Genomic DNA, 55,448 nt, shown 5'->3' on the forward strand with positions numbered 1-55,448 from the left:
ACAAAGAGACACGTGCGTCCGAAAACACCCCCCAGGAGCCCCCTATGACCGCTGTTCCGCAGGAACGCAAGATCGTCACCGCGATCCCCGGCCCGAAGTCGCAGGAGCTGCAGGCCCGGCGCCTGCGGACCGTGGCCGGTGGCGTGGGCTCCGTGCTGCCCGTCTTCACGGCCCGTGCGGGCGGCGGCATCATCGAGGACGTCGACGGCAACCGCCTGATCGACTTCGGCTCCGGCATCGCCGTGACCTCGGTCGGCGCCTCCGCCGAGGCCGTCGTGCGCCGCGCCTCCGCGCAGCTCGCCGACTTCACCCACACCTGTTTCATGGTCACCCCGTACGAGGGCTACGTCGAGGTCTGCGAGGCCCTCGCCGAGCTGACCCCGGGCACCCACGCCAAGAAGTCGGCGCTGTTCAACTCCGGCGCCGAGGCCGTAGAGAACGCCGTCAAGATCGCCCGTTCCTACACCAAGCGCCAGGCCGTCGTCGTCTTCGACCACGGCTACCACGGCCGTACGAACCTCACCATGGCGCTGACCGCGAAGAACATGCCCTACAAGCAGGGCTTCGGTCCGTTCGCCCCCGAGGTCTACCGCGTCCCGGTCGCCTACGGCTACCGCTGGCCCACCGGCGCCGAGAACTGCGGCCCCGAGGCCGCCGCCCAGGCGATCGACGAGATCACCAAGCAGATCGGCGCCGACAACGTCGCCGCGATCATCATCGAGCCGGTCCTCGGCGAGGGCGGCTTCATCGAGCCGGCCAAGGGCTTCCTGCCCGCGATCGTGAAGTTCGCCAACGACAACGGCATCGTCTTCGTCGCCGACGAGATCCAGTCCGGCTTCTGCCGCACCGGCCAGTGGTTCGCGTGCGAGGACGAGGGCATCGTCCCGGACCTGATCACCACCGCCAAGGGCATCGCGGGCGGTCTGCCGCTCGCCGCCGTGACCGGCCGCGCCGAGATCATGGACGCCGCGCACGCGGGTGGCCTGGGCGGCACCTACGGCGGTAACCCGGTGGCCTGCGCCGGTGCGCTCGGCTCCATCGAGACCATGAAGGAGCTCGACCTCAACGCCGCGGCGAAGAGGATCGAGTCCGTCATGAAGGCCCGCCTGACGGCCATGCAGGAGAAGTACGACATCATCGGCGACATCCGCGGCCGCGGCGCCATGATCGCGATCGAGCTGGTCAAGGACCCGGTCTCCAAGACCCCGTTCCCGGAGGCGGCCGGCGCGCTCGCCAAGGCCTGCCACGCCGAGGGCCTGCTCGTCCTCACCTGTGGCACCTACGGCAACGTGCTCCGCTTCCTCCCGCCGATCGTCATCGGCGAGGACCTGCTGAACGAGGGCATGGACCTCATCGAGGCCGCGTTCGCCGCCATCGGCACGGCCATCTGATCGAACGGCGAGAACGTGCGCGCGTCACGGCCGGTCGCTACCGGCGGTAACAGGCGGACGCTGTGAAGAAGCTGTGGGGGGCCGATGGCGGGAGCGCGATCCTGCTGTCGGTCCCCCTTTCGCTGCCGTACGGTTTCTGCAGATGAGTGAGACAGCCCGCTCACGGGAAACCGGGGGCGATACCAGTACTGGGCTTCCCCAGCACCGTACTGGGCATGCGTTCGCGCACACTCCTCACCGATCGGACAGCCGTTCGCCCCAAACCCCCCGGGGCGTCCGGCAACCCGATCCGGGCGGCCGTCCCGGAACCATCCCCCCTGTTCCGGGACGGCCGGCCACTCCTCTCCTGATCGCCGCCGTCTGCGGCATCCTCTTCTCCCTGGTCACCTGGCAGGTACTGGTCTCCGGCCCGCTGCTGGCCCCGGACCACGCGCTGAGCCGCGCCCTGGTGCGCACGCTCCCGGACTCCGTCACCGAGCGCCTCTCGGACCTCGGCAACATCCCGGTCGCCGTACCCGTCCTCGTGCTGGCCATGGCCTACGCCGCCCGGCGCGGGCGGCTGCTCGCCGCCGGGGCCGCGGGCCTGGCCATGGCTCTGGTACCGGCCCTGATCATCCCCTTCAAGGAGTGGACCGCCCGCCCCGGCCCGCTGGAACCGTGGGCCGCCGGCTACTTCCCCTCGGGCCACACGGCCACCGCGGCCGTCGCCTACTTCGGCGCGGCCCTGCTCGTGCGCCCGTACACCCGCCGGGCATGGCCGACGGCCGTCGCCCTGGTGCTCACGGGGGCGACGGCCGTCGGGCTGATCCTGCGGGGGTGGCACTGGCCGCTGGACGTACTGGCCAGCCTGCTGCTCTGCACTCCCCTGCTGCTCGGTGCGGCGTGGCCCGACCGGGTCGGCGGGGTCGGCCGGGTCGGTCGGCTCAGCCGCCGTAGTATCCGTCGAAGTTCCGGCTGAACTCCCAGCCGCCGAAGCGGTCCCAGTTGATCGACCAGGTCATCAGGCCGCGCAGCCCCGGCCAGGTGCCGTGGGTCTGGTAGGTCCCGCAGTCGGTCTTCTTCGTCAGGCAGTTCAGCGCCTTGTTCACCTCGGCGGGCGCGGTGTGGCCGTTGCCTGCGTTGGTCGTGGCCGGGAGGCCGATGGCGACCTGGTCCGGGCGCAGGGCCGGGAAGACCCGGGCGGTGTTCCCGGCGACCGGGAAACCGGTGAGCAGCATGTCGGTCATGGCGATGTGGAAGTCCGCGCCGCCCATGGAGTGGTACTGGTTGTCGAGGCCCATGATCGAGCCCGAGTTGTAGTCCTGGACGTGGAGCAGCGTGAGGTCGTCGCGCAGGGCGTGGATGACCGGGAGGTACGCGCCGGCGCGCGGGTCCTGGCCGCCCCAGGTGCCGGAGCCGTAGTACTGGTAGCCCAGCTGGACGAAGAAGGTCTCCGGGGCCATGGTCAGGACGAAGTCCGGGCCGTACTTGGCCTTGAGGGTCTTCACGGCCGAGATCAGGTTGACGACCACCGGGGTGGTGGGCGCCCGGAAGTCGTTGTCCCCGGTGGCCAGGGACAGGGAGTGCCCCTCGAAGTCGATGTCCAGGCCGTTGAGGCCGTACTCGTCGATGATGTTGCTGACGGAGGAGACGAAGGTGTCCCGGGCGGCCGTGCTCGCGAGCTGGACCTGACCGTTCTGGCCGCCGATCGAGATCAGCACCTTCTTGCCGGCCGCCTGCTTGGCCTTGATGGCCGCCTTGAACTCGGCCGCGGATTCGACGTTCGGGCATTCCGCGACCGGGCAGAGCCGGAAGCGTATGTCGCCCGAGGTCACCGAAGTGGGTTCGCCGAAGGCGAGGTTGATGACGTCCCAGGAGGCGGGCACGTCCGCCATCCGGACGTATCCGGAGCCGTTGGCGAAGCTCGCGTGCAGGTAGCCGACCAGCGCGTGCGCGGGCAGGCCACCGCCGCCCCCGCCGCCGCCGGGCGTGGTCACGGAGGCGGGGGCGCTCTGCGGGGAGGCGCCCGCCGCGTTCACCGCGCTGACCCGGAAGGTGTGGGTGGTGGCCGCGGCGAGTCCGGTCACGGCCGCCGAGGCGGAGGTGACGGACAGCGGCGCCGCGCCGTCCCGGTGGACGGTGTACGAGGTGGCGCCCGGCACCGCCGACCAGGTCAGCGCGACCGAGGTCGGCGAGGTGGCGGAGGCGGTCAGGCCGGTGGGGGCGGCCGGGAGCTGGGGCTGGCCGGGACCGCCGGGGTCCGGGCCGACCAGGGTGAGGTCGTCGGTGACGTGGGCGGGCTGGCCGTACCAGCCGTGGGTGTAGACCGTCACCGAGGTCGTGGACGGGCCGGTCCGGAAGGTGGCCGTCAGCTGCTTCCACGCTCCGGGCGTCTGCGTCCAGGCCGACACGTCGGTGGTGCCGGTGCCGCTCGCGCCGAGGTAGACGTACGCGCCCTGCACCCAGGCGCCGAGCGTGTACGTCGAGTCGGGCTTGACGGTGACGGTCTGCGAGCAGCGGGCGTTGTCCTGGCCGGCCGGGGTGGCCCGCAGGGCGGAACTGCCGCCGTGGACCGGTGTGGTGACGGTGGCTCCGCTGCCGCCCGAGCAGCTCCAGCCGTCGAGGCCGGCTTCGAAGCCGCCGTTGCGTACGAGGTCGGCGTCGGCCGCCGCGGCCGGCGGGCCCGCGGCGAGGAAGCCGGCCACCGCGAGGGCGGCGGCCGTGAGGAAGGGTAGGGCTCTGCGCACAACTGCCTCCGGGGCATGGGGGGATGGAGGGGGTCAGCGGCGCCCAAGATGGTCCAGACCAATGCCCTTGTCAAGGTCTCCGGCCCCCCTTCGCCAGCACGCACGCGGCCGCCTCGTGCATCGCGGTCTCCAGTACGGCCGGGTCGGTGAGCGTCCCCTCGCCGTCCGGGAGCACCAGCCAGCGCACCCCGCCGGTCGCCCGGCCGGGGTACGGGACCACGATCCAGGTCCCGCGCCCGGCGCCCCGCACTCCCGTGCCGAGCCACCGGGAGGACGTGCCCGCGGGCACGAAGAAGCCCAGCCGGGAGTCGCCGAAATCGGCGAGCACCGGGCCGGGCCGGTCGACCATCAGGCGCAGCACGTCGAGAGTGGGCCGCCCCAGCTCCCCGGGCATGATCAGCACGTCCCAGCGCCGGCCGGCGGGCAGCAGGGCGACCCCGAGGGGGTTTCGCTCCCACTCCCACCGGCAGGCCCCCGGATCCGGCGCCACCGATACCAGCCATGCCACTGCCGTCTTGGCCCCCGGGATCGTCATCGCCCGGCCTCCGTTCCCTGTAGGTGAGGGGTTCTCACCTGGAGAGAGCAGGGCCGGGCGCGGGTATGACGCGGGTTTCGTTACTCCATGGCAGTGAATCGGGTCACACCGTGACGGGGAGTCCGCGCCGGGGCCGCGGGGCGCGCCGGGGCCGCGGGGCTAGCTGTCGAACCCGAGGCCGAAGCGGTCCAGAGTCTTGAGCCACAGGTTCCGGTGTCCGCCGCGGGCGTCCGCGCGGGCCAGCGACCACTTGGTGAGCGCGATCCCGGTCCAGGCGAAGGGCTCGGGCGGGAACGGCATCGGCTTCGACTTCACCATCTCCAGCCGTGTGCGCTCGGTGGTGAGCCCGTCCAGCAGGTCGAGCATCACATCGGCGCCGAACCGGGTGGCTCCCACGCCGAGGCCGGTGTAGCCGGCCGCGTAGGCCACCTTCCCCGCGTGCGCGGTGCCGAAGAAGGCCGAGAAGCGCGAGCAGGTGTCGATCGCGCCGCCCCACGCGTGGCTGAACTTCAGACCCTCCAGCTGCGGGAAGGCGGTGAAGAAGTGCTCCGCGAGCTTGAGGTAGGTCTCGGGGCGGTGGTCGTACTCGGAGTCGAGCTTCCCCCGGTAGGGGTAGATCGCGTCGTAGCCGCCCCACAGGATCCGGTTGTCGGGGGTGATCCGGAAGTAGTGGAACTGGTTGGCGCTGTCGCCGAGCCCCTGCCGCCTCTTCCAGCCGATGGCGGCGAGCTGCGCCTCGTCGAGCGGCTCGCTCATCAGCGCGTAGTCGTAGACCGGGACGGTGAACGGGCGGACCCGGCGGACCAGCGAGGGGAAGATGTTGGTGCCGAGGGCGACCCGGCGGGCGAGGATCGTGCCGTAGGGGGTCGTCACGGTCATCCCGGAGCCCGCCGCGGCCAGCTTGAGGCCGCGGGTGTTCTCGTAGATCCGCACCCCGAGCTCCAGGCAGGCCCGCTTGAGGCCCCAGGCCAGCTTCGCCGGGTTGAGCATGGCGACGCCGTCGCGGTCCCAGAGGCCCGCGAGGAAGGTCGGGGAGTCGACCTCGGCGCGCACCGCCTCGCCGTCCAGCCATTCGGATCCGTCGGCGAGGCCCAGGCGCAGTGCCTCCTCGTGCAGTTCGCGCAGCTCCTCGACCTGGTGCGGTTCCGTGGCGACGTCGATCTCGCCGGTCCGCTCGAAGTCGCAGTCGATGCCGTAGCGGGCGACGGCCTCCTCGATGGCGTCGAGGTTGCGGGCGCCCAGTTCCTCCAGCTCGGCCAGCTCGCCGGGCCAGCGGGCCAGCCCGTTGCTGAGCCCGTGGGTGAGGGAGGCGGCGCAGAACCCGCCGTTGCGGCCGGAGGCGGCCCAGCCCGCCTCCTTGCTCTCGATCAGTACGACGTCCCGCTCGGGGTCGCGTTCCTTGGCGATCAGGGCGGTCCACAGCCCGCTGTAGCCGCCGCCGACGACCAGCAGGTCGCACCGCTCGTCGGAGGTCAGCGCCGGCTCGGGCGCGGGCTTGCCGGGGTCGTCCAGCCAGTACGAGACCGGCTTCGCTTCGGAAAGGGATTTCGCAACACTACGCATGGCGACTGGGGCCATGTCTTCCAACTCCCTACGGAACTGATGACGTGCTGCCGAATTACTTCGGCTGTGCCTTCTTGCGGCGGTTGCCGACCATCTGGCCGGCGAGGACCACCAGCACCGCGATGACGAACATCGCCGTGCCGATGACGTTGATCTGCACAGGCGTACCGCGCTGGGCCGATCCCCACACGAACATGGGGAAGGTGACGGTGTTGCCCGAGTTGAAGTTGGTGATGATGAAGTCGTCGAACGAGAGCGCGAAGGAGAGCAGCGCGCCCGCCGCGATACCGGGCGCCGCGATCGGCAGGGTGACCCGTACGAAGGTCTGCACGGGGCCGGCGTAGAGGTCGCGGGCGGCCTCCTCCAGCCGCGGGTCCATGGACAGGACACGCGCCTTGACGGCGGCGACGACGAAGCTGAGGCAGAACATGATGTGCGCGATCAGGATCGTCCAGAAGCCCAGCTGGATGCCCATGTTGAGGAAGAGCGCGAGCAGCGAGGCCGCCATCACGATCTCGGGCATGGCCATGGGCAGGAAGATCAGCGAGTTGACCGCCCCGCGGGCCCGGAAGCGGTAGCGCACGAGCGCGAAGGCGATCGCGGTGCCCAGCGCGGTCGCGACCAGGGTGGACCACAGGGCGATCTGGAGCGAGAGGGACAGCGACCCGCACATGTCGGCGACCCCGCAGGGGTCCTTCCACGCGTCGAGGGAGAACTCCTGCCAGGCGTAGTTGAACCGCCCGGTGGGGTTGTTGAAGGAGAAGACGGTGACGACGACATTCGGCAGGATCATGTACGCGAGCGTGCCGAGGCCCGCGATGACGACCACGTTGCGCCGGAGCCAGGTGAGGGGATTGCGCATCAGACCAGGTCCTCCGTCCCCGCTCGGCGGATGTAGATGGTGACCATGATCAGCACGATGGCCATGAGAATGAACGACAGCGCGGCCGCCGTCGGGTAGTCGAGGATCCGCAGGTACTGCGACTGGATGACGTTGCCGATCATCCGGGTGTCCGTGGACCCGAGCAGCTCGGCGTTCACGTAGTCGCCGCTCGCCGGGATGAAGGTGAGCAGGGTCCCGGAGACCACGCCCGGCATGGAGAGCGGGAAGGTCACCTTCCGGAAGACCGTCGAGGGGCGGGCGTACAGGTCCCCGGCCGCCTCGTGGAGGCGGGTGTCGATGCGCTCCAGCGAGGAGTACAGCGGCAGGATCATGAAGGGGAGGAAGTTGTACGTCAGGCCGCAGACCACCGCGAGCGGCGTGGCCAGGACCCGGTCCCCCTCGGTCATCCCGAGCCAGCTGGTGACATCGAGGAAGCCGACGTTGTTGAGGACGGCGACCACCGGGCCGCCGTCGGCCAGGATCGTCTTCCAGGCCAGCGTGCGGATCAGGAAGCTGGTGAAGAACGGGGCGATGACCAGGACGAGGAGCAGGTTGCGCCAGCGGCCCGCCTTGAAGGCGATCAGGTAGGCCAGCGGGTACCCGAGCAGCAGGCAGAGCGCGGTCGCGGTGCCCGCGTAGAGCAGGGAGCGCAGGAACTGGGGGTAGTACTCGATAAAGGCGTCCCAGTAGGTCCCGAAGTGCCAGGTGACCTTGAAGCCCTCTTCGAGGGAGCCGGTCTGCACCGAGGTGGAGGCCTGGTAGACCATCGGCAGCACGAAGAACACCAGCAGCCACAGGATGCCGGGGAGCAGCAGCCAGTACGGGATCAGCCGCTTGCGCAGGGACGCCTTGTGCACCGGGGGTTCGGTGGGGGCGGGCGCCTGGGGCGGCGCCGCGGTGGTGCTCATGCGCTCTCCTCCACCGTCTCGATGCCCGCGTCGCCCATCGTCCCTGCAAGCATGGACTGAGCCGCGTCGAGGCCGAAAGTGTGCTCCGGGTTCCAGTGCAGAATCACCTCGGCGCCCGGCACCAGGCGGCTGTCCCGCTCGATGTTCTGGGCGTACACCTCCAGCTCCGGACAGACCTGGCTGTCGATGACGTACTGCGTGGAGACGCCGATGAAGGAGGAGTCGGCTATTCGGCCGGTAATCTTGTTGCGGCCGGCCGCGATGGTGTGCTCCTCGTCGGCGTGGACCAGGGAGATCTTCTCCGGGCGGACGCCGACCAGAAGTTTTCCGCCCGTACGGGGGGTGGTCGCGCAGCGGGCCGCGGGCAGCCGCAGGACGGCGCCGGAGGCGGATACGACGATCTCGGACCCGGAGCCGGCGGCGGCGCCGGTGCCCGCGGTCTCCACGGTGGCCTCGATGAGGTTCGAGGTGCCGAGGAAGTTGGCGACGAAGGTGGTGCCCGGATTCTCGTACAGATCGGCGGGGGCGCCCAGCTGCTCGACACGGCCGCCGTTCATCACGGCGACCGTGTCGGCCATGGTCATGGCCTCCTCCTGGTCGTGCGTGACGTGCACGAAGGTGATGCCCACCTCGGTCTGGATCCGCTTGAGCTCCAGCTGCATCTGGCGGCGCAGCTTGAGGTCGAGGGCGCCGAGCGGCTCGTCGAGGAGCAGCACCTGCGGGTGGTTGATCAGAGCCCGGGCGACGGCGACGCGCTGCTGCTGGCCGCCGGACAGCTGGTGCGGCTTGCGCTGGACGAACTGGCCGAGCTGGACCAGCTCCAGCATGTCGTCGACCTGCTTCTTGACCGACTTGATGCCGCGGCGGCGCAGCCCGAAGGCAACGTTCTCGAAGATGCTCAGGTGCGGGAAGAGCGCGTAGCTCTGGAAGACCGTGTTGACCGGGCGCTTGTACGGCTGGAGGTCGGTGACCTCCCGGTCGCCGAGGTGGACCGTGCCGGTGGAGGGCTCCTCCAGGCCGGCGATCATGCGCAGGGTGGTGGTCTTCCCGCATCCGGAGGCGCCGAGCAGGGCGAAGAAGGAGCCCTGGGGGATGGTGAGATCCAGCGGGTGCACGGCGGTGAAGGTGCCGTAGTGCTTGCTGATCCCGGAGAGGCGGACGTCGCCGCCCGCGGTCTTGTCAGTCATGGAATGGTCCCGGGGTTGGGTGGGGCAAGGGGTCGAAGGCTCGGCGGAGCCGGCCGGGCCGCGCCGCCGGAGTCGTCCGGCGGTCGGCGATGCGGTCCGGCGGGCTCGCCGCAAGGCGTGCGTCAGGCGCCGATGAGCTTGGCGAACTTCTCCTCGTACGCCGTCTCTTCCTCGCTGGTGAGGGAGCGGAAGGCGTGGGCCTTGGCGGCCATCGCCTTGTCCGGGACGATCAGGGGGTTGTCCGCGAGCTCGGGATCGATCTTGGCCAGTTCGTCCTTGACGCCCTCGACCGGGCAGACGTAGCTGATGTACGCGGCCAGCTGGGCGGCGATCGGCGGCTCGTAGTAGAAGTCGATGAGCTTCTCCGCGTTGGCCTTGTGCCGGGCCTTGACCGGGACCAGGAGGTTGTCGCTGGAGGTGATGTATCCGGGGGCGGGGATGGCGTACTTGATGTCCGGGTTGCCGGCCTGGAGCTGGATGATGTCCCCGGCCCAGGCGAGGCAGGCGGCGAGGTCGCCCTTGTCCAGGTCGGAGGTGTAGTCGTTGCCGGTGAAGCGGCGTATCTGGTTCTTGTCCACGCCCTTCTGGAGCCGGCCGACGGCCTCGTCGAAGTCGGCGGTGGTGAAGGTGGCCGGGTCCTTGCCCTGGTCGAGCAGGGTCATGCCGACGGAGTCGCGCATCTCGGTGAGGAAGCCGACGCGGCCCTTGAGGGACGGGTCGTCGAGCATCTGGGTGACGGAGTCGACCTTCTTGCCGCCGGTCGCCTTCTCGTTGTAGGCGATGACGGTGTCGATGCCGGTCCAGGGGTAGCTGTACGCCCGCCCCGGGTCCCAGTCGGGAGTGCGGAACTGCGGGATGAGGTTGGCGTAGGCGTGCGGGAGGTGCGCGGGGTCCAGCTTCTGGGCCCAGCCGAGGCGGATGATGCGGGCGGCCAGCCAGTCGGTGACCACGATCAGGTCGCGGCCGGTGTCCTGGCCGGCCGCGAGCTGGGGGCGGACCTTGCCGAAGAACTCGACGTTGTCGTTGATGTCCTCGGTGTACTTGACCTTGATCGCGGTCCGCTTGGTGAACTCCTCCAGCGTGGGACGGGACTTCTCGTCCTCGCTGGTGTCCATGTACTCGGTCCAGTTGGAGAAGTTGATCTCCTTCTCGTCGGCCGAGTGGTCGTCGGAGGCCACGGCCGCGTCCCCCGCGCGTTTGGCGGGCGGGATCCCGCACCCGGCGAGGGCGGACAGCCCCCCGAGGGTGAGCGCTCCGACTCCGCCGGCGCGCAGCAGCGAGCGGCGGGTGAGGGCCCCGCGCCCACTGGTGAGGCTGCGCCGCATCGCGGCGAGTTGCGCCGCCGAGAGGCGGTCGGGCTCGAACTGCTCCATGCGCTGTGCCCTTTCGGGAGGTGTACCGCTGGTCAGGCGGTGGGCCCACGCGGCGGTGGCCGCGATGGTTACGGACGGTCCCCGAAGATCGTGCGGTGCCAGTCCTTCTCGGCGACCGCCGTGTTGTCGTACATCACGTGCTTCACCTGCGTGTACTCCTCGAAGGAGTAGGTCGACATGTCCTTTCCGAAGCCGCTGGCCTTGTAGCCCCCGTGGGGCATCTCGCTGATGATCGGAATGTGGTCGTTGACCCAGACGCAGCCCGCCTTGATCTCGCGGGTGGCCCGGTTCGCCCGGTAGAGGTCGCGGCTCCAGGCGGAGGCGGCGAGTCCGTACGGGGTGTCGTTGGCCAGCGCGATGCCCTCGTCGTCGGTGTCGAAGGGCAGGACGACCAGGACCGGACCGAAGATCTCGGACTGGACCACCTCGCTGTCCTGGGCGGCGCCGGCGATGAGGGTGGGCCGGTAGTACGCGCCCGCGGCGAGGTCACCCGCCGGGACCTCACCGCCGGTGACGACGGTGGCGTAGGCGCGGGCCCGGTCCACGAAGGCGGCGACGCGGTCGCGCTGGGCGTGCGAGACCAGCGGGCCGAGGTCGGTGGTGGACGCGAAGGGATCGCCGAGGCGGACGCTCTCCATCAGCTCGGCCACCCGGGCGACGAAGGCGTCGTGCAGGGGTCGCTGGACGTAGGCACGGGTGGCGGCCGTGCAGTCCTGGCCGGTGTTGATGAGGGAGGCGGCGACGGCGCCGTGCGCGGCGGCCTCCAGGTCGGCGTCGTCGAAGACGAGGAAGGGGGCCTTGCCGCCGAGCTCCAGGTGGAGCCGCTTGACGGTGGCGGTGGCGATCTCGGCGACCCGCTTGCCGACGGCGGTGGAGCCGGTGAAGGAGGTCATCACCACGTCGGGGTGGCCCACCAGGTGCTCGCCGGCTTCGCGGCCGGCGCCGGTGACGATGTTGATCACGCCGTCGGGCAGGCCCGCGTCCTTGGCGGCCTGCGCGAACATCAGCGAGGTCAGCGGGGTGAGCTCGGCGGGCTTGAGGACGATGGTGTTGCCCGCCGCGATGGCCGGGAGGATCTTCCAGGCGGCCATCTGGAGCGGATAGTTCCAGGGCGCGATCGAGCCGACGACCCCGATGGCCTCACGGCGGACGTACGAGGTGTGGTCGCCGGAGTACTCACCGGCCGCCTGCCCCTGGAGGTGCCGGGCCGCGCCCGCGAAGAAGGCGGTGTTGTCGATGGTCCCCGGCACGTCGAACTCCGTGGACAGTTTGATCGGCTTGCCGCACTGGAGGGACTCGGCGTGGGCGAAGTCCTCCGCCTGCTCGGCCAGGACGGCCGCCAGCCGGTGCAGGGCGTCCGAACGCTCTCCGGGAGTGGCGCCGGACCAGCCCGGGAAGGCCCTCTTGGCGGCGGCGACGGCCTCGTCGACGTCCGCGGTGCTCGCGAGCTCGTAGGTGAGGACCTCGTCGCCGGTCGCCGGATCGACCACGGTGTGTGACCGGCCGGAGGTGCCGGGCCTCAGCTGGCCGTCGATGTACTGCGCGCCGTCTGCGAAGCGGTCTTTGACCTGGAAGCGGTTGCCCATAACGCTTTCACGCTCTCCGTAGCTACAGTTCGAGCTACAGCTCGAATTGAGTGCCGATCCTGGCAGAGGTGATGCCCTCGGCCAAGTGATTCCGTTGTTTCCTTTTGATTACGCGACGGAATCGGTCGACCATGTGTCGAGGCGCACCGAAAATCCCGTACGAAGTGTCAGTGGCGACTGCCAGACTCGCGTGCATGGAGATGATCGACGATCTGATCAAGCAGGTCAGCCGTGGTGAACGGGTGAAGTACCTGCCGTTCTGGGGGCACCGCCCGCTGCCGGACGGCCGGCTCGGTCCGAGCTGTATGAGCCAGTGGTGGCCCTCGGCCTTCACTGTCGGTGACGTCCGTTATGCGACCGCGGAGCACTGGATGATGGCCGGCAAGGCGCGGCTGTTCGGCGACCGCGAGGCGGAGCGCGCCGCGCTGGAGGCGAAGAGCCCGGCGGCCGCGAAGAAGGTCGGGCGGCTCGTGCGCGGCTTCGACGACGCGATATGGAAGCGGGAGCGCTTCGCCCTGGTCGTCGAGGGCAGCGTGCACAAGTTCGGCTCCGACCCGGCACTGCGCGGGTACCTGCTGGGCACCGGAAACCGGGTGCTGGTGGAGGCGAGCCCGATGGACCGGATCTGGGGCATCGGGCTGGCCGCGGACGACGAGCGCGCGCTGGACCCGGCGCACTGGCGCGGGCTGAACCTGCTGGGATTCGCCCTCATGGAGGCCCGGACGCGGCTGCGCGAGGACGGCGCGTGACGGAGCGGCGCCGGGTCGCCGCCGTGATCGTCCGGGACGGCTGCGTGCTGATGGTGCGCGAGCGGGGTGCGGGACCGGCGGGGCGGCATGACGGGCCGGAGTACTGGACACTGCCGGGCGGCGGCCTGGAGGCGGGCGAGGAGCCCGAGGACGCGGTCCGGCGGGAGGTGGCCGAGGAGACCGGCCTGCGCGCCCTGGATGTGCGGTACGCCTACGACGCGCCCTACCCGTCGGGCCGGACCGCGTGCTTCCGCGTGGAGGTCGAGCCCGGCGAGCCGGTTCTCGGCGTCGACGCGGGCCTCACGTGCGACTGCCCGCGGATGGTCGGGCTCGTCTGGGTCCCGCTGTCGCGCGCGGTCGACGGCCACGAGGTCATGGTGCCCACCCTGCTCTCGGCGGCGCGGGTCTGACGGCAGGCGGGCCTGAGGGGAAGCGGTCCGAGGTAAATGCGTGGCGGCAACCCGAAACGGCTGCCTAACGTGATCAGCGTCCAGGTGCGAAGGCGAGACCTACTTCGACTCATCATCGGGCGGCCGCGGGTTCGAGTCCCGTCACCGGCTTCGGGCCGGTGTAGCTCAGCTGGTAGAGCACCTGACCAGTCCGTCGCCGACCTCTGACCTCGGGCATCCCGCATGTCGCGCCTCCCCCATGTCTCTTTGAATTCGGGGGGATTCACATGACTCGCTTCAACCTGCGCTCAGCGGGGCCCGCGCCCGGCGGTGCGCCCACCTCGCCCGTTCGCTCGGCCGGCCCCGCCCGCACCCACCCGGGTGGCCCGGGCCGGCTGCGCGACCCGCGTTCCGAGCTGTTCCTGCTCGCCGTCGCCAACTTCGTGACGCAGCGGACCTTCTACGAGAGCGGCGAGGCGCGCGACGACCGGTTCGCGGCGCTCGTACGCACCCTCGCCGTCGAGGATCCGCACTGGACGGCCGGTCTGCTGGGCTGGCTCCGCGGGGACGCGAACATGCGGACCGCGTCCCTCGTCGGCGCCGCCGAGTACGTGAAGGCCCGGCTCGACGCGGGCGCCACCGAGGGCCCTTCGAACCGCCGGGTCGTGGACTGCGTACTGCGGCGCGCGGACGAGCCCGGCGAGCTGCTGGCCTACTGGACGTCGACATACGGGCGGGCCGTGCCCAAACCCGTCAAGCGCGGTATCGCCGACGCCGTGCGCCGGCTCTACTCCGGCAGCTCGCTGCTGAAGTACGACACCGACTCCAGGGCCTATCGCTTCGGTGACGTCCTCAACCTGGTGCACGCCTCCCCCGACCCGGCCAAGCCCTGGCAGGGCGAGCTGTTCCGGCACGCCCTCGACCGCCGGCACCACCCGCAGGACGCGGAGGTCCCGGCCGGCAACCGCACCCTGGCCGCCCACCGGGCGCTGATGGAGCTGCCGGTGGAGCAGCGGCGCGCCGTGGTGAGCGCACCGGACGCCGCCGAGCGGCTCGCCGAGGCGGGCATGACCTGGGAGGCACTGGCCGGTTGGCTCCAGGGGCCGATGGACGCGGCCGCCTGGGAGGCGGTCATCCCGTCCATGGGGGTGATGGCGCTGCTGCGCAACCTGCGCAACTTCGACCGGGCCGGGGTCTCGGACGCGGTGGCCACGCGGGTCGCGGCGGGGATCTGCGACCCGGAGGTCGTCGCCCGGTCCCGGCAGTTCCCCTTCCGCTACCTGGCCGCCCACCAGCACGCGCCCTCGCTGCGCTGGGCGTACCCGCTGGAGCAGGCGCTCGGGCACTCACTGGCCAACGTGCCGGCGCTGCCCGGCCGGACGCTGGTCCTCGTCGACCGGTCGGGGTCGATGTGGTCCCCGCTCTCGGACCGGTCCCTGCTCAACCGGGCCGACGCCGCCGCCGTTTTCGGTACGGCGCTGGCGCTGCGGGCCGAGCAGGCCGACCTGGTGCAGTTCGGTACGACCAGCCAGGAGGTCCGCTTCAGCCGGGGCGAGTCCGTACTGAAGGTGCTGGAGCGGTTCGGATCGCTCGGCGGGACCTACACGGCCAAGGCGGTGCAGCAGCACTACCGGGGCCACGACCGGGTGTTGATCGTCACCGACGAGCAGGCCACCTACCACGGACACGGCAACGATCCGACGGCCGAGGTGCCGTCCGCCGTTCCGGTCTACACCTGGAACCTGGCCGGCTACCGCGTCGGGCAGGCGCCTTCCGGCGGCGCGAACCGGCACACCTTCGGCGGGCTCACGGACGGAGCCTTCCGGATGGTGTCCCTGATCGAGGCCGGCCGCGACGCCGACTGGCCCTGGGCCTCCTGAGGCGGCCCGGTCAGACCTTCTCGCGGATCTGGGAGTTGTCGTAGGGGCTGTCGTAGGGCGAGTCGTCGATCGGGCCCTGATCCTGGAAGCCGGCGAATATGACCACGATCATCAAGGCGCCGAGGACGATGCCGACCGCACCGAGGATGATGCCGGCCAGCGCCATCCCGCCGTTGTCGGCCTCGCCGCGGCTCGCCTTGCCGCGGCCCAGGGTGCCGAAGACGACCGCGGCTATCCCGAGGGCTATCGCGAAGAAACTGGTGATGCAGGCGACGACCGAGAGGATCCCGAGGACCAGCCCGGTGATGCCGAAGCCGTTGCTGCGCCGGGCTCCGTACGGCGGATACCCGCCGGGGGCCGGGTATCCCTGGTACCCCGGATATCCCGGGTACGGGCTCTGCCCGGGGTAGCCCGCGTCGCCCGGGTATCCGTACCCCGGCTGGGCCGGGTATCCGTACCCCTGCTGGGCCGGGTACCCGTACGCCGCGGACGCGGGCGGCCCGGCTGTCGGGGGCGGCGTCGGTGTCGCGGGGGAGGGCTGGGCCGGCGCGGCCGGGGGGAACTGGTCGCCCGGCATCCCCGCGAGCGTCGGCTGATCGTGCACGGACGGCGGGCCCGACACGCCCGGCGTGCCCTGCGACTTGCCCAGCTCGACCGGCGGACGCTCCAGCGGCGCCCACGGGTCACGCGGCTCGGGACTGCTGTCGGTCATACGGCGCCCCCCTCTCGTACAGCCATGCTAAGCGCTGCCACCGACAGTCACCGGGGTGCCTACGATGAATCCCGACCCGACCGCACCCGCGTCCTTTCGGAGGCAACCCCATGACCGACCTGCACCCCTTCATCGCGGGGCTGCCCAAGGCCGAACTCCACGTCCACCACGTCGGCTCGGCATCCCCGCGCATCGTGGCAGAGCTCGCCGCCCGGCACCCCGACTCGAAGGTCCCCACCGACCCCGAGGCCCTCGCCGACTACTTCACCTTCACCGACTTCGCGCACTTCATCGAGGTCTACCTGTCGGTGGTCGACCTGGTCCGCACCCCGGACGACGTCCGCACCCTCACCTTCGAAGTCGCCCGCGACATGGCCCGGCAGAACATCCGCTACGCCGAGCTGACCATCACCCCGTACTCCTCCACCCGCCGCGGCATCGACGAGAAGGCCTTCATGGAGGCCATCGAGGACGCCCGCAGGGCCGCCGAGACCGAGCTCGGCGTCATCCTGCGCTGGTGCTTCGACATCCCCGGCGAGGCCGGCCTGGAGGCCGCCGCGGAGACCGCCCGGCTCGCCGTCGACCTGCACCCCGAGGGCCTGGTCTCCTTCGGCCTCGGCGGCCCCGAGATCGGCGTCCCGCGCCCGCAGTTCAAGCCGTACTTCGACGCCGCCCGCGCCGCCGGCCTGCACAGCGTCCCGCACGCCGGCGAGACCACCGGCCCGGAGACGATCTGGGACGCCATCCGCGAGCTGGGCGCCGAGCGCATCGGCCACGGCACCAGCGCCACCCGGGATCCGGAGCTGCTCGCGTACCTCGCCGAGCACCGGATCGCCCTGGAGGTCTGCCCGACCTCCAACATCGCCACCCGCGCGGTGACCGACCTCGACCTGCACCCGGTCAAGGAGATGGTCGCGGCGGGCGTGCTCGTCACCATCAACAGCGACGACCCGCCGATGTTCGGCTCCGACCTCAACAACGAGTACGCGGTGGCCGCACGCCTCCTCGATCTGGACGAGCGCGGGCTCGCGCAGCTCGCGAAGAACGCCGTCGAGGCCTCCTTCCTGGACCCGGCCGGCAAGGCGAAGCTCAACGCGGAGATCGACACGTACACGGCCGAATGGCTCGCGCGCTGACGTCCGCCCGGAACGCGCCCCTGAGAATGGGGACATGAGCACTCTGACTGCCGTCGGCCATCGCGGCGATCCCTACCGTGTCCGTGAGAACACCCTGGCCTCGATCCGCTCCGCCTTCGCGCGCGGGGCGGACGATGTCGAGATCGACGTACGGCTGACCCGGGACGGGGTGCCGGTCCTGCTCCACGACGAGACGCTCCAACGGCTGTGGGGCTTCGACGTCCGCCTCGACGACATCACGGCCCCACAGCTCAAGGAGTTGACGCTGGGCGGGGTACCCACGCTGCGCGACGCCCTGACGGCCGCCGGCACGGGCCGGCTGATGCTCGACCTGCCCGGCGCCACCCCCGAAGCGGTACGGACCGTCGTGGGCCAGGTCCGCGAGTGCGGGGCGCGCGAGCACACGTACTACTGCGCGGGACCGAACACGATGCTGGCGGTCCGCGCCGCCGATCCGGGCGCGGAGATCTCGCTGACCTGGACCTCGCTGTCGCCGCCGCGCCGGGCGCTGATCGACGCCCTGGCTCCGCGCTGGCTCAACTACCGCTTCGGGCTGCTGAGCCGGGACCTGGTCGACGCGCTCCACGGGGAGGGCCTGCTGGTGTCGGCCTGGACCGCGGACACCAGGCGGACGATGAAGGCCCTGGTGGCGGCGGGGGTCGACTCGATCACCACGAACCGGCTGGACGCGCTGGCGTCCGTACGGGCCGGGCTCGGGCGGTGAGCACGGCCCCTCCGCGGTGACGGGCAGGTCTTCGGACAGGCCCTGAACACCCGGGTGTTCAGGGCTCTGGCGGCAGGACGGGCCCGCGGCACCGCTACCGCACCGAGGCGGCCCGCTCCGGCCGGGGCTCACGCTCGGGCTCGGGCGCTCTTTCGGGCATGGCCTCCAGGCGCTTGATCATGCGGCGGAGCACCAGCAGGGGGATCACCCCGAAGACGCCGAACGACATGTCGATGACGCTCCACCAGACCGGGATTCCCCGCAGGGGGCCGCAGATCAGCGCCAGCGGAATCACCCCGGCGCAGGCGATCATGCCGGCCTCGACGATCCAGACGTTGCGGACCGGGTCGCGGTGGACCCCGTAGAAGAAGACGGCGATGACGAGGTGGGCGAAGGCGAGCCAGTCGGTCCCGTAGAGGAGGAAGGGGTAGTCGGCGTCGGCCCGCTCCAGCCCGTCGCCCACCCGTCGCAACCACTCGTTGTCGATCAGGGCGTTGGCCCAGCGGAGCTCGCTGACCAGGGGGAAGGCGGTGAGGCCGCTGAGCACGAGGCAGATCAGGAACAGGGTCAACCAGGCACGGATCCGCCGCTGAAGGGCGCTTCTCTCGCTCATGGAAGGAAGCCTACGCCTGTTTCTGAACACGTTCAGCCAAATTGCTGAACGTGTTCAATAGCCTTCGCGGGTGCCCGCCTCCCCCAGCCCGCCGCCCGGTCAGAGGCCGACGATCGCGTTCCAGCGCCGGGCGAGGGACCGGCGCTCGGCCGAGGAGATGTCCCGCGCGACGACCAGCCGCTTGCGCATGTCGTCGTCCGGGAAGATCAGCGGGTTCTCGGCCAGCTCGGCGGTCTCCTTGTCGTCGGAGGCGGCCAGGACCTCCCGGGCGGCCGGCACCGGGCAGACGTAATTGACGGACGCGGCGAGCGAGGCGGCCACCTCCGGGGCGTAGTAGTGGTCGATGAGGGCCTCGGCATTGGCCTTGTGCCGGGCCAGGTTGGGGACGAGCAGGCTCTCCGCCCAGAGTTCGGCCCCCTCCTCGGGGACGACGAACTCGATGTCCGGGTTGTCGGCCTGGAGCTGGATGGCGTCACCGGAGTACGCCTGGCAGGCGAGGACATCGCCCTTGCTCAGGTCGGAGGTGTAGTCGTTGCCGGTGAAGCGGCGGATGTGCTTCTTCTTCACCATGCTCTCGACCTGGTCGCACATCCGGTGGAAGTCGGACTCGGTCCAGCGGGTGACGTCCACGCCGTCGCCCTGCATCAGCAGCGCGAAGGATTCGTCGAGGCCGGAGAAGAGGGTCACCTTGCCCGCCAGGTCGGGCTGCCACAGGTCCTTGACCGACTTGATCTCCCGGCCCAGGGCCTTGCGGTTGTAGGCGATGCCGGTGATCCCCGACTGCCAGGGGACGGTGTGCAGCCGGCCCTCGTCGAAGGCGGGGGAACGCAGCTGCGGGTCGAGATGCCGGGCCACATTGGGCTGGGCCGACCGGTCCAGCTTCTGGGCCCAGCCCAGGTGGACGAAGCGGGCGGCCATCCAGTCGCTGACCACGATCAGGTCGTGACCGGTCTCCTGCCGGTTCATCAGTGCCGGGCTGACCTTGCCGAAGAACTCGTCGTTGTCGTTGATCTCCTCGGTGTACCGGACCTCGATGCCCGTCTGCTCCGAGAAGGCCTCCAGCGTCGGACGGCGCTCCTCGTCCTCCTCGTCGGTGTCGATGTAGAGCGGCCAGTTGGAGAAGGCGACGCTGCGGTCCCGCTCCGAGCGGTCCGGGCCCTCGCGCCCTTCCTCGGGGACATAGGCGGCGGGCACGCCGCAGCCGGCGAGGGCGGCCGCGAGGCCCGCGGCACCGAGACCGTACAGCGCAGAACGGCGGGAGAAGGCGAGTTCGGGCATGGGCACAGCCTCGGGGGAACGGGGAAGGGCGGGCAATAGACATGTTGTCTACTGCCCGCCCCGTCAACGCTGTGCTGTGATCGATGCGGCCGATCAGCCGTCGAGCGAGGTCATCACGTGCTTGATGCGCGTGTAGTCCTCGAAGCCGTAGGCGGAGAGGTCCTTGCCGTAGCCGGACTTCTTGAAGCCACCGTGCGGCATCTCGGCGACGAGCGGGATGTGGGTGTTGATCCACACGCAGCCGAAGTCGAGGTTCTTGGACATCCGCATCGCGCGGCCGTGGTCCTTGGTCCACACGGAGGAGGCGAGGGCGAACTCGACGCCGTTCGCGTACTCCAGGGCCTGGCGCTCGTCGGTGAAGGACTGGACGGTGATGACGGGGCCGAAGACCTCGTTCTGGATGATCTCGTCGTCCTGCTTGAGGCCGGAGACCACGGTCGGGGCGTAGAAGTAGCCCTTCTCGCCGACCCGGTGGCCACCCGCCTCGACCTTGGCGTGGGCGGGGAGGCGCTCGATGAAGCCCGCAACCTGCCGCAGCTGGTTCGGGTTGTTCAGCGGGCCGTACAGCACGTCCTCGTCGTCCGGCTGGCCGGTCTTGGTGTCGGCCGCGGCCTTGGCGAGCGCGGCCACGAACTCGTCGTGGATCGACTCGTGCACCAGCACGCGGGTGGCGGCGGTGCAGTCCTGGCCGGCGTTGAAGTAGCCGGCGACCGCGATGTCCTCGACCGCCTTGGCGATGTCGGCGTCCTCGAAGACGACGACCGGGGCCTTGCCGCCGAGCTCCAGGTGGACGCGCTTGACGTCCTTGGAGGCACTCTCGGCGACCTGCATGCCCGCGCGCACCGAGCCGGTGATGGAGGCCATCGCCGGGGTGGAGTGCTCGACCATGGCCTTGCCGGTCTCACGGTCACCGCAGATGACGTTGAAGACGCCCTTGGGCAGCACCGAGTCGATGATCTCCGCCATCAGCACGGTGGAGGCCGGGGTGGTGTCCGAAGGCTTGAGCACCACGGTGTTGCCCGCGGCGATGGCCGGGGCGAACTTCCACACGGCCATCATCATCGGGTAGTTCCACGGGGCGACCTGGGCGCAGACGCCGACCGGCTCACGGCGGATGATCGAGGTCATCCCTTCCATGTACTCGCCGGCCGAGCGGCCCTCCAGGAGCCGTGCGGCACCCGCGAAGAAGCGGATCTGGTCCACCATCGGCGGCAGCTCCTCGCTGGCCGTGAGGGCCAGCGGCTTGCCGGTGTTCTCCGACTCGGCGGCGATGAGCTCGTCCGCGCGCGCCTCGAAGGCGTCCGCGATCTTCAGCAGCGCCTTCTGGCGCTCCGCGGGGGTGGTGTCCCGCCAGCCCGGGAAGGCGGCCGCGGCGGCGGCCATGGCGGCGTCGACATCGGCCTGGCCCGACAGGGGGGCGGTGGCGTACACCTCGCCGGTGGCCGGGTTGACCACCTCGGTGGTCCGCCCGTCGGCGGCGTCCTTGAACTCCCCGCCGATGTAGTTGCGCAGACGACGCAGTTCGGTGGTCACTACAGCCACACTCCTGATCACATGTCCAACGATTGAGACAAAAGCCAAGCCTAGCCCCTAGGCGGAGGCTTTCGACAGACCCGGACGCCACCAACTACGAAATCAGTGAGATCTGAGTGGTCAAACAACGGATTTCATCGATTCCGTCTTGCGGAACAGACGACCCTCGTGCACAGTGAGGTCGTGGTCAGTCGAAGCGCAGATTCCAGGAACAGACAACCGTCCCCTTCGGTCGATGCTGTGTCCCTGGCGATCATCGAGCAACTGCAGGAGGACGGTCGACGCCCCTATGCGTCGATCGGCAAGGCCGTCGGCCTGTCGGAGGCAGCGGTGCGCCAGCGGGTGCAGAAGCTGCTCGACCAGGGCGTGATGCAGATCGTCGCCGTCACGGACCCGCTCACCGTGGGCCTGCGACGCCAGGCCATGGTCGGCATCAACGTCGAGGGCGATCTCGACCCCGTGGCCGATGCGCTGACCGCCATGGCCGAGTGCGAGTACGTGGTGATGACCGCCGGGTCCTTCGACCTGATGGTGGAGATCGTCTGCGAGGACGACGACCACCTTCTCGACACGATCAACAAGAAGATCCGCACGCTCCCCGGCGTGCGATCAACCGAAAGCTTCGTTTACCTGAAGCTGAAGAAGCAGACCTACATGTGGGGAACCCGATAACCGTGAGCCAGGACCTCTCCAAGACCGCGTACGACCACCTGTGGATGCACTTCACCCGCATGTCGTCCTACGAGAACTCCCCCGTCCCCACCATCGTCCGGGGCGAGGGCACTTACATCTGGGACGACAAGGGCAAGCGCTACCTCGACGGTCTCGCCGGACTGTTCGTGGTCAACGCCGGTCACGGCCGCAAGGAGCTGGCCGAGGTCGCTTACAAGCAGGCTCAGGAACTCGCGTTCTTCCCCATCTGGTCGTACGCGCACCCCAAGGCCGTCGAGCTCGCCGAGCGCCTCGCCCACTACGCCCCGGGCGACCTGAACAAGGTCTTCTTCACCACCGGTGGCGGCGAGGCCGTCGAGACCGCCTGGAAGCTCGCCAAGCAGTACTTCAAGCTCCAGGGCAAGCACACCAAGTACAAGGTCATCTCGCGTGCGGTCGCCTACCACGGCACCCCGCAGGGCGCCCTGTCCATCACCGGCCTGCCGGCCCTGAAGGCCCCCTTCGAGCCGCTGGTCCCCGGCGCGCACAAGGTGCCGAACACCAACATCTACCGCGCGCCGATCTTCGGCGACGACCCGGAGGCCTATGGCCGCTGGTGCGCCGACCAGATCGAGCAGGAGATCCTCTTCGAGGGCGCCGACACCGTCGCCGCCGTCTTCCTGGAGCCGGTGCAGAACGCCGGTGGCTGCTTCCCGCCGCCGCCCGGTTACTTCCAGCGGGTCCGCGAGATCTGCGACGAGTACGACGTACTCCTCGTCTCCGACGAGACGATCTGCGCGTTCGGCCGCCTCGGCAAGATGTTCGCCTGCGACAAGTTCGACTACGTTCCGGACATGATCACCTGCGCCAAGGGCATGACCTCGGGCTACTCCCCGATCGGCGCCTGCATCATCTCCGACCGCCTCGCGGAGCCGTTCTACAAGGGTGACAACACCTTCCTGCACGGCTACACCTTCGGCGGCCACCCGGTCTCCTCGGCGGTCGCGCTGGCCAACCTCGACATCTTCGACAAGGAAGGCCTCAACCAGCACGTGCTGGACAACGAGGGCGCCTTCTTCTCGACGCTGAAGAAGCTGCACGACCTGCCGATCGTCGGCGACGTCCGCGGCAACGGCTACTTCTACGGCATCGAGCTCGTCAAGGACAAGGTCACGAAGGAGTCCTTCACGGACGAGGAGACGGAGCGCGTGCTCTACGGCTTCCTCTCCAAGGCGCTCTTCGAGAACGGCCTGTACTGCCGGGCCGACGACCGCGGTGACCCGGTCATCCAGCTCGCGCCGCCGCTGATCGCGGACCAGGGCACCTTCGACGAGATCGAAGGCATCCTGCGCTCGGTGCTCACCGAGGCCTGGACCAAGCTGTAACCGGTCGGTAAGCCGTCCGCGCCGCAGTAGTCCAACCACACGGCCCGGATCCTCCGTTCGAGTGAGAACGTGGGGGTCCGGGCCGTGTGCTGTCACCATCCAAGACGTTCATCTCTTTACATCTCAGTGCGGCGCCAGTGACTTCAGCGGGTTCCGCTTCGTTCCCCCGGACGGAGGTGTACACCATGGTGGCTCCACCGGACAATGCCCCGCCTGACAATGACGTCCTGTGGGCTCGGTCCCTTCACTACTCCCACGACGGTTCCCCGGCCCTCGTCGAGGTCTCCGTCGCGGTCCGTCAGGGCGAGATCCTCGCCCTGACCGGTCCCCGCGGCAGCGGCAAGACCACCCTGCTCCGCTGCCTGTCCGGACAGCTGCGCCCCCAACAGGGCGAGGTCTGGTTCAACAGCCTGCCCGTGCACACGATGGGCACGGTCATCCGCGAACGGCTGCGCCGCGACCGGTTCGGCTGGATCGGCCCCGAGCCCCAGCTGCTGCCCGAGCTGAAGGTCTGGGAGAACGCGGCCCTGCCGCTGCTGCTCGCCGGAGCCTCCCACCGCAGCGCCCGCAACGCCGCCTGCGAATGGCTGGACCGCCTCGACATCGGCGGCTTCGCCCGCAAGCGCCCCGGCGCCCTCACCCGCGCCGAGTGCCAGCGCGTCGCCCTCGCCCGGGCCCTGGTCAACGAGCCCGCGGTGATCTTCGCCGACGAGCCCACGGCCCCGCTGCACCGCACCGAGCGGGCCCTGCTGCTGCGTGCGCTGACCACGGCGGCCCGCTCCCACGACGTCACCGTGCTGCTGGCCACCCACGACGAGGCCACCGCGTCCGTCGCGGACCGCCGGATCGCCCTGCTCGACGGCCGTCTCGCGGCAGCCGCGGCCGCCGGCTCCCCCGTCGCCGACACCACGGAGGACCAGACCGCGTGCTCGCTCTCCGCCTAGCCCGCGGTTCCCGGCCGCTCGTCCAGCTGCGGCGGCTCCTCGTCGCCGCCGCCTCGGCCGGCACCGGCTTCCTGCTGCTCTACGTACTCGCCGAGGCCGTGGCCCAGCCCGCCGGATCGTTCCCTCGCCTGCTGTGGGCGCTGATCCCGCTGGCCGTCACCGTCCACTTCGCCGTTGTCGTGGCCCGCACCGACCCCGCCAACCGTCCCCGCGAGGGGATGGACGCCGCCGGGCTGGGCCCCGTGCGGCTCATGCTGGTCGCCGCGATCTCCACCGCCGTCGCCTGCGCGCTGGGCGCCGCCCTGGCCCTGGCCGTCTTCCTCCACCTGCGCGGGGACGTGGCCGGGCTGCCGTTCGACGGGGCCGGGGCGAAGCTGCTCCACGCCGACCAGCCGCTGCCCGTGGCGGGCGCCCTCACCCTGCTCGTGCTGCTCCCGCTGACCGGCTCGGCCGCCGCCGCCCTCGCGCTCCGCCCGCGCGCTCCGCTGCCCCCGCAGACCGGACTGCCCTGGGGCATCACCCTGACCGCCTGCGGGCTCGCGGGCCTGGCCTACGCGGGCCGGACCGGCACCGGGGTGCTCGTCGGCTGGTCCATGACCGCGATCGGGCTCGCCCTGGCCGGACCGGGTCTCGCCCACGCCTGCGGAAGCCTGGTCCAGGCCGTACGGCCGGGCGCGCTGCGGCTGCTCGCCGGGCGGATCCTCCAGCAGGAGGCCTCCCGGATCGGCCCGCCGCTGGGCGTGCTGTGCGCGGTGGCCGCGGCCGCCCTGACCGCCCTCGCCCTGCGCGACCGGGGCGGGCTGCCCATCCCGCTGGGTCCGCTGACCTGGCCGGCCGCCCTCCTGGTGGCCCTGTGCGCCGCCGCGACCCTTCTCACATCCGTGGTGGAGGCCCGCGGCAGCCGCGAACCAGGACGTACCGCCCTTCTCGCCCTCGGAGCCCCGTCCAACGTCCTGCGCAGCGCCGCGAGTCTGCGGGCCACGGCGCTCCTGGCCGTGTGTCTTCCGCTCAGCTGGGGTGTGGCGCAGCTGACGTCTCTGGCACTGACCCGCTGAGTTGAACAGCCCTTAGGGTGGGCCGAATGCTCACCCCAGACATCGAGATCGAGACGCTCGCCGAATTCGACCAGGTCGTGGCACGCGGCTCGCTCAGCGGCTACCGGATCCAGTCGGTGAACCTGCTGGAGCGGACCTTCGCGCTGCTGGCCACGGACTCCTCGGCGGCCGTGTTCCTGGGCTGCTCGATGGAGCCCGACGCGGCGGTGAAGGTCCGCGCCGACGGCGCGCTGGTCTTCGCGCCCGTTCCGGACCTGCCGTTCGACCCGTACCGGGGGGTGCTCTACACGCCCGAGGAGCTCTTCACCGGGCTGCCCGACGGATATGAGGCCACCCCGGACGCCGAGGCGTACGCCTGGTTCCAGGAAACGAAGTCCGACGGCGACGTCTTCTCCTCGATGCTGCGCTCCATCCACGACGACGCCATCTCCGACGCCCTCGACGAGCACCTCGCCGGTGCCCGGGTCGTGGGCGTGATGGGCGGCCACGCCATGGCCCGCGGCGCTGCGGACTACCGCGGTGCGGCGGAGCTGGGCCGGGCGCTGACCAGGTCCGGGCTGACGGTCGCCACCGGCGGCGGCCCGGGCGCGATGGAGGCCGCCAACCTCGGCGCCTACCTGGCCCCGGCCCCGGACGAGGCCCTGGCGGAGGCCCTGGAGCTGCTGGCCAAGGCCCCTTCCTTCACGCCGTCGGTCTCCGAGTGGGCGCGCGCGGCCTTCGACGTACGCGAGCGCTTCCCGGCCGGCGGGGACTCGGTGGGCATCCCGACCTGGTTCTACGGGCACGAACCGCCGAACGCCTTCGCGGGGCACATCGCGAAGTACTTCGCGAACGCCACCCGCGAGGACGGGCTGCTGGCCCGTTCCACCGCGGGCGTGGTCTTCCTGCCCGGCGCCGCTGGCACGGTCCAGGAGATCTTCGACAACGCGACGCCGAACTATTACGAGTCGCGGGGCGAACCGGCGCCGATGGTCCTGGTCGGACGCACGCACTGGACCGAGCACCTCCCGGCGTGGCCCCTGCTGCGGGCGCTGGCCCGCGGCCGTGCAATGGAGTCCCGGATCGCGCTCGTCGACTCGGTCGACGAGGTCCCGGACGTCCTCGCGTCAATGAGCTGAGTCGCGGAAGCAACTTACCGGTCGGTTCTCACGTCTCAGGAGAGGTACCGCGCAACCTGCCAGACGTGAACGGAGCCCTTCGTGCTCATAGGCCTACTGACCGCCATCGCGGCGTCCATCTGCTACGGCACGGGATCCGTGCTGCAAGCTGTCGGTTCGCGCCGCGCCGCACGGATGTCCCCGACCGCCTCCGGGACCACCGCCCACGGCGGCCCCAATCTGTCGTCCACCGCGAAAGCGGCGATGACCTGGGAATTCATCGTCGGCACCATCCTGGACTTCGTGGGCTTCGGGCTCGGGGCGCTGGCAGCGCGGCTTCTTCCCCTCTTCCTCTCCCAGACGGTGATCAGCGCCAACCTGGTGATCACGGCCGTGCTGAGCGTGAAGATGCTGGGCATCCGGCTGAGCCGGAAGGAATGGACCTCGATCGGGGTCGTCTGCACCGCGCTCGTGCTGCTGGCGACGGCCGCGGGCCACGAGGGCGGCCACCACGCGCCGATGTCCACGCACTGGTGGCTGCTGGGGATCACCCTGCTGCTGATGGTGGGCGGCACCGTGGCCGTACGTCTCCTCGGCGGCGGGGCCGCGATCCTGGCGGGCCTGCTGTCGGGCCTGGGCTTCGGCGCGCTCGGCGTGGGCGTGCGGATCCTGAACGGCGTCGACCCGTTCGACCTCGCCACCCTGCTCACCGACCCGGCCCTCTACGCCATCCTGGTGGCGGGCATCGGTGGCATGTACCTGCACACGATCGCCCTGCAGATCGGCTCGGTCAACGGCGCCACGGCAGCCCTGGTCGTCGGCGAGACGGTCCTCCCCGGCGCGATCGGCGTCCTGTGGCTCGGCGACGCCTCCCGCCAGGGCCTGGCCTGGCTGGCGGTGCTCGGCTTCGTCATGGCCGTCGCCGGAGCGGTCGCGGTCGCCTGGTACGGCAAGCACGAGGGGGTCGACGAGGGCGCCGGCGAAGGGGCGGCCGAGCCGGTGCCGGAGCCGGCTCGCTGACCCGCCGGCCGACCGGATGCCCTCACCCGGTCGGCCGCCCCCGGTGGTGGCGCGGCGGCGGCTGCCGCTTGCTGGACCGGGGGAGAGAGTGAGGGTTCGTGAGTCCCACGACCAATCGTCTCCAGACGCCGCGCGCGGCCGGGATGGCCGGAATCGCCTTCGCCGTGCTGCTCGCGGTGGCGATCGCCTTGATGCGGATCGCCGTCCCGTCGGACGACGCCGCCTCCGCGCCCATCGACCCTGACAAGCGCTGGGCGATCCAAGTGGCGCTGGAGATCGTGCCCTTCGCGGGCATCTTCTTCCTCTGGTTCATGGGCGCCCTGCGCGCGCACACGGGCGAGGCGGAGGACCGGTTCGTCGCCACCGTGTTCCTCGGCAGCGGATTCGTCTTCGTGGCCACCCTGTTCGCGTCCGCCGCGGCGGCGGGCACGGTGCTCTCCGAGGACACGCCCTCCGACTTCGGCCGCCACTACGCGTACACCCTCCTCGCGACGTACGCCATGCGGATGGCGGCCGTCTTCGTGCTCGCGACCTCGACCATCGGGCGGATGCTGAACGTCTTCCCCAAGTCGCTGGCGATGCTGGGCACCCTCGTCGGTCTGGTCCTGCTGGTGGTCGCCGCCGGAGTGCCCTGGGTCGAGATGGTGTTCCCGGCCTGGGCCCTGGTCATCAGCGTGTACATCCTGCGCGTGCGGCGAGGCCCTGCCCAACACATCCCCGCGACCCACACCGACCCGCCCTGACCTGTGGATATTTACTCCGGCAGGCGCCCTCCGGGTGCCGCGTGCATGCTGGTGGGAAAGGACGGAACCGGGGGTTCCGGGGGGGGGTGACGGGGAGGGCGGCCGAGCGAAAGGCAGAACCGTCATGAGGCTTGTCGTCGACCTCAACCGATGCCAGGGATACGCCCAGTGCGCCTTCCTCGCTCCCGATGTCTTCGCCATGCACGGCGACGAGTCGCTGCTCTACAACCCGGACGCCGATCCCGAGCAGCGCGAGAACGTCCTGCGCGCCGTGGCCGCCTGCCCGGTCCAGGCCATCCTCCTGGAGATCACGGACGAGGACGTGGCGAACATGGCCGCCCCGAACGCCGTGGCCGGAGCCGGCTCTCCTTCCGGAGGCACACGGTGACCGTAGCGGGAACACACGACGGATCCCTGGAACGCCTCAAGCGCGAGGGCCGCATCGTCGTCGTCGGTGCTTCACTGGCCGGACTGCGGGCCGCCGAGACCATGCGCGAGAAGGGCTTCGCCGGTTCGCTCACGATGATCGGCGACGAACCGTACGAGCCGTACGACCGGCCTCCGCTGTCCAAGGGGGTCCTGCTGGGCAGCGCGGTCGCCGACCACACGGCGCTCCCCCGCCGCCGGGCGATCGACGCCGACTGGCGCCTGGGCGTCCCGGCCACGGGCCTGGACATGGCAGCCCGCCGGGTCAAGCTCGGCAATGGCAACGAGGTCGAGTACGACCGGCTGCTGATCGCCACCGGCGTACGCGCCCGGCCCTGGCCCAACCCGGAGGAGGGCTCCCTGAAGGGCGTCTTCGTGCTGCGCACCCGCGATGACGGCGAAGGGCTGCAACGGGCGCTGGCGGCCGGTCCCCGCCGGGTGCTGGTCATCGGAGCCGGGTTCACCGGGTCCGAGATCGCCTCCGCGTGCCGGGAGCGCGGCCTGGACGTCACCGTCGCCGAACGGGGCGATGCGCCGCTGGTCGGTGCGCTGGGCGGGGTGATCGGCGCGGTGGCGGCCGAGATGCACCGCGAGAACGGCGTCGACCTGCGGACCGGGGTCATGGTGACCTCGCTGGAGGGCGATCCCTCCGGGCGGGTCCGCGCCGCGCACCTCTCCGACGGGTCGACCCTGGAGGCGGACGTGGTGGTCGTATCGCTGGGCGCACAGCGCAACACCGAGTGGCTGGCCGGCTCCGGGCTGGGAGCGGGTCCGCGGGGCATCGCCTGCGACGCGGGCTGCCGGGCCTTCGACGTCCGGGGCATCGTCACCGACGACATCTATGTGGCGGGTGACGTGGCACGTTCCCCGCACGCCCTGTTCGGCTACCAGTTCCTGTCGCTGGAGCACTGGGGCAACGCCGTCGCCCAGGCCGACACCGCCGCGCACAACATGCTCAGCGAGAGCACCGACCGCCGCCCCCACCTGTGGGTTCCGGCGTTCTGGTCCTCCCAGTTCGGCGTGAACATCAAGTCGGTCGGGGTGCCGCCGATGGGGACCGAGATCCTCATCACCCAGGGCTCGCTCGCCGAGCGCAGGTTCGCGGCGGTGTACGGGTACCAGGGGCGCATGATCGCCGCCGTCACCTTCGACAACTGCCGGTGGCTGCCGTTCTACGAGCAGCAGATCGAGGCCACCGCACCGTTCCCCCCGCCGTTCTCCACGGTGGACCGCAGGCCCGAGGGGAACAAGCCGGTCCCGGCCGACTTCCCCGACCCCTCGGTCCCGACCCACGGGCCGACCATCACGCTGAGCGGCTATTCGCCGGACGACCGGAAGCTGACCTTCACCCCCGGAAGATGACCCTCATCCCCGCGCACGATCGGCCGCGCACCACCGCGCCCTCCCCCGAGGATCACGAGGACCTGTCATGACACAAGCCCTGCTGCGGGAGATCATCGACTACGCGAACCGCGCGAATCCGTACCCGCTGTACGAGGAGCTCCGCAAGACCCCGGTGTCCCAGGACGGCGACGGCCCGTACGTCATCAGCACGTACTACGAGATTCACAGCCTCCTGCACGACCCGCGGATCAGCTCCGACGCCAAGAACCTGAAGGCGACCGGGAACGATCCGCTGGGGGGCCAGTCCGACGAGGAGGGGACGACCCTGCCCCCGTCCTTCCTCAAGCTCGACCCGCCCGACCACGACCGCCTGCGCCGGATGACGAACCGGCCGTTCGGGCCGCCGCACGCCCCCCACCGGGTGCACGACATGCGCGACGAACTCGGCGGCCTCGTCTCCGGGCTGATCGACGGCATCGTGGAGACCGGCCAACTCGACCGGATCGACCTCGTCGACCAGTTCGCGTACCCGTTCCCGGTCACGGTCATCTGCCGGCTGCTCGGCATACCGCGCGAGGACGAGCCGCGCTTCCACGTCTGGGCGGAAACCCTTGCCGCCAGCCTGGACCCCGACCCGGACGCGGACCCCACGCAGCAGGGCAAGGGCTCCATGGACGCCCGCATGGAACTGGGCATGTACCTGGCCGGGCTGATCGAGGAGCGCCGCAAGAAGCCGGGCGACGACATGCTGTCGCAGCTGGCTACGGCGGACGGCCCGGACGGCGCGATGACCACCATGGAGGCGCTCAGCACCTCCGCACTGCTGCTGATCGCGGGCCACGAGACCACGGTCAACCTCATCACCAACGGCATGCTGACCCTGCTGCGCCACCCGGAGGTCCTCGGGCGGCTGCGCGACAACCCCGACCTGGCCGTCCCGATCGTCGAGGAGCTGCTGCGCTACGAGCCGCCCGTGCAGCTGCTGCCCCAGCGCACCACCCTCTCCGACATCGAGGTGGCCGGTGTCACCATCCCCAAGGGCGCGTCCCTGTGGCTGATGCTGGCCTCCGGGAACCGGGACCCGAAGCGCTTCGAGGACGCGGACCGGTTCGACCCGGACCGCAAGGACATCCAGCACCTCGGCCTCGGCAGCGGGATCCACAGCTGCTTCGGGGCGCCGCTGGCCCGGCAGGAGGCCCAGCTGGCGCTGAGCGAGCTGGCCCGTCGGCTGGAGAATCCGCGGCTGCTGGAGGACCCGCCCCAGTACCGCCAGAACGCGGTCCTGCGCGGCCCGCGCCACCTGCCGATCGCCTGCGACGGCATCCGCCCCTGACGGCTAGGAGGTCTCCGGCGGAAGTACGACCACCTCGGCGGGGGTGAAGGTCACCGCGACCCGGTCCCCCACGGCCGGCGCCCCCGCCGGCCCGCACTCGGCCTCCAGCACCGGACCGGCCTGCGGCCTCAGCAGCAGGGCGACGTGGGTGCCGCGGAAGGTGCGGGACACCACCTCGCACCGCAGGCCCTCCGCGCGGAGCACGACCCCGGCCGGGCGGATCAGCAGCCGCTGCTCCCCCTCGGGGGATCCGGCCGGTACCGCCACCGTGCCCCACGCGGTGGCGGCCTCCGTACCCGAGACCGCGGCCGGGACCACGTTCTCGAAGCCGAGGAAGCGCGCCACGAACTCCGACGCGGGCCGCTGCCACACCTCCAGCGGGGTCCCGGCCTGCGCGATCCGGCCGTCCCGCATCACCACCACCCGGTCGGCCAGCGCGAAGGCCTCGCCCTGGTCGTGCGTGACGGCCAGTACGGTCGTGCCCAGCCGGGAGAACAGGCCGCGCAGCTCCACCACGAGCCGCTCGCGCAGCCCCCGGTCCAGCTGCCCCAGCGGTTCGTCCAGCATCAGCAGCCGCGGCGACGGCGCCAGCGCCCGGGCCAGCGCCACCCGCTGCTGCTCGCCACCCGACAGGGAGGCCACCGCCCGGCCCTGGGCCCCGGGGAGCCCGACCAGGTCCAGCAGTTGCGCGACCTCGGCCGTGCACGAGGCCCGCCCGGCCCCCCGCATCCGCAGCCCGAAGGAGACGTTCGCGCCGACGTCGCGGTGCGGGAAGAGCTGGTGGTCCTGGAACATCAGGCCCACGCCCCGCCGGTGCACCGGTACGCCGGCCTGGTCGGCCCCGCCCAGCAGGACCCGGCCGCCGGAGACCTGCTGGAGCCCGGCGACCACCCGCAGCAGCGTGGACTTGCCGCTCCCGCTCGGCCCCAGCACGCACACGACCTCGTGCTCGGCGACGGCGAGGTCCACGGCGTCCACGACCGCGCGCTCACCGAAGCGGACCGACACCCCTTCCAGCTGAAGCAGTGTCATCAGAACTCTCCGGAGGTCTTGTCGGGCCGCAGTCGCTCCAGCACCAGCAGGGACGCCGCGCACACCAGCATCAAAATCGTGCTCAGGGCCATCGCCTGCCCGTAGTTCAGCTCACCGGCCCGGCCCAGCAGCCGTGCCACGGCCACCGGGAGCGTCGGCCGGTCCGCCCGGGCGATGAACACGGTCGCGCCGAACTCGCCCAGCGACACCGCGAAGGCGAACCCGGCCGCGATCAGCAGCGCGCGCCGCACCAGCGGGAGGTCCACCTCCCGCCAGGCGCGCCAGGGCGAGGCGCCGAGCACCGCGGCGGCCTCCCGCAACCGCCCGTCCACCGCGCGCAGCACGGGCAGCATGGTCCGTACGACGAAGGGCACGCCCACCAGGGCCTGGGCCAGCGGCACCAGGATCCACGAGGTCCGCAGATCCAGCGGCGGCTCGTCCAGGGTGATCAGGAAGCCGAAGCCCACCGTCACGGCGGACACCCCGAGCGGGAGCATGAGCATCGCGTCGAAGCCCCGTACGAAGCGGCCACCGCGCCGGGTCAGTGCCGCGGCCGCGAGTCCCCCGACGAACAGGGCGATCGCGGTGGCGGCGAGCGCGTACTGCAGGGAGTTCCAGATCGCCTCGACGGGCGCCACCAGGAAGGTCCCGCCACCGGCGCCCGCGTCCTGAAGCGCCCGGTAGAAGCCGAGGCCGTAGCCGCCGGGGGTGTCGAAGGACCGTTCGACCAGCACGCCCAGAGGCAGCACGATCAGCAGCGCGATGGTCAGCAGCACCCCGCCCAGCAGCGTGCGCTGGGCCCCGCCGCGCGGCCGGTGCGTGGTGCGGCCCGGGTCCACCAGCCGCAGTGCGGTCTCGCGCTTGCGCACGGTCCAGGCGTGCACGGCGAGGATCCCGCCGATCGCGGCGAACTGCACCATCGTCAGCACGGCGGCCGTCGGCAGGTCCAGGAGCTGCGCGGTCTGCCGGTAGACCTCCACCTCCAGGGTGGAGTACGCGGGCCCGCCCAGGATGAGTACGACGCCGAAGGAGCTGAAGGTGAACAGGAAGACCATCAGCGAGGCGGCGGCCACCGCCGGGACCAGCGCGGGCAGCGTCACCCGCCGCCACGCGGCGAACCGTCCGGCGCCCAGTACCCGGGCGGCCTCCTCCTGGCGCGGATCCAGCTGGGCCCACAGCCCGCCCACCGTGCGGACGACGACGGCGTAGTTGAAGAAGACGTGCGCGAGCAGGATCGCCCAGACGGTCGTATCGAGCCGGACGCCCACGAGTTCGTCCGTCAGTCCGCCCCGCCCGAGCAGCGCGAGGAAGGCGGTGCCGACCACCACGGTCGGCAGCACGAAGGGAACAGTCACCACGGCCCGCAGCAGTTGCTTGCCGGGGAACTCGAAGCGGGCGAAGACGTACGCGCCCGGCAGGGCGATCACGAGGGTGAGCACGGTGGAGGCGAACGCCTGCCAGGTGGTGAACCACAGGACGTCGGCGATGTCGGGGCGGCTCAGCACCTCCGCGAACCGGCCGAACTGCCACCCCTCGTCTGTCTTGAGGCCCCGCCCGACGATCGCGGCGACGGGGTAGGCGAAGAACAGCCCGAAGAAGGCGAGGGGGACGGCCATCAGGGCGAGCCGCACGGCGGTCGCCCGCACCCCCTCGCGGGGGCCGGAGCCCGGCGCGGCGCCCCCCGGCGCCGCGCCCGGCTCCTTGGTACCGCCTACTTCACGACGAGCGAGGTCCATGCCTTGACCCACTGCTCACGGTTCTTGGCGATGGTCTCCGGAGCCACGTTCTCCGGCTTCTCGACGACCACGCCGTGCTTGGTGAACAGCTCCGGCAGGACGGCGTCCTTCGTCACGGGGTTCACGAACATCTGGAGCGGCATGTCCTCCTGAAACTTCTTGCTGACCAGGAAGTCCACGAGGGCCTTGCCGCCCTCCTCGTTCTTGGCGCCCTTGAGCAGGCCCGCGAACTCGATCTGCCGGAAGCAGGTGCCGGTGGCGACGCCCGTGGGGGCCTCGGCCGGCTGCGGCTCGCCGTACAGGACCTCGACCGGCGGGCTGGAGGCGTAGGAGACGACCAGCGGGCGGTCGCCCTTGGCCTTCTTGCCGCCCGCGGAGCCGGAGAAGCGCTCGTTGTAGGCCTGCTCCCAGCCGTCGACGACCTCGACGCCGTTGGCCTTCAGCTTGCTCCAGTAGTCCTTCCAGCCCTCGTCGCCGTACTTGCCGACGGAGGCGAGCAGGAAGCCGAGGCCGGGCGAGGAGGTCGCGGCGTTCTCGGTGACCAGCAGGTTCTTGTACTCCGGCTTGATCAGGTCGTCCAGCGTCTGCGGCGGGGCGAGCTTCTTCTCGGCGAAGTAGGCCTTGTCGTAGTTGACGCAGATGTCGCCGGAGTCGATCGGGGTGACCCGGTGCTCCTTGTCGAGCACGAACTCGGGCTTCACCCCGGCCAGGCCCTTGGCCTCGTACGGCGTGAAGATGCCGTTGTCGAGGGCGCGCGAGAGGAGGGTGTTGTCCACCCCGAAGAACACGTCGCCGCGGGGGGAGCCCTTGGTGAGGATCTCCTGGTTCAGCGCGGTGCCCGCGTCGCCGGACTTCAGGACCTTGACCGTGTAGCCGCTCTGCTGCTCGAACTCCTTGAGGACCGTGTCGGTCACGTTGAAGGAGTCGTGGGAGACGAGCGTGACGGTCTTGGACTTCGGGGCCTCGCTCGCGCCGGCGGGCTTGTCCTTGGCGTCGCCGCCGCCGCAGGCACTGAGCGTGGTGACGCCGAGCGCGGCCGCGAGCGCGGCGCCCGCGATCTTCTTGGTGGTGCTCATTGGTGAATTCCTCCTGGGATGTCCAGGAGAAGACGCGGCCCTGCCCGGCGCTCCGCGGGAGCGGACGCCGGGCAGGGCGCAACAGCAAGAGTGGTGACCGAACTTCCTACCCCGAATGACCGGGGCGAGGTTCAGAGGGTCTGCGGATGACGGATACCGCACTCTCAGCGCTGTGGCGCTCCCCTGTCGGAATATGAAATTGGTTCGGCCACAGGGTACCCCGTGGCCGAATTACGTCGAACAGGCGGAATCTACCGCTCCGAGGCAGCCAGCTGGCCGCACGCGCCGTCGATCTCCTGGCCCCGGGTGTCCCGTACCGTCACGGGCACGCCGTGGCGGGCGATGGCCTCCACGAAGGCCTTCTCGTCCTCGGGCCGCGAGGCGGTCCACTTGGAGCCCGGCGTCGGGTTCAGCGGGATCAGGTTGACGTGCACACGCTTGCCCTTGAGCAGCTTGCCCAGGAGGTCACCGCGCCAGGCCTGGTCGTTGATGTCGCGGATCAGGGCGTACTCGATCGAGATCCGGCGGCCGGACTTCTCGGCGTACTCCCACGCGGCGCCCAGCACCTCGCGGACGTTCCAGCGCGTATTGACGGGCACGAGGGTGTCGCGCAGCTCGTCGTCGGGCGCGTGCAGCGAGACGGCCAGGCGGCACTTGAAGCCCTCGTCGGCGAAGCGCAGCATGGCCGGAACCAGACCGACGGTGGAGACGGTGATACCGCGCTGCGACAGACCCAGGCCGTCGGGCTCCGGGTCCGTAAGCCGGCGGATGGCGCCGACCACGCGGTTGTAGTTGGCCAGCGGCTCGCCCATGCCCATGAAGACGATGTTCGACAGGCGCGCCGGGCCGCCGGGGACCTCGCCGTCGCGCAGCGCGCGCATGCCGTCGACGATCTGGTGCACGATCTCGGCGGTGGAGAGGTTGCGGTCCAGGCCCGCCTGGCCGGTGGCGCAGAACGGGCAGTTCATGCCGCAGCCGGCCTGCGAGGAGATGCACATGGTGACCCGGTCGGGGTAGCGCATCAGTACGGACTCGACGAGCGTGCCGTCGTGCAGCTTCCACAGGGTCTTGCGGGTCGTGTCCTCGTCGCACGAGATGTGCCGGATGACGTTCATCAGGTCCGGCAGCAGCTCCTGCTGGAGCTTCTCCCGCGAGCCCGCCGGGATGTCGGTCCACTCGGCCGGGTCGTGCGCGTACCGCGCGAAGTAGTGCTGGGAGAGCTGCTTGGCCCGGAACGGCTTCTCGCCGATCGCGGCGACCGCCTCGCGGCGCTCGGCCGGGGTCATGTCGGCGAGGTGCCGGGGCGGCTTCTTGGCCCCGCGAGGGGCGACGAAAGTAAGCTCACCCGGAACAGGACGGGGGGCCATGAGTGGTACTCCTCAAATCTGACGAACCCTGGGCGGGCGATCTCCGCACACAAGCGGAGTCGACGTGATGGCACGCCCGGTGCCCGGAGAGCTCACGGGTCCATCCCGTAAAAACGGGAAAGCGCACCACTTATGAGTGGCGCGCTTTCCAGGATAACCCGGACGGGTCAGCCGGTACCCACGAAGGCCGCCAGCAGCAGCCACACCACGGGGGCCGTGGGAAGCAGGGAGTCCAGCCGGTCCATGATCCCGCCGTGTCCCGGCAGCAGGGTGCCCATGTCCTTGATGCCGAGATCCCGCTTGATCATCGACTCGCCCAGGTCGCCCAGGGTGGCGCTGACCGCGACCGCGAGACCGAGCAGCAGGCCCTGCCACCAGGAGCCGCCGTCGATCAGGAACTCCATGCACAGCGCGCCGGCCGCCATCGCGAAGGCCACCGCGCCGAAGAGCCCCTCGCGGGTCTTGCCGGGGCTGATGCGCGGCGCGAGCTTGGTCTTGCCGAAGCGCCAGCCGACCGCGTAGGCCCCAGTGTCGCTGACCACGGTCAGCAGCAGGAAGGTGATCACGCGCTGGGAGCCGTCGTCGGCGGTGAGCAGCATCGCGACGAACGTGGCCAGGAAGGGCACGTAGAACGCGGCGAAGGCGCCGGCCGTGACGTCCTTGAGGTAGTCCTCGGGCGGTTCGGTCATCCGCCACACGAGGACGGCCAGCACGGTCAGGGCCATGGCGACCCAGGCGCCCTCGGCCCCCCGGACGTATCCGGCGATGACCATGGCGGCGCCGCCGACCGCGAGCGGGACCAGCGGTGCCTTGATGCCCTTCTGCTCCTGCAGCCGGGAGGTGAGCTCCCACAGACCGACGACGACCGCGACGACGATGACGCCGACGAAGACGGCCTTGACGATCAGCAGCGAGGCGAAGATCACCGCGCCGAGGCCCACGCCGACCCCTATGGCCGCACGCAGGTCCCGGCCCGCGCGCTTCTTGGGCGGCGGGGGAGAGGCGTCCTGCGGCTGCTGGGCATGCGGAGGCGGGGGGCTGGGCATGGGCTCCTGCGGCGGCGTATCGGCGCGGAAGAGGGGGTCGCTGTCGGCGACGACCCCCCGATCGCGTGCTTCCCGGTCGTCGAAGTTACGGCCGGCGGCATCGGGCACGATGGGCATGGGCCGAGTGTGCGGGCCCACCTGCGCATCGTATGCGGGACCCGCCGGAACCGGCTCCGGCTGCCAGGAAGTGTCGTTCATCAGACTTCGAGGAGCTCGGCTTCCTTGTGCTTGAGGAGCTCGTCCACCTGCGCGACGTACTTCGCGGTGGTGTCGTCGAGCTCCTTCTCCGCGCGGCGCACCTCGTCCTCGCCGGCCTCCTTGTCCTTGACCAGCTTGTCAAGGGCGTCCTTGGCCTTGCGGCGGACGGCGCGGAGCGAGATCTTCGAGTCCTCGGCCTTGGTGCGCGCGACCTTGATGTACTCCTTGCGGCGGTCCTGCGTCAGCTCGGGGAAGGTCACCCGGATGATGCTGCCGTCGTTGCTCGGGTTGACACCGAGGTCGGAGTCGCGGATGGCCTGCTCGATGTTGCGCAGGGCGCTCTTGTCGAACGGGGTCACGATCGCCATGCGCGGCTCGGGCACCGAGAAGGAGGCGAGCTGGTTGATGGGCGTGATGGCGCCGTAGTACTCCGCCACGATCTTGTTGAACATCGCCGGGTGCGCACGACCGGTGCGAATCGCGGCGAAGTCTTCCTTGGCGACGACGACGGCCTTTTCCATCTTCTCCTCGGCCTCGAGGAGGATCTCTTCGGTCACCACGTGCTCCTGCATGTCAGAAATGGATGGTTCAGGCGGGCGGGCGGGTCTGGCGGGCCGGTGCGGGGCCCGCTCGGTCCGTGAACGGACTGCTCAGGCCCGGGTGTCCTGGTCGCTCACGAGCGTCCCGATCTTCTCACCCTTGACGGCGCGGGCGATATTGCCCTCGGCAAGCAGCTCGAACACGAGGATCGGCAGCTTGTTGTCACGGCAGAGCGTGATGGCGGTGGCGTCGGCGACCTTGAGGTCGCGGGAGAGGACCTCGCTGTATTCCAGCGCGTCGAACTTCACCGCGTCCGGGTTCTTCTTGGGGTCGGAGTCGTAGACCCCGTCGACACCGTTCTTGCCCATGAGCAGGGCCTCGGCGTCGATCTCCAGGGCGCGCTGGGCGGCCGTGGTGTCGGTGGAGAAGTAGGGCATGCCCATGCCGGCGCCGAAGATGACGACGCGGCCCTTCTCCAGGTGCCGCACGGCACGCAGCGGGATGTACGGCTCCGCGACCTGGCCCATGGTGATGGCGGTCTGGACGCGGGAGTCGATGCCCTCCTTCTCCAGGAAGTCCTGGAGTGCGAGGCAGTTCATGACGGTTCCGAGCATGCCCATGTAGTCGGACCGGGCCCGGTCCATGCCGCGCTGTTGCAGTTCGGCGCCGCGGAAGAAGTTGCCGCCGCCGATCACGACCGCGATCTCCGCGCCGTCGCGGACCACCGCGGCAATCTCACGCGCGATGGCGTGAACGACGTCGGGGTCGACGCCCAGTCCTCCGCCACCGGAGAAGGCCTCGCCCGACAGCTTCAGCATGAAGCGGCGGCCCTTCTTGTCCTGGTCGCTCTTGTCGTCGGATGCGGTGTGGGGGTCCACGCCCTGATTCATGGAGATCTCCTCGTGCACATACGAAGAAGGCCATTGCCGGTGGGTCCTTGCGGTTCCCTCTACGGCAATGGCCTCCTCGTCAGATCTGCGGTCGCCTCGCGCGAGCGCGGACGACTGCCTCAGACCCTACCGGGGTCCGGTGTCCGTCGCGTACGGACGGACTCAGATGCCGACCTTGATGCGCGCGAAGCGCACCAGGGTGACACCGGCCTCGTCCAGGACCTTCTGGACCGACTTCTTGTTGTCCAGGGCGTACGCCTGGCCAAGGAGGGTGTTCTCCTTGAAGAAGCCGTTGACGCGGCCTTCGACGATCTTCGCGATGGCAGCCTCGGGCTTGCCCTCGGCGCGGGTGACCTCTTCGGCCACGCGACGCTCGGACTCGACCTTGTCGGCCGGAACATCCTCGGCGGACAGCCACTGCGGGGAGAACGCGGCGATGTGCTGCGCGACGCCGCGGGCGACCTCGGCGTTCTCCTTGTCCAGCTCGACCAGGACGCCGATCTGGAACGGCAGGTCGGGCATGGTGCGGTGCATGTACGCCGAGACGTAACCGCCGGTGAACTGCGCGAAGCGGTCCAGGACGATCTTCTCGCCGAGGTTGGCGTTGGCCTCGTCCACGAACGCCTGGACGGTCTTGCCGGCCTCGATCTCGGACGCGAGCAGCGCCTCGATGTCGGACGGGGAGGTCGCGGCGATGTGCGCGGCGATCTGGTTGGTCACCGCCTGGAACTTCTCGCCCTTGGCGACGAAGTCCGTCTCGCACTTCAGCTCGACGATGACACCGGAGGTGTTGTCGTCGGCGATGAGGGAGGCGACGGCACCGTTCTCGGCAGAACGGCCCTCGCGCTTGGCGACGCCCTTCTGACCCTTGATACGGAGGGCCTCGATGGCCTTGTCGACGTCGCCGTCGGACTCGACCAGCGCGTTCTTGCAGTCCATCATGCCGACGCCGGTGAGCTCGCGGAGCTTCTTGACGTCAGCGGCGGTGTAGTTCGCCATGAGTCTGTGATTCTCTCTCGAAGTCGTAGATCTACGGGTGAACGGCGGAGGCGCCGCGCTTGTGGCGCGGCTCCCCCGCCGTCATCGTCCGTGCTGCGAGTGCCCGGCGAGTGAACGCCGGGCGCTCTCAGTGGGTCAGGCCTGCTCGGCGTCGGCGTCGGCGGCCGGAGCCTCGACAGCCTCGGCGGCCGGGGTCTCGACAGCCTCGGTGGCCTCGGCGGCCTCGGCGGCCGGAGCCTCGGTGGCCTCGGCGGCCGGAGCCTCGACGACAGCCTCGGCAGCCGGGGCGGCCTCGGTCTCGTCGGCCTTCTTGTCACCCTCGAGCAGGTCGCGCTCCCACTCGGCGAGCGGCTCGGCGGCGGCCTTCTCGCCCGGCTTCGAGTCGCCGGTCGCAGCGCCGGAGCGGGCGATGAGGCCCTCGGCAACGGCGTCGGCGATCACGCGGGTGAGCAGGGTGACGGAACGGATCGCGTCGTCGTTGCCCGGGATCTTGTAGTCGACCTCGTCGGGGTCGCAGTTGGTGTCGAGGATCGCGACGACCGGGATGTGGAGCTTGCGCGCCTCACCGACGGCGATGTGCTCCTTCTTGGTGTCGACGATCCAGACGGCGCTGGGAACCTTCGACATCTCACGGATACCACCGAGGGTCTTCTCCAGCTTGATCTTCTCGCGAGAGAGGACCAGGAGCTCCTTCTTGGTGAGACCCGAGGCCGCGACGTCCTCGAAGTCGATCGCCTCAAGCTCCTTCAGACGCTGAAGGCGCTTGTAGACGGTGGAGAAGTTGGTGAGCATGCCACCCAGCCACCGCTGGTTGACGTACGGCATACCAACGCGCGTCGCCTGCTCGGCGATGGCCTCCTGGGCCTGCTTCTTGGTACCGACGAACATGATGGAGCCACCGTGCGCGACGGTCTCCTTCACGAACTCGTAGGCGCGGTCGATGTACGACAGCGACTGCAGCAGGTCGATGATGTAGATGCCGTTGCGCTCCGTGAAGATGAAGCGCTTCATCTTCGGGTTCCAACGGCGGGTCTGGTGACCGAAGTGGACGCCGCTTTCCAGCAGCTCCCGCATCGTGACGACGGCCATGGCCATCTCCTTGGTTTCTCGGTTTGGTTCCTGACGCCCCACCGCGCCCTGCCCCCATGAGGGGACCGAGAGACGCTGTCACCTGGCTGTTTCAGCCTGGCGCCGGGGCGTGCGAAGTCGACCCGGTGACCCGGATCGCCACAAGAAGTGTACGTGACCCGGCGGTATGCCGGGTGACGCCGTTGTCCACAGCGCCCCGGTCGTCCACAGGCCGCGGCGGCGGCCCGGGTGGGCGCGGGACGCTGTGGTCCATGACGACCTTGCTGCTCAGCCTGCTCCTGGCCCTGACCCTGGCCCAGCCGGCCCTGACCCAGCCGGCCCTTCCCGGGGTCCGCCCGCTGCCTGCTCCGCTGTCGGTGGCCCGCTGGTGGGACCCGCCGCCGACCCCGTACACGGCCGGTCACCGCGGCGTGGACCTGTCGGCCCCGGTGGGCGCGGAGATCCGTGCGGTCGCGGACGGCCTGGTCCACCACGCCGGCCCCGTCGCCGGCCGCGGGGTCCTCTCGCTCGCCCTGCCGAACGGCCTGCGCACGACCTACGAGCCGGTCCGGCCCCTGGTCACGGAGGGGGAGCAGGTCAGAGCGGGCCAGGTGGTGGCCGTCCTGACGGAGGGCTCGCACTGCCCGGCCCCGTGTCTGCACTGGGGCCTGCTGGCGGGCGAGGAGTACCTCAACCCCCTGGCCCTCCTCCCCCGCCCCACACCCCGCCTGCTACCTGCCGAGCACCCCTTCTTCAGCCCCGCCGGCGTTTGAGGCGCGAGGTCCGGGGCGGAGCCCCGGGGCCTCAGCCCCGGACGCCCCGCAGGGCCATGGCGACGGCCGCCTCCGTCACGACGACGGGGTCCTCCGCCGCGCCGAGCTCGATCCGCCGCACCGCCGCGTCCACGACCCCCTGCAACAGCATCGCGGCCAGCCTCGGCTCCGCGTGCCCCAGGCCGCTCAGCGCCTCGACGATCATCGCCACCAGCCCACCGTGCGCCGCACGGATCTTCTCCCGCGCGCCCGCGTCCAGCTCGCTGGCCGAGATGGCCACCACCGCACGGTGGCGCCGGTCGCCCACCAGCCCCAACTGGCTGCGCACATACGCCTCGATCTTCGCCTCCGGCGACTGCGCCCGCTCCATCGCCGCCTCGATCTCGGCGGCCCACACGGGGAAGTCCACGGCGCACAGCTCTTCGACCACGGCGGCGCGGGAGCGGAAGTACTCGTACACGGAGGACCGGGCCAGCCCGGTCCGCTCCGCGAGGGCGGGGAAGGTCAGCGCCTCCGTACCGCCTTCGGACAGCAGGGATCGTGCAGCGTCCAAGAGGGCGCCGCGCTGCATCGACCGGTGCTCGGCCACGGAGGCCGCTCGAATCCTGGGCACGCATCCACTCTACGGAGGTACCGCAAGCTCACCTCCCCACATCCGCCAACTTCGCGCGCAGTTGCAGGACGGACTTGGTGTGGATCTGGCTGACCCGGCTCTCGGTGACGCCCAGGACGTTGCCGATCTCGGCCAGCGTGAGGCCCTCGTAGTAGTAGAGGGTGACCACGGTCTTCTCCCGCTCGGGCAGGGTGTTGATGGCCCGCGCCAGCAGGCGCCGCAGCTCGCGGTCCTCCGCCACCGCCACCGGGTTGTCGGCGGCGGTGTCCTCCAGGGTGTCCATCAGCGAGAGGCGGTCGCCGCCCTCCCCGCCGACGTGCAGCAACTCCTCCAGGGCAACGACATTGGCCAGTGAGAGCTGGCTGAAGACGGTGTGGAGGTCCTCCACAGCGATCCCCATCTCCCCGGCGACCTCGATCTCCGTCGGGGTGCGCCGCAGCTGGGCCTCCAGCGTGGCGTAGGCCCGCTCCACGGCGCGCGCCTTCTGCCGGACCGAGCGGGGGATCCAGTCCAGCGCCCGCAGCTCGTCGATCATCGCGCCGCGGATCCGGGTGATCGCGTACGTCTCGAACTTGATCGACCGGTCGATGTCGAACTTCTCGATGGCGTCGATCAGGCCGAAGACCCCGGAGGAGACGAAGTCCGCCTGCTCCACGTTGGGCGGCAGGCCCACACTGACACGGCCGGCGACGTACTTGACCAGCGGCGAGTAGTGCAGGATCAGCTGCTCCCGCAGCCGCTCGTCACCCGACTCCTTGTACGAGCGCCACAGCACCTCCAGGGACGAGGGCGCGGTCGACCGCACGCCGCCGCGGGCAGCGGGGGGCACAGCAGCGCGGTCGGACCCTGAGGTGTGCTGGGGCATGCTTCGCCTTTGCCGGAGCCGGATTCCTTGGGAGCGTAGCGTGACGAGATTGTCGCGGTGCGCGAAGAGTACGGGATGGTGCGGGGCCCGATTGGCGCCCCGACTCGCGCGCGGGACCCGGAACCGGCGCATGGCGCTCGGTCCCGGTGACCGCTACCGGGAAGACCGCGTCTCTCATCGCTTTCACTCTTTCACCGGAACACCCCAGGTCAACGACCGCCTCGCCGGTCGCCTCCGGTTTGTGTGCCTCCTCCAGCCGTTTGTCTGCTCAACTGCCAGCCGTCGCCCTGCCGTTCGACGAACCCCAGAGAGTGAAGTTCGTACAGTCTGCCGATGACTTCATCGACGCCGGTGCCGGAGGCACGTGCCAACTCGCGCACGTCCGCCGTGCGCCCGGCCGGCAGCGCCTCGAGCACACGGACGGTGTCGCGGTCCAGCAGGTCCCGGGGCAGGACCGGGCCGCGCCGCTCGGGAGCCAGCTCGCCCATGGATCCGACCAGCTCGACCACCTCGGCGGCATCGGTCACGAGCACGGCCTCCCCTCGCAGCAGCTCGTGCACCCCGGCGGAGAGTCCGCTGGTGGCGGGCCCGGGGACGCCCATGGTGAACCGCCCCAGGCGCTGCGCCCGCCGGGCCGTGACCAGGGAGCCGCTGCGGTGCGCGGCCTCGACGACGACCGTGCCCCGGGTGAGGGCGGCGATGACCCGGTTGCGCAGGACGAACCGGCTGGGGGTCGGATGGCTGCCCGGGGGCAGCTCCCCCAGGATCAGCCCCTGCCCGGCGATCCGGCCGAGCAGCCCGGCGTGTCCGCGCGGGTAGGCGACGTCCACCCCGCAGGCGAGCACCGCCGCGGTCGCGCCGCCGGGGGCGAGGGCGCCGCGGTGGGCGGCGCCGTCGATCCCGAACGCGGCGCCCGAGACGACGACCCAGCCCCGCTCGGCGAGCCCGGCGGCCAGCGTCTGGGCCATGTGCGCTCCGTACGGGGTGCAGGCGCGGGCCCCGACCACGGAGACCGAACGCAGCGCCCAGGTGCGGAGGTTCGGCCGGCCCCGCAGCCACAGCCCGACGGGCCGTTCGTCACCGAGGTCGTCGAGCTGGGTCGGCCACTCCGCCGATCCCGGGAACACGAACCGGCCTCCGGCCTCGGCGGCCAGGGCGAGGTCCCGCTCGGGGTCGGCCAGCGCCGCCCGCCTGCGGTACCCGGCGAGCCGCTCCGCTCCCACGCCCGACGGCGTGTGCGGCTCCGCCCCGGGGTCGGTGAGCTGCCCTATCAGCCCCACCGCGCCGAACTCCCGCAGCCATCGCCCGCCGTGCGCGTCGCCGGGCTCCAGCACTCGGGTGAGCGCGGCCCGCGCCAGCAGTTCCCCGTCCCCCGCGCCGGTCATGTCCCGGCTCCCGGCGCGGACATCGCCCCGCGGGCGATCCCGGTCCGCAGCTCCAGGGCCACGGCCACGTCCAGCGCCTCGGGCCGGTCCCTCCCCCGCAGGTCGGCCACGGTCCAGGCGACCCGCAGCACCCGGTCCAGCCCCCGCGCGGTGAGCAGGCCCCGTTCCAGATCGCGCTCGGCGGGAGCCAGCGCTCCCGGTCCCGCCTGCCACCGGGTGCGCAGTTGCTGCCCGGGTACTTCGGAGTTGAGCCGCCACGGCGTGTCGGCGAGCCGGGCCGCGGCGCGCTCGCGGGCCCGGCGCACCCGGTCGGCGACCACCGCGGTGGACTCCCCACGGCCGCCCTGCCCCAGCAGGTCGCCGCGGGTCACGGGCTCGACCTCCACTCTCAGGTCCACCCGGTCGAGCAACGGCCCGGACAGGCGCGCCTGGTAGCGCCGGATCACCGACGGCGGGCACTCGCACCCGGCCCCGTGCAGGGTGTGCCGCCCGCACGGGCACGGGTTCGCGGCGAGCACCATGAGGAACCGCGCGGGCAGCCTTACCACCCCGGCGGCGCGGGCGATGACCACGTGCCCCGATTCGAGGGGCTGGCGCAACGCGTCCAGGGCCCGGCTGTGGAACTCCGCGGCCTCGTCCAGGAAGAGGACGCCCCGGTGCGCCAGGGAGACCGCCCCGGGCCTCGGGATCCCGGTCCCGCCGCCCACGAGGGACTGCATGGTCGCCGAGTGGTGCGGCGCGCAGTAGGGCGGCCGGGCGACCAGCGGTTCGCCGGGCGGCAGGATTCCCGCGACCGAGTGGACGGCCGTGACCTCCACGGAATCCTGACGGGTGAGGGGCGGCAGCAGCCAGGGCAGCCGTTCGGCCAGCATGGTCTTGCCCGCTCCGGGCGGGCCGCTGAGGAAGAGGTGGTGCCCTCCGGCGGCCGCCACCTCCAGGGCGCGGCGCGCCGTGTGCTGCCCGGCCACGTCGGCGAGGTCGGGAAAGCCCTCGCCGCCCTCGCCGCCCTCCCGGCCGGGACGGGCGCGGGCCAGGCCCGTTCCCAGTCCGGCGCCCGGGACGAGCAGCCCGGCCAGCATCGGATCGGGCCGGCCCGGCGGGTCGCCGGGCTCCTCCTCGGGGACCTCCCCGCCGGTCAGGACGGCGATCAGCTGGCGCAGGCTGCGGACGCCCAGCACCGAGACCTCCGGGACGAGCGCGGCCTCGGCCGCGCACTGCTGAGGGACCACCACCTGCCGGTAGCCGGCTTCCGCGGCGGCGAGGACGGCGGGCAGGATCCCCCGGACCGGGCGCACCCGGCCGTCCAGCCCCAGCTCCCCGATCAGGACGAGGTCGGCGATCGCGCCCGGGTCGACCACCTCGGCCGCTCCGAGCACGGCCGCCGCGACGGCCAGGTCGAATCCGGCGCCTGATTTGGGTACGGAGGCCGGGCTGAGCCCGACCGTGAGTTTCTTCTGGGGCCAGGCCGCGCCGGAGTTCACCACGGCCGCCCGTACCCGGTCCCGGCTCTCGACCAGGGTCTTGTCCGGCAACCCCACCAGGGTGAAGGCGGCCACCCCCGGCTCCAGATCGGCCTGGACCTCGACGACCACGCCGTCGACGCCGATCAGGGCCACCGAGCAGGCGCGCGCGAAGCCCATCAGGCCACCCCCCTGACGTGTTCCACGAGAGGGGCGCCGCGCCGCGGCAGCAGCACCCCGACGAGGTCGATGCGCACCCCTCCCGGGGGTGGTCCGCCGTGGTCGGCGAGCCAGCGCCCGGCTAGCCCGCGCAGGCGCTCGGCCTTGGCGGGCCGCACGGCGGCCATCGGATGCTCGAAGGCACCCACCCGGCGGGTCTTGACCTCGCACACGACGAGGGCGTCCCCGTCCCGGGCGACGATGTCGATCTCCCCGCTGCGGCACCGCCAGTTCCGGGCGATCACGGTCATCCCGGCCGCGGTCAGCCGCCGCGCCGCGAGTTCCTCGCCGTACCGCCCCAATGCCTGCTGTGCCACGCCCTTAGCGTTCATCCGGCACCACCTCCGGCACCGAATGTCCCGCGCCCCCGCCCACCTTGTGGATCTTGGTGGACAACCCGCCCGTTGTGGACAACGGCCTCACCCCTGCGGGTGAGGCCGCTCAGCTGCCGGGCAGTTCGAGATCGCTCTTGTTGAGCTCCTCGATGTTCACGTCCTTGAAGGTCAGCACCCGCACCTGCTTCACGAAGCGGGCCGGCCGGTACATGTCCCACACCCAGGCGTCGGCCATCGAGACCTCGAAGAACACCTCCCCCTGAACCGAGTGCACCTGCATCTCGTAGTCGTTCGTGAGGTAGAAACGGCGTTCCGTCTCGATCACATACTTGAACAGCCCGACGACGTCGCGGTACTCCCGATAGAGCTTCAGCTCCATCTCGGTCTCGTACTTTTCGAGGTCCTCGGCACTCATGGCATGTTCCCCTTCAGCCGTGCGTCCCCCTATTGTGCGCCAGGCCCATGTGCCCCTAAACGATTTCCGGGGCCAGGACCACCGGCTCACCCGGAGGACCGTCGTCGAGCAGCGTACGGAGCAGCTCGGCGAGTCTGGTCGGGTACACCGTCTCATGTGCCGCGAGAAGTTCCTCGGAGGTCCACCACCTCGCTCCGGAGACGCTGCGCCGCTCCAGCTCGGTGAGGCCGCCCATCTCGGTGGCCGTCCGGGTGGTACGGGCCAGGAAGTACCACTCGTCCTGCTCCCAACGCCGCCCGTCGAAGGGGAAGGAGCAGTAGCGGTGCCACAGCACCGGGCCCAGCTCCACCTCGGTGATCCCCGTCTCCTCCGCCAGCTCGCGCAGCGCGGCCTGCTCCCGGCTCTCCGTCCCCTCCAGCCCGCCGCCGGGAGTGAACCACCAGTCGTCCGAGGGGTCGGCCGGTTCGAAGCCGTGCAGCAGCAGGATCCGGTCGGCCGGGTCCAGGAGGATCACCCGCGACACCTTCCGGCCGCCGTGCTCCCCGGGCGGGTCAGCTGACACCGGCCCGCTCCTTGCGCCGCCCGCGCCCCAGGAGCCGTGCGACGGGCCCGTACGCGGCCCCCAGCACCACCAGGGCCGCGCCGGCCAGCACCGCCACCACCTGGAGCCGCAGCGGCCCGGGCCGCGAGATCCCGCCGGGCAGGGCGGCGTACGTCGCCGGCCGCTCCACCATCGTCGCGGAGGGCCAGGCCAGGGCGTCTACGCGGGCGCTGACGGCCGAACGGGGCACGGTGCCCTGCCCGGCCTCCTGGAGGTGGGCCCGGGAGTCCAGGGAGGCGGCCCGCCGGTCGCCCAGCAGGAAGAGGTTGCCCTCGGGGACCGTCACCTCGAAGGGGGTCCCGGCGGGCGCGCTCTGGCCGGGCGGCATGGCCAGGCCGGTGTCGGGCCTGGTGGTGTCCGCGTACGGCTCGTCCAGCGGGGTGCCGTTCACGGTCAGCTCGCCCCCCGCGCCGCAGCACTTCACGGTGTCGCCTCCGACGCCGACGACCCGCTTGACCATCGGCGAGTCGCTCCACTGGGAATCGCTGAAGATGACCACGTCCCCGCGGCGCACCTCACCGCCGCCGATGCGCTGGGCCAGCACCCGGTCCCCGGGCCGCACCGTGGGCATCATCGAGTCGGTGGGCACCGTGTAGGGCCGGTAGACGACCGCTCCCCACACGAAGCCGCCCAGGAAGAGGGCAAAGCCGATGGCCACGGCGATTCCCGACAACACGTTGCCGAGACCGCCGCGGCCATCGCTGCCACTGCGTATTGCTTGTGTTCCGCCCATTCCAGCGCCCCCACACACTTCGGGATCGTCGACCTGGGCGGCACCCTACCCGTCGGTACGGCCGCTGGTCAGCTTCCGTCGGCGCCACATGACGAGCGGAACGGCTCCGGCGAGCCCCAGCGCGGCCGAGCCGAGCCCGACCGGCGCGAGGCCCGCGGCCCCGAGGCCGAGCGCGGTCGCCGCGGCCTGGTTGCCGATGCCCGGCTGGTCGAAGGTCTCCGGGACGGGCAGCGTGGACCAGCGGGTCAGCGGCCACGCGACCACGACGGCGCGTCCGACGACCTTGTCGACCGGCACGAAGCCCTGGGTGGAGTCCTGCATGTGGTAGCGGGAGTCCTGGGAGTTCTGCCGGTGGTCGCCCATGACCCAGATCTTGCCCTTGGGCACGGTGATCGGGCCGAACGGGGCGTCGTCGCAAGGGGTGTTGCCGGGGTAGATGTACGGCTCGTCCAGCTCCTTGCCGTTGACGACGACCGGTCCCCCCTTCTTGCACTCGACCGTGTCCCCGCCGATGGCGATGGTCCGCTTGATCAGGTCCTTCTCGGCGGCGTCCGGCATCAGGCCGATCTTGCTGAGCACCTGCTGGAAGATGTTCGGCTCGGGAGTGGGCTCCCCGGACAGCCAGTTCGCGGGGTCGTGGAAGACGACGACCTCGCCCCGCTCCGGCTCGGACCCGAACCACGGGGTCAGCTTGTCCACCAGCACCCGGTCCCCCCGCTGCAGAGTGTTCTGCATCGAGTCGGACGGGATCGAGAACGCCTGAACCAGGAAGGTCTTGATCAGCAGGGCCAGCAGCAGGGCGATGCCGATGAGGAGCGGCAGCTCCTTCCAGAAGGAACGGTGCGCGTGCTCCTTGGCGGCGCCGTCCTCCTCGATTCCGGCCTCGCGCTCGACGGCGTCGTCGTCCGGACGCTCCTCGCCCTCGTCGCGTCCGGATCGTGCGCCTACCGCCACGTCCCCCACACCCACTCCTCACTCGCGATCGCCGCCCGCGTCGAGTCCGACACAGGCCCTCCCCTCCCTTAACGAGCGGGAGTTCCCTAAGGCGCGGGAGATCGAGGACACACTATGCGAACGGCGCGCCCCGACGGCGCCGCCGACGACCGCGTCCCTCCCGCCGTGCCTGATCGGGCACCATGCGGAAGGTCGCCGGCTGCTCCAGCTTGGTCCAGTGACCGAACGGCCAGGCGATAACGACGGCCTCCCCCACGACCCCACTCTCGGCGATCGTGCCCCCGAAGCCCTCGTCGAGGTGGAAGCGGGAATCGGCCGAGTTCGCGCGGTGATCACCCATCACGAAGAGCCGGCCCTCCGGTACCTGCACCTCGAACGGGATGTCCGAGGGGGAGTTGCCCGGGTTCACGTACGGCTCATCGAGCGGGGAGCCGTTGACGGTGACCCGGCCCCGGTTGTCACAGCACTTGACGGTGTCCCCGCCGACGCCGATGACCCGCTTGATCAGGTCCTGCTCGTCGGCCGACGGCAGCAGGCCGATGAAGGTCAGCGCCTGCTTGACCTGCTTGACCACGATCGGGTCCTTGGCCGGGCGGGCCGCCTCGCCCCGCAGCCAGCCGCCGGGGTCCTTGAACACGACGATGTCACCGCGCTCGATCGTGGAGCCGAACCACGGGGTCAGCTTGTCCACGAGGACGCGGTCGCCGATCCGGATGGTCTGCTCCATCGAGCCCGACGGGATGAAGAAGGCCTGTACCAGGAAGGTCTTGAGGAGCAGGGCTATGCACAGCGCGACGACCACCAGCAGCGGCAGCTCGCCGGCCCGGCGCGTGCGGCGGCGACGGCGCACCTTGCGGGCCGTCCGGCGTCGTTCGGCCCGGCCGCCCTCCACCCGGCCGCCGCGCACCAACAAAGGCGGTACGGGATCCGGCTCGGGCTCGGGCTCGGGTTCGGGGTCGGGTTCGGGTTCGGGGTCGAAATCCCAGTCCCGTCCGCCCTTCGGCCGCCCGCGGCTACCCATGACCGCCGCCCGTGGAACCCCAGCGCGAGACGGGCCAGCCGATCCAGTCGGCCCGCCCGATCACCTTCTCCACAGGCACCATCCCCCCGCCCGGCTCCCCCAGGTGGTCCCGCGAGTCGCGGGACTGGGAACGATGATCACCCATGACCCACAGGGTCCCAAGAGGTACGACGATCCGGAAGGGCACCGCCGAGGGGGCGTCCCCCGGGTGCAGGTACGGCTCGTCCAGCGGCACACCGTTCACCGACACCCGTCCTCCCGCGTCGCAGCACACCACGTCGTCCCCTCCGACACCCACGACCCGCTTCACGAAATCGGTGTCGGAGGGCTCCGCCAGTCCGAGCGCCGAGGCCGCGCCGTGCAGCACGGTACCGACCGGATTGCCTTCGGGGCGTTCCCGTACGAAGGAGCCCGTCCCGTCGAAGACCACCACGTCCCCGCGGCGCGGCTGCTCGCCGAAGCGGTACGCCAGCTTGTTGACCAGCACCCGGTCCCCGACCCGGAGGGTCGGCTCCATCGAGCGGCTCGGGATCAGGAAGGGCTGGATCACGAAATTGCTGAGCAGCAGCAGGAAGACGGTGCAGAGCACACCGAGCACTCCGGCGCGGCGCCACGTCAGGGGGCGCCCACCAGCGGTCCACCGGGTCCGGGAGAACGCAAAACGCGGCCGCTCGTCCCCCTCGACGGGGGAAGAGTGGCCGCGCTGCGTGTGAGGTGCTTCGGTGTCCATCGGAAGCGAGCCTATCCGGCCGCCTCCGGACTCCGGGTGTGACCTCAGCGGTCGCGCTTCTCCTTGATCTTCGCGGCCTTGCCGCGGAGCTCACGGAGGTAGTACAGCTTGGCGCGGCGAACGTCACCGCGGGTGACGAGCTCGATCTTCTCGAAGATCGGGGAGTGGACCGGGAAGGTACGCTCCACACCGACGCTGAAGGACACCTTGCGCACGGTGAAGGTCTCGGAGACACCGGCACCCTGGCGGCGGATGACTACGCCCTTGAACTGCTGGATACGGGAGCGGTTGCCCTCGATCACGCGGACGTGCACGTTGATCGTGTCACCCGGGCGGAAGGCCGGGACGTCCGAGCGGAGCGCGGCGGCGTTGACGCCATCGAGCAGGTGAGACATGTTCTTCGTCTGCTTTCTTCGCATGACGCCACAGGTCGCCAGTGCGGGTTTCCGTAGAGAATTCGGGAGCTGTGGGGCCGGCGGACGACGGTCCCCCTGTGGCAGGGGCGCCCGCGAGCACACAGCAGCCGCCTATTCTTCCACGGCCTGCGGCCTACGCCAAAATTGGCCGTCGGCGGACGGCTGCCAGCCCAGGACGGAGAGGATCTCGCGGTCCTTCTTGTCGAAGCCGGCCGCCTCGCAGCGCTCGATCAGATCCGGGCGGTTCTGCGCGGTCCGGCGGAAGGCCTCGTCCCGGCGCCACCGGGCGATCTTCCCGTGGTGGCCGCTGACCAGCACCTCGGGGATGTCCCGGCCGCGCCACACGGGGGGCTTGGTGTAGACGGGCCCCTCCAGGAGGTTCGCCATCCCGCCCGGTGCGAAGGAGTCGTCCCGGTGCGATTCGGCGTTGCCGAGCACCCCGGGCAGCAGCCGGGCCACGGCCTCGGTGACCACCAGCACGGCGGCCTCGCCGCCCGCCAGCACGTAGTCGCCGATGGAGACCTCGTACACCGGCATGCGCGTCGCGTACTCGTCCATGACCCGGCGGTCGATGCCCTCGTACCGGGCCGGAGTGAAGACCAGCCAGGGCCGCTCGGAGAGCTCCACGGCCAGTTCCTGGGTGAAGGGACGGCCGCTGGGGGTGGGGACGACGAGGACGGGCCCGTGGGCGCCCGCCTCATAGCCGTCGGCCAGCGCGGAGTCCAGGGCCTCGCCCCACGGCTCGGTCTTCATGACCATGCCGGGGCCGCCACCGTACGGGGTGTCGTCCACCGTGTTGTGCCGGTCGTACGTCCAGTCCCGCAGGTGGTGCACGTGTACGTCGAGCTGCCCGCGGGCACGGGCCTTGCCGACGAGGGAGACGTTCAGCGGCTCCAGGTACTCGGGGAAGATCGTGACGACGTCGAGTCGCATCAGGCCCTGTCCCCGGAGTCCTCGGAGCCGGTGGAGTCGGCCGCGTCGGCGGAGTCCGCCGCGTCGTTCCCGGCCTGCGCCGCTTCCTCGTCGCGGGTGGAGACCACGATCGCCTCGCGCTCGTCGATCAGCCCGGGCGGCGGGGTGATGACACAGCGCTGCTCCTCCAGGTCGATCTCGGCGACGATCTCCTCCACGAAGGGGATCATCACCTCGGAGCCGTCCGGCCGCTCGACGATGAAGAGGTCCTGCGAAGGCAGGTGGGAGATCTCGGTGATCCGGCCGATCTCGGTACCGTCCGCCAGCACCACGTCCAGGTCCATCAGCTGGTGGTCGTAGTACTCGTCGGGCTCCTCCGGCAGCTCGGCCGGGTCCACCTCGGCGATCAGGAGGGTGTTGCGCAGCGCCTCGGCGCCGGTGCGGTCCTTGACGCCCGCGAAGCGAAGCAGGAGACGCCCGCTGTGCACACGGCCCGTCTCGATCGTCAGCGGTCCCACCGTCGCGGGCTCCGTCCTGAGCACGGCGCCGGGGCTGAGCCGCAGCTCCGGCTCGTCCGTGCGCACCTCGACGGTGACCTCACCCTTGATGCCGTGGGCGCGGCCGATCCGCGCGACTACCAACTCCACTGTGCTCTTCCCTTGCTGCGGCGTGGTTGCTCAGATCAATGGTCGCTCCCGCCCGGAGGCGGAAACGACTCGGGCCGGGGCGGGCGACCTGCGCCCTCCCCGGCCCGTGCCGGTGATTCAACTGCTCAGCGGACCTGGTCCACGTCGACGAGGTCGACGCGGATGCCCCGGCCGCCGATGGCGCCCACGACGGTACGCAGAGCACGTGCGGTGCGGCCGTTGCGGCCGATCACCTTGCCGAGGTCGTCGGGGTGAACCCGGACCTCGAGCACCTGCCCGCGGCGCAGGTTGCGCGAGGCGACCTGCACTTCGTCGGGGTTGTCCACAATGCCCTTTACGAGGTGCTCAAGAGCCTCCTCGAGCATGATCAGGCCTCGGTCGACTCGGCGGCGGCCTCAGCCTCGTCCGCCTTCTTGTCGGCCTTCTTCGCCTTCTGCGTGATGGCGTCGCCCTTGCCCTCGCCGATGCCCTCGAGAGCCTTGGCGAACTCGTCGAAGGAGCGACGCTTGTTCTCCTTCGTCTCCGGCTGCAGGAGCGGCGCGGGGGCGGGGAGACCCTTGTGGGCCTGCCAGTCACCGGTCAGCTTGAGGATGGCGAGCACAGCCTCGGTGGGCTGGGCGCCGACGGACAGCCAGTACTGCGCACGCTCGGCGTTGACCTCGATGCGCGACGGGTTGTAGGTCGGGTGGTAGATACCGATCTCCTCGATCGCGCGACCATCCCGGCGGGTGCGGGCGTCGGCGACGACGATGCGGTAGTGCGGCTGGCGAATCTTGCCGAGGCGCTTGAGCTTGATCTTGACTGCCACTGGAGTGGTGTCTCCTGAACTTGACGTGGTTGGGCACATGAGATGCCACGTGGGGTTGCGGTACTCGGGTGCCCGATGGACGCGTCAGCCGGAGGAGAGAGGGGTCCTATGCGACTGTCGAGTACAGCTAGCCATTGTGCCATACGCCTGCGGTGGGCTCAGCCGGGCGGGCAGGACGGGGGCAGGGCCGCGCGCGGCACGGACCGCCGGTGTGCGGCGGTACGGGCCACCCGCGCCCGCGCCGTGGGCGGTCGCTCCGGTGGGAGCGGTGGCCCGGCGGCCGGTCCGCCGTGGGGCGGTGGCCCCGGCGGCGGTGGAGGCGGTCAGGAAGCCGCCGCGATGGCCACGTCGGGGATGCGGAAGGGCTTCATGCAGCCACCGCACACGATCGGCGCCTGCGCCAGCACGGAGGGGACGACCCGCACGTTGCGCCCGCAGTCGCAGACCGCCTTGACGCGCACACCGCCGCCGGAGGAGCCGTGCCGGGCCGCCGGGCCGCGGAAGCTGCGCTTGGTGTCGGCCGCGGTGGCGGCCGTGTGCGCCTTCAGCGCGCGCTGAAGACGCTCGATGGTGGGCCGGTAGCGCTTCTTCGCTTCCGGGTTGAGCGTGACCAGGGAGAAGCCGCTGCTCGCGTGCGGCTCTTCGGAGTGGTCCAGCCCCATCTCCTCGGCGATCGCGAGGAATCTGCGGTTGTGGTAGCGGCCGGCGCGCGAGGTGTCACGGACACCGCGGGCGGCGGCGATGCCGTGGACTGCCTCGTGCAGCAGTCGCTCGAAGGAGAGTTCGGCGCCGCAGGCGGACGAGGACTCTCCGATCAGGGACTCGGGCGCGGCAAGGTCAGGCAGCTCGGGGTGGTACCGCTGAATATCGGCCCACGCCTGCGCCAGCTCTGCGGCGAGAACAGGTGGTGTCGTGCTCACGTCGTGACAACGAGCCGGGGTGCCCGGGTGTTCCGATTCCGGGCCATTGCAAATTTTTTGCACGTACCAGTCAGTTCAGTCTCATGCGTCCTGACGAGGACGGGTGCGCCGATCCCAGGAGGAGTCGGTACGTAACGTCGACCAAAACGAACCGGCCCCGGCGCGCGGGACGAGCCGCGCGCCGGGGCCGTGAGCCCTGTGGGCCCGACCTGTGGGCCCGACCTGTGGGCCCGATCAGTACGAGCGCGCGACGATCGCGAGCGTACCCGGGGCGTCGTCCGTCTCCGGAACCGACCCGTCCGCGGCGATCAGGCAGCGCACGGAGACGGCCTGCTCGGCCAGCTTCGCCTCGCCCTCGGGACCGAGGTCGGCCCACGGGATCCGCGCCCAGCCACCGGCGATGGCGGCCTCGGCGGCCTCACCGATCGTGGAGACGTCGGACGTACGGGCCTCACGGCGCTCGCGGGACTCGCGCAGCAGCTGCGCCTGGTCCTCCTCCAGCACCTTGGGCAGCAGGTCGGCGAG

General features: G+C 70.9%; 57 protein-coding genes and 1 riboswitch (1 of these 58 only partly in view). Of the genes, 18 read left to right on the forward strand and 39 right to left on the reverse strand.

Annotation, left to right across the window (positions count from 1 at the left end; genetic code table 11):
* Nucleotides 1-44 precede the first annotated feature (44 nt).
* Together gabT and ACIQZO_RS27575 are read left to right on the forward strand one after the other, a co-directional pair.
* On the forward strand, nt 45-1,391 hold the full coding sequence (gene gabT / locus ACIQZO_RS27570; RefSeq protein ID WP_403631115.1) for a 4-aminobutyrate--2-oxoglutarate transaminase: 1,347 nt from the start codon (nt 45-47) through the stop codon (nt 1,389-1,391).
* A gap of 448 nt (nt 1,392-1,839) precedes the next feature.
* A complete protein-coding gene (locus ACIQZO_RS27575) occupies nt 1,840-2,349 on the forward strand; it encodes a phosphatase PAP2 family protein (protein WP_403631117.1) in 510 nt (169 codons plus the stop codon).
* Here the strand turns inward: ACIQZO_RS27575 and ACIQZO_RS27580 are convergent.
* The 8 genes from ACIQZO_RS27580 to ACIQZO_RS27615 all read right to left on the reverse strand — a co-directional run bounded on the left by ACIQZO_RS27580 (nt 2,315) and on the right by ACIQZO_RS27615 (nt 12,152).
* Entirely contained in the window at nt 2,315-4,075 is a 1,761-nt protein-coding gene (locus ACIQZO_RS27580; protein WP_403631355.1) for a chitinase, read from the reverse strand. The genes ACIQZO_RS27575 and ACIQZO_RS27580 overlap by 35 nt on opposite strands.
* Before the next feature lie 112 nt (nt 4,076-4,187).
* Entirely contained in the window at nt 4,188-4,652 is a 465-nt protein-coding gene (locus tag ACIQZO_RS27585) for a hypothetical protein (protein ID WP_403631119.1), read from the reverse strand.
* Nucleotides 4,653-4,811: 159 nt separating this feature from the next.
* Nucleotides 4,812-6,230 carry an NAD(P)/FAD-dependent oxidoreductase gene (locus tag ACIQZO_RS27590; RefSeq protein ID WP_403631121.1) on the reverse strand — a complete coding sequence of 473 codons (1,419 nt, stop codon included), beginning with the start codon at nt 6,228-6,230 and terminating at the stop codon, nt 4,812-4,814.
* A gap of 40 nt (nt 6,231-6,270) precedes the next feature.
* The gene (locus ACIQZO_RS27595; protein WP_189973253.1) at nt 6,271-7,077 is read right to left on the reverse strand and encodes an ABC transporter permease; all 807 of its coding nucleotides are present in this window, start codon (nt 7,075-7,077) and stop codon (nt 6,271-6,273) included.
* A complete protein-coding gene (locus tag ACIQZO_RS27600) occupies nt 7,077-8,006 on the reverse strand; it encodes an ABC transporter permease (RefSeq protein ID WP_403631124.1) in 930 nt (309 codons plus the stop codon). The genes ACIQZO_RS27595 and ACIQZO_RS27600 overlap by 1 nt, the downstream gene beginning before the upstream one ends.
* Nucleotides 8,003-9,193 (reverse strand): ABC transporter ATP-binding protein, encoded by a 1,191-nt coding sequence (locus tag ACIQZO_RS27605; protein ID WP_403631127.1) that lies wholly within the window; start codon nt 9,191-9,193, stop codon nt 8,003-8,005. The genes ACIQZO_RS27600 and ACIQZO_RS27605 overlap by 4 nt, the downstream gene beginning before the upstream one ends.
* 122 nt (nt 9,194-9,315) lie before the next feature.
* Nucleotides 9,316-10,566 carry a spermidine/putrescine ABC transporter substrate-binding protein gene (locus ACIQZO_RS27610; protein ID WP_403631130.1) on the reverse strand — a complete coding sequence of 417 codons (1,251 nt, stop codon included), beginning with the start codon at nt 10,564-10,566 and terminating at the stop codon, nt 9,316-9,318.
* Between the two features lie 68 nt (nt 10,567-10,634).
* Nucleotides 10,635-12,152, reverse strand: coding sequence for a gamma-aminobutyraldehyde dehydrogenase (locus ACIQZO_RS27615; RefSeq protein WP_403631133.1), 1,518 nt, complete (start codon nt 12,150-12,152; stop codon nt 10,635-10,637).
* Nucleotides 12,153-12,346: 194 nt separating this feature from the next.
* On the opposite strand from ACIQZO_RS27615, the gene ACIQZO_RS27620 reads away from it, so the two are divergent.
* The 3 genes from ACIQZO_RS27620 to ACIQZO_RS27630 all read left to right on the forward strand — a co-directional run bounded on the left by ACIQZO_RS27620 (nt 12,347) and on the right by ACIQZO_RS27630 (nt 15,170).
* On the forward strand, nt 12,347-12,901 hold the full coding sequence (locus tag ACIQZO_RS27620) for an NADAR family protein (RefSeq protein ID WP_403631135.1): 555 nt from the start codon (nt 12,347-12,349) through the stop codon (nt 12,899-12,901).
* Nucleotides 12,898-13,311, forward strand: a complete 414-nt coding sequence (locus tag ACIQZO_RS27625) for an NUDIX domain-containing protein (RefSeq protein WP_403631138.1) — start codon at nt 12,898-12,900, stop codon at nt 13,309-13,311. The genes ACIQZO_RS27620 and ACIQZO_RS27625 overlap by 4 nt, the downstream gene beginning before the upstream one ends.
* A 266-nt stretch (nt 13,312-13,577) precedes the next feature.
* Nucleotides 13,578-15,170 (forward strand): TROVE domain-containing protein, encoded by a 1,593-nt coding sequence (locus tag ACIQZO_RS27630; RefSeq protein WP_403631141.1) that lies wholly within the window; start codon nt 13,578-13,580, stop codon nt 15,168-15,170.
* Between the two features lie 10 nt (nt 15,171-15,180).
* Here the strand turns inward: ACIQZO_RS27630 and ACIQZO_RS27635 are convergent, their stop codons facing one another.
* The gene (locus ACIQZO_RS27635; RefSeq protein ID WP_403631144.1) at nt 15,181-15,882 is read right to left on the reverse strand and encodes a DUF4190 domain-containing protein; all 702 of its coding nucleotides are present in this window, start codon (nt 15,880-15,882) and stop codon (nt 15,181-15,183) included.
* A gap of 110 nt (nt 15,883-15,992) precedes the next feature.
* On the opposite strand from ACIQZO_RS27635, the gene ACIQZO_RS27640 reads away from it, so the two are divergent.
* Entirely contained in the window at nt 15,993-17,018 is a 1,026-nt protein-coding gene (locus tag ACIQZO_RS27640; protein WP_403631147.1) for an adenosine deaminase, read from the forward strand.
* Between the two features lie 34 nt (nt 17,019-17,052).
* Nucleotides 17,053-17,742, forward strand: coding sequence for a glycerophosphodiester phosphodiesterase (locus tag ACIQZO_RS27645; protein ID WP_403631150.1), 690 nt, complete (start codon nt 17,053-17,055; stop codon nt 17,740-17,742).
* A gap of 94 nt (nt 17,743-17,836) precedes the next feature.
* Here ACIQZO_RS27645 and ACIQZO_RS27650 read toward each other — a convergent pair whose 3' ends face one another.
* The 3 genes from ACIQZO_RS27650 to ACIQZO_RS27660 form a co-directional block, all read right to left on the reverse strand.
* Nucleotides 17,837-18,355, reverse strand: a complete 519-nt coding sequence (locus ACIQZO_RS27650; RefSeq protein ID WP_403631152.1) for a hypothetical protein — start codon at nt 18,353-18,355, stop codon at nt 17,837-17,839.
* A gap of 99 nt (nt 18,356-18,454) precedes the next feature.
* On the reverse strand, nt 18,455-19,633 hold the full coding sequence (locus tag ACIQZO_RS27655) for a spermidine/putrescine ABC transporter substrate-binding protein (protein WP_403631155.1): 1,179 nt from the start codon (nt 19,631-19,633) through the stop codon (nt 18,455-18,457).
* A 93-nt stretch (nt 19,634-19,726) separates the two neighbouring features.
* A complete protein-coding gene (locus ACIQZO_RS27660) occupies nt 19,727-21,166 on the reverse strand; it encodes a gamma-aminobutyraldehyde dehydrogenase (RefSeq protein ID WP_403631158.1) in 1,440 nt (479 codons plus the stop codon).
* Nucleotides 21,167-21,334: 168 nt separating this feature from the next.
* On the opposite strand from ACIQZO_RS27660, the gene ACIQZO_RS27665 reads away from it, so the two are divergent.
* The 10 genes from ACIQZO_RS27665 to ACIQZO_RS27710 all read left to right on the forward strand — a co-directional run bounded on the left by ACIQZO_RS27665 (nt 21,335) and on the right by ACIQZO_RS27710 (nt 31,164).
* Complete coding sequence (locus ACIQZO_RS27665) at nt 21,335-21,838, forward strand: Lrp/AsnC family transcriptional regulator (RefSeq protein WP_403631161.1); 504 nt, start codon at nt 21,335-21,337, stop codon at nt 21,836-21,838.
* Entirely contained in the window at nt 21,823-23,202 is a 1,380-nt protein-coding gene (locus tag ACIQZO_RS27670; protein ID WP_403631164.1) for an aspartate aminotransferase family protein, read from the forward strand. Before ACIQZO_RS27665 ends, ACIQZO_RS27670 begins: the two co-directional genes overlap by 16 nt.
* A 185-nt stretch (nt 23,203-23,387) precedes the next feature.
* On the forward strand, nt 23,388-24,146 hold the full coding sequence (locus tag ACIQZO_RS27675) for an ABC transporter ATP-binding protein (protein ID WP_403631166.1): 759 nt from the start codon (nt 23,388-23,390) through the stop codon (nt 24,144-24,146).
* Nucleotides 24,128-25,201, forward strand: a complete 1,074-nt coding sequence (locus ACIQZO_RS27680) for a hypothetical protein (RefSeq protein ID WP_403631169.1) — start codon at nt 24,128-24,130, stop codon at nt 25,199-25,201. Before ACIQZO_RS27675 ends, ACIQZO_RS27680 begins: the two co-directional genes overlap by 19 nt.
* 26 nt (nt 25,202-25,227) lie before the next feature.
* Complete coding sequence (locus ACIQZO_RS27685; protein ID WP_403631172.1) at nt 25,228-26,319, forward strand: LOG family protein; 1,092 nt, start codon at nt 25,228-25,230, stop codon at nt 26,317-26,319.
* A gap of 81 nt (nt 26,320-26,400) precedes the next feature.
* Entirely contained in the window at nt 26,401-27,318 is a 918-nt protein-coding gene (locus tag ACIQZO_RS27690; protein ID WP_403631174.1) for a hypothetical protein, read from the forward strand.
* Nucleotides 27,319-27,416: 98 nt separating this feature from the next.
* Nucleotides 27,417-28,061, forward strand: a complete 645-nt coding sequence (locus ACIQZO_RS27695) for a hypothetical protein (protein WP_403631176.1) — start codon at nt 27,417-27,419, stop codon at nt 28,059-28,061.
* A 124-nt stretch (nt 28,062-28,185) separates the two neighbouring features.
* Nucleotides 28,186-28,449: a ferredoxin gene (locus ACIQZO_RS27700; RefSeq protein ID WP_403631178.1), complete on the forward strand. Its 264-nt coding sequence runs from the start codon at nt 28,186-28,188 to the stop codon at nt 28,447-28,449.
* Nucleotides 28,446-29,849 (forward strand): NAD(P)/FAD-dependent oxidoreductase, encoded by a 1,404-nt coding sequence (locus ACIQZO_RS27705; RefSeq protein WP_403631180.1) that lies wholly within the window; start codon nt 28,446-28,448, stop codon nt 29,847-29,849. The genes ACIQZO_RS27700 and ACIQZO_RS27705 overlap by 4 nt, the downstream gene beginning before the upstream one ends.
* Before the next feature lie 67 nt (nt 29,850-29,916).
* Nucleotides 29,917-31,164 (forward strand): cytochrome P450, encoded by a 1,248-nt coding sequence (locus ACIQZO_RS27710; RefSeq protein ID WP_403631183.1) that lies wholly within the window; start codon nt 29,917-29,919, stop codon nt 31,162-31,164.
* Between the two features lie 3 nt (nt 31,165-31,167).
* Here the strand turns inward: ACIQZO_RS27710 and ACIQZO_RS27715 are convergent, their stop codons facing one another.
* The 9 genes from ACIQZO_RS27715 to rpsB form a co-directional block, all read right to left on the reverse strand.
* Entirely contained in the window at nt 31,168-32,196 is a 1,029-nt protein-coding gene (locus tag ACIQZO_RS27715) for an ABC transporter ATP-binding protein (RefSeq protein WP_403631186.1), read from the reverse strand.
* The gene (locus ACIQZO_RS27720; protein WP_403631357.1) at nt 32,196-33,812 is read right to left on the reverse strand and encodes an ABC transporter permease; all 1,617 of its coding nucleotides are present in this window, start codon (nt 33,810-33,812) and stop codon (nt 32,196-32,198) included. Before ACIQZO_RS27720 ends, ACIQZO_RS27715 begins: the two co-directional genes overlap by 1 nt.
* Nucleotides 33,813-33,907: 95 nt before the next feature.
* Nucleotides 33,908-35,008, reverse strand: a complete 1,101-nt coding sequence (locus tag ACIQZO_RS27725) for a thiamine ABC transporter substrate binding subunit (RefSeq protein ID WP_403631189.1) — start codon at nt 35,006-35,008, stop codon at nt 33,908-33,910.
* An 85-nt stretch (nt 35,009-35,093) separates the two neighbouring features.
* A riboswitch (TPP riboswitch) is annotated at nt 35,094-35,203 on the reverse strand.
* 56 nt (nt 35,204-35,259) lie between these two features.
* On the reverse strand, nt 35,260-36,375 hold the full coding sequence (gene rlmN, locus ACIQZO_RS27730) for a 23S rRNA (adenine(2503)-C(2))-methyltransferase RlmN (RefSeq protein ID WP_403631191.1): 1,116 nt from the start codon (nt 36,373-36,375) through the stop codon (nt 35,260-35,262).
* 167 nt (nt 36,376-36,542) lie between these two features.
* Entirely contained in the window at nt 36,543-37,619 is a 1,077-nt protein-coding gene (locus tag ACIQZO_RS27735) for a phosphatidate cytidylyltransferase (RefSeq protein WP_403631193.1), read from the reverse strand.
* Complete coding sequence (gene frr / locus ACIQZO_RS27740) at nt 37,619-38,176, reverse strand: ribosome recycling factor (protein ID WP_030016386.1); 558 nt, start codon at nt 38,174-38,176, stop codon at nt 37,619-37,621. Before frr ends, ACIQZO_RS27735 begins: the two co-directional genes overlap by 1 nt.
* Nucleotides 38,177-38,269: 93 nt before the next feature.
* Nucleotides 38,270-39,049, reverse strand: coding sequence for a UMP kinase (pyrH, locus tag ACIQZO_RS27745; protein ID WP_329098819.1), 780 nt, complete (start codon nt 39,047-39,049; stop codon nt 38,270-38,272).
* A gap of 162 nt (nt 39,050-39,211) precedes the next feature.
* Complete coding sequence (gene tsf, locus ACIQZO_RS27750) at nt 39,212-40,048, reverse strand: translation elongation factor Ts (RefSeq protein ID WP_403631197.1); 837 nt, start codon at nt 40,046-40,048, stop codon at nt 39,212-39,214.
* Between the two features lie 135 nt (nt 40,049-40,183).
* A complete protein-coding gene (gene rpsB, locus ACIQZO_RS27755) occupies nt 40,184-41,137 on the reverse strand; it encodes a 30S ribosomal protein S2 (RefSeq protein ID WP_403631200.1) in 954 nt (317 codons plus the stop codon).
* 251 nt (nt 41,138-41,388) lie between these two features.
* On the opposite strand from rpsB, the gene ACIQZO_RS27760 reads away from it, so the two are divergent.
* Nucleotides 41,389-41,889: a M23 family metallopeptidase gene (locus ACIQZO_RS27760; protein WP_403631202.1), complete on the forward strand. Its 501-nt coding sequence runs from the start codon at nt 41,389-41,391 to the stop codon at nt 41,887-41,889.
* Nucleotides 41,890-41,920: 31 nt separating this feature from the next.
* Here the strand turns inward: ACIQZO_RS27760 and ACIQZO_RS27765 are convergent, their stop codons facing one another.
* The 18 genes from ACIQZO_RS27765 to proS all read right to left on the reverse strand — a co-directional run.
* Complete coding sequence (locus ACIQZO_RS27765) at nt 41,921-42,478, reverse strand: TetR/AcrR family transcriptional regulator (RefSeq protein ID WP_403631360.1); 558 nt, start codon at nt 42,476-42,478, stop codon at nt 41,921-41,923.
* A gap of 52 nt (nt 42,479-42,530) precedes the next feature.
* Nucleotides 42,531-43,367 (reverse strand): RNA polymerase sigma factor WhiG, encoded by an 837-nt coding sequence (whiG, locus tag ACIQZO_RS27770; RefSeq protein WP_403631205.1) that lies wholly within the window; start codon nt 43,365-43,367, stop codon nt 42,531-42,533.
* 209 nt (nt 43,368-43,576) lie between these two features.
* Nucleotides 43,577-44,752 carry a DNA-processing protein DprA gene (gene dprA, locus ACIQZO_RS27775; RefSeq protein WP_403631208.1) on the reverse strand — a complete coding sequence of 392 codons (1,176 nt, stop codon included), beginning with the start codon at nt 44,750-44,752 and terminating at the stop codon, nt 43,577-43,579.
* The gene (locus ACIQZO_RS27780) at nt 44,749-46,392 is read right to left on the reverse strand and encodes a YifB family Mg chelatase-like AAA ATPase (protein ID WP_403631211.1); all 1,644 of its coding nucleotides are present in this window, start codon (nt 46,390-46,392) and stop codon (nt 44,749-44,751) included. The genes dprA and ACIQZO_RS27780 overlap by 4 nt, the downstream gene beginning before the upstream one ends.
* Nucleotides 46,392-46,763 carry a YraN family protein gene (locus tag ACIQZO_RS27785; protein WP_403631213.1) on the reverse strand — a complete coding sequence of 124 codons (372 nt, stop codon included), beginning with the start codon at nt 46,761-46,763 and terminating at the stop codon, nt 46,392-46,394. The genes ACIQZO_RS27780 and ACIQZO_RS27785 overlap by 1 nt, the downstream gene beginning before the upstream one ends.
* A gap of 109 nt (nt 46,764-46,872) precedes the next feature.
* Nucleotides 46,873-47,181, reverse strand: coding sequence for a DUF2469 domain-containing protein (locus ACIQZO_RS27790; RefSeq protein WP_005311352.1), 309 nt, complete (start codon nt 47,179-47,181; stop codon nt 46,873-46,875).
* Nucleotides 47,182-47,236: 55 nt separating this feature from the next.
* Nucleotides 47,237-47,743 (reverse strand): NUDIX hydrolase, encoded by a 507-nt coding sequence (locus ACIQZO_RS27795; RefSeq protein ID WP_403631216.1) that lies wholly within the window; start codon nt 47,741-47,743, stop codon nt 47,237-47,239.
* Nucleotides 47,733-48,515, reverse strand: coding sequence for a signal peptidase I (gene lepB / locus ACIQZO_RS27800; RefSeq protein WP_403631219.1), 783 nt, complete (start codon nt 48,513-48,515; stop codon nt 47,733-47,735). The genes ACIQZO_RS27795 and lepB (ACIQZO_RS27800) overlap by 11 nt, the downstream gene beginning before the upstream one ends.
* Before the next feature lie 45 nt (nt 48,516-48,560).
* On the reverse strand, nt 48,561-49,469 hold the full coding sequence (gene lepB, locus ACIQZO_RS27805) for a signal peptidase I (protein ID WP_403631362.1): 909 nt from the start codon (nt 49,467-49,469) through the stop codon (nt 48,561-48,563).
* Between the two features lie 112 nt (nt 49,470-49,581).
* The gene (gene lepB, locus ACIQZO_RS27810; protein WP_403631222.1) at nt 49,582-50,490 is read right to left on the reverse strand and encodes a signal peptidase I; all 909 of its coding nucleotides are present in this window, start codon (nt 50,488-50,490) and stop codon (nt 49,582-49,584) included.
* Entirely contained in the window at nt 50,483-51,220 is a 738-nt protein-coding gene (lepB, locus tag ACIQZO_RS27815) for a signal peptidase I (RefSeq protein ID WP_403631225.1), read from the reverse strand. Before lepB (ACIQZO_RS27815) ends, lepB (ACIQZO_RS27810) begins: the two co-directional genes overlap by 8 nt.
* Nucleotides 51,221-51,264: 44 nt before the next feature.
* Nucleotides 51,265-51,615: a 50S ribosomal protein L19 gene (gene rplS / locus ACIQZO_RS27820; RefSeq protein WP_030386403.1), complete on the reverse strand. Its 351-nt coding sequence runs from the start codon at nt 51,613-51,615 to the stop codon at nt 51,265-51,267.
* A 132-nt stretch (nt 51,616-51,747) separates the two neighbouring features.
* Nucleotides 51,748-52,569 carry a tRNA (guanosine(37)-N1)-methyltransferase TrmD gene (gene trmD, locus ACIQZO_RS27825; protein WP_403631228.1) on the reverse strand — a complete coding sequence of 274 codons (822 nt, stop codon included), beginning with the start codon at nt 52,567-52,569 and terminating at the stop codon, nt 51,748-51,750.
* Complete coding sequence (gene rimM / locus ACIQZO_RS27830) at nt 52,569-53,195, reverse strand: ribosome maturation factor RimM (protein ID WP_403631231.1); 627 nt, start codon at nt 53,193-53,195, stop codon at nt 52,569-52,571. The genes trmD and rimM overlap by 1 nt, the downstream gene beginning before the upstream one ends.
* 125 nt (nt 53,196-53,320) lie before the next feature.
* On the reverse strand, nt 53,321-53,560 hold the full coding sequence (locus tag ACIQZO_RS27835) for an RNA-binding protein (protein ID WP_030011889.1): 240 nt from the start codon (nt 53,558-53,560) through the stop codon (nt 53,321-53,323).
* Between the two features lie 2 nt (nt 53,561-53,562).
* The gene (gene rpsP / locus ACIQZO_RS27840) at nt 53,563-54,003 is read right to left on the reverse strand and encodes a 30S ribosomal protein S16 (protein WP_403631235.1); all 441 of its coding nucleotides are present in this window, start codon (nt 54,001-54,003) and stop codon (nt 53,563-53,565) included.
* Between the two features lie 323 nt (nt 54,004-54,326).
* A complete protein-coding gene (locus tag ACIQZO_RS27845; RefSeq protein ID WP_403631238.1) occupies nt 54,327-54,923 on the reverse strand; it encodes a hypothetical protein in 597 nt (198 codons plus the stop codon).
* A gap of 234 nt (nt 54,924-55,157) precedes the next feature.
* Nucleotides 55,158-55,448, reverse strand: the 3' portion of a protein-coding gene (gene proS / locus ACIQZO_RS27850; RefSeq protein ID WP_403631241.1) for a proline--tRNA ligase. It continues 1,122 nt past the right edge of the window; 291 of the gene's 1,413 nt are visible here — the last part of the coding sequence; its start codon lies off the right edge, out of view; the stop codon is at nt 55,158-55,160.

The sequence above is a fragment of the Streptomyces sp. NPDC097617 genome (genome assembly GCF_044761485.1).
Classification (GTDB): domain Bacteria; phylum Actinomycetota; class Actinomycetes; order Streptomycetales; family Streptomycetaceae; genus Streptomyces.

Excerpts from the sequence above, each read along its gene's own strand:
- gabT (WP_403631115.1), top strand. The coding sequence starts at position 45 with ATGACCGCTGTTCCGCAGGAACGCAAGATCGTCACCGCGATCCCCGGC.
- ACIQZO_RS27585 (WP_403631119.1), bottom strand. The coding sequence starts at position 4,652 with ATGACGATCCCGGGGGCCAAGACGGCAGTGGCATGGCTGGTATCGGTG.
- ACIQZO_RS27590 (WP_403631121.1), bottom strand. The coding sequence starts at position 6,230 with ATGGCCCCAGTCGCCATGCGTAGTGTTGCGAAATCCCTTTCCGAAGCG.
- ACIQZO_RS27595 (WP_189973253.1), bottom strand. The coding sequence starts at position 7,077 with ATGCGCAATCCCCTCACCTGGCTCCGGCGCAACGTGGTCGTCATCGCG.
- ACIQZO_RS27600 (WP_403631124.1), bottom strand. The coding sequence starts at position 8,006 with ATGAGCACCACCGCGGCGCCGCCCCAGGCGCCCGCCCCCACCGAACCC.
- ACIQZO_RS27605 (WP_403631127.1), bottom strand. The coding sequence starts at position 9,193 with ATGACTGACAAGACCGCGGGCGGCGACGTCCGCCTCTCCGGGATCAGC.
- ACIQZO_RS27610 (WP_403631130.1), bottom strand. The coding sequence starts at position 10,566 with ATGGAGCAGTTCGAGCCCGACCGCCTCTCGGCGGCGCAACTCGCCGCG.
- ACIQZO_RS27615 (WP_403631133.1), bottom strand. The coding sequence starts at position 12,152 with ATGGGCAACCGCTTCCAGGTCAAAGACCGCTTCGCAGACGGCGCGCAG.
- ACIQZO_RS27620 (WP_403631135.1), top strand. The coding sequence starts at position 12,347 with ATGGAGATGATCGACGATCTGATCAAGCAGGTCAGCCGTGGTGAACGG.
- ACIQZO_RS27630 (WP_403631141.1), top strand. The coding sequence starts at position 13,578 with ATGACTCGCTTCAACCTGCGCTCAGCGGGGCCCGCGCCCGGCGGTGCG.
- ACIQZO_RS27635 (WP_403631144.1), bottom strand. The coding sequence starts at position 15,882 with ATGACCGACAGCAGTCCCGAGCCGCGTGACCCGTGGGCGCCGCTGGAG.
- ACIQZO_RS27640 (WP_403631147.1), top strand. The coding sequence starts at position 15,993 with ATGACCGACCTGCACCCCTTCATCGCGGGGCTGCCCAAGGCCGAACTC.
- ACIQZO_RS27645 (WP_403631150.1), top strand. The coding sequence starts at position 17,053 with ATGAGCACTCTGACTGCCGTCGGCCATCGCGGCGATCCCTACCGTGTC.
- ACIQZO_RS27650 (WP_403631152.1), bottom strand. The coding sequence starts at position 18,355 with ATGAGCGAGAGAAGCGCCCTTCAGCGGCGGATCCGTGCCTGGTTGACC.
- ACIQZO_RS27655 (WP_403631155.1), bottom strand. The coding sequence starts at position 19,633 with ATGCCCGAACTCGCCTTCTCCCGCCGTTCTGCGCTGTACGGTCTCGGT.
- ACIQZO_RS27675 (WP_403631166.1), top strand. The coding sequence starts at position 23,388 with ATGGTGGCTCCACCGGACAATGCCCCGCCTGACAATGACGTCCTGTGG.
- ACIQZO_RS27685 (WP_403631172.1), top strand. The coding sequence starts at position 25,228 with ATGCTCACCCCAGACATCGAGATCGAGACGCTCGCCGAATTCGACCAG.
- ACIQZO_RS27700 (WP_403631178.1), top strand. The coding sequence starts at position 28,186 with ATGAGGCTTGTCGTCGACCTCAACCGATGCCAGGGATACGCCCAGTGC.
- ACIQZO_RS27710 (WP_403631183.1), top strand. The coding sequence starts at position 29,917 with ATGACACAAGCCCTGCTGCGGGAGATCATCGACTACGCGAACCGCGCG.
- ACIQZO_RS27715 (WP_403631186.1), bottom strand. The coding sequence starts at position 32,196 with ATGACACTGCTTCAGCTGGAAGGGGTGTCGGTCCGCTTCGGTGAGCGC.
- ACIQZO_RS27720 (WP_403631357.1), bottom strand. The coding sequence starts at position 33,812 with ATGGCCGTCCCCCTCGCCTTCTTCGGGCTGTTCTTCGCCTACCCCGTC.
- ACIQZO_RS27725 (WP_403631189.1), bottom strand. The coding sequence starts at position 35,008 with ATGAGCACCACCAAGAAGATCGCGGGCGCCGCGCTCGCGGCCGCGCTC.
- rlmN (WP_403631191.1), bottom strand. The coding sequence starts at position 36,375 with ATGGCCCCCCGTCCTGTTCCGGGTGAGCTTACTTTCGTCGCCCCTCGC.
- ACIQZO_RS27735 (WP_403631193.1), bottom strand. The coding sequence starts at position 37,619 with ATGAACGACACTTCCTGGCAGCCGGAGCCGGTTCCGGCGGGTCCCGCA.
- pyrH (WP_329098819.1), bottom strand. The coding sequence starts at position 39,049 with ATGAATCAGGGCGTGGACCCCCACACCGCATCCGACGACAAGAGCGAC.
- tsf (WP_403631197.1), bottom strand. The coding sequence starts at position 40,048 with ATGGCGAACTACACCGCCGCTGACGTCAAGAAGCTCCGCGAGCTCACC.
- rpsB (WP_403631200.1), bottom strand. The coding sequence starts at position 41,137 with ATGGCCGTCGTCACGATGCGGGAGCTGCTGGAAAGCGGCGTCCACTTC.
- ACIQZO_RS27760 (WP_403631202.1), top strand. The coding sequence starts at position 41,389 with ATGACGACCTTGCTGCTCAGCCTGCTCCTGGCCCTGACCCTGGCCCAG.
- whiG (WP_403631205.1), bottom strand. The coding sequence starts at position 43,367 with ATGCCCCAGCACACCTCAGGGTCCGACCGCGCTGCTGTGCCCCCCGCT.
- dprA (WP_403631208.1), bottom strand. The coding sequence starts at position 44,752 with ATGACCGGCGCGGGGGACGGGGAACTGCTGGCGCGGGCCGCGCTCACC.
- ACIQZO_RS27780 (WP_403631211.1), bottom strand. The coding sequence starts at position 46,392 with ATGGGCTTCGCGCGCGCCTGCTCGGTGGCCCTGATCGGCGTCGACGGC.
- ACIQZO_RS27785 (WP_403631213.1), bottom strand. The coding sequence starts at position 46,763 with ATGAACGCTAAGGGCGTGGCACAGCAGGCATTGGGGCGGTACGGCGAG.
- ACIQZO_RS27790 (WP_005311352.1), bottom strand. The coding sequence starts at position 47,181 with ATGAGTGCCGAGGACCTCGAAAAGTACGAGACCGAGATGGAGCTGAAG.
- lepB (WP_403631219.1), bottom strand. The coding sequence starts at position 48,515 with ATGGGCGGAACACAAGCAATACGCAGTGGCAGCGATGGCCGCGGCGGT.
- lepB (WP_403631222.1), bottom strand. The coding sequence starts at position 50,490 with ATGGGTAGCCGCGGGCGGCCGAAGGGCGGACGGGACTGGGATTTCGAC.
- lepB (WP_403631225.1), bottom strand. The coding sequence starts at position 51,220 with ATGGACACCGAAGCACCTCACACGCAGCGCGGCCACTCTTCCCCCGTC.
- rplS (WP_030386403.1), bottom strand. The coding sequence starts at position 51,615 with ATGTCTCACCTGCTCGATGGCGTCAACGCCGCCGCGCTCCGCTCGGAC.
- trmD (WP_403631228.1), bottom strand. The coding sequence starts at position 52,569 with ATGCGACTCGACGTCGTCACGATCTTCCCCGAGTACCTGGAGCCGCTG.
- ACIQZO_RS27835 (WP_030011889.1), bottom strand. The coding sequence starts at position 53,560 with ATGCTCGAGGAGGCTCTTGAGCACCTCGTAAAGGGCATTGTGGACAAC.